Below are 57,671 nucleotides of genomic sequence, written 5' to 3'. Positions count from 1 at the left end.
ATCGTCATCGACGAGGAGTGCCGCACCTCCGACCGGGACGTCTTCGCGATAGGCGAGTGCGCGGTGGCCTCGGACGGCCGGGTCTACGGTCTTGTGGCACCGGGTTACGAGATGGCCCTTGCGGCGGCCGAGGTGATCGCGGGCAACGCGGCCTCCTTCACAGGCGCCGACCTCTCGACGAAGCTGAAGCTGCTCGGTGTGGACGTCGCCTCCTTCGGTGACGCGCACGGCGCGGCCGACGGCTGCCTCGACGTCGTGTACGCGGACTCCCGCTCGGGTGTCTACAAGAAGCTGGTGATCGGCCAGGACGGCACCCTGCTCGGCGGGGTCCTGGTCGGTGACGCCGACCAGTACGGCACGCTGCGGCCGATGACCGGCACGGTGCTCCCCGTCGCCCCCGAGCAGCTGGTGCTGCCGGCCGGCGCGGGCGGCGGCCCGGTCGTCCTCGGCCCGTCCGCGCTGCCCGACGAGGCCGTGATCTGCTCCTGCCACAACGTCACCAAGGGTGCGATCTGCGAGCACACCACGCTGCCCGAGGTGAAGAAGTGCACCAAGGCCGGTACGGGCTGCGGGAGTTGCGTCAAGGTCATCGGACAGCTGCTGCCGCAGCCCGAGGACCAGGGACTGTGCGGCTGCTTCGCGTACACCCGCGGTGAGCTGTACGAGATCGTCCGCACCCTGGGCATCACGACGTACGCCGGACTCCTCGACTCGCACGGCCGCGAGGAGGCGCGTGGCGGCGACGGCTGCGAGATCTGCAAGCCCACGGTCGGCTCGGTCATCGCCTCGCTCGCCCCGACGGTCGGCGCCAGCGGTTACGTCCTGGACGGCGAGCAGGCGGCCCTCCAGGACACCAACGACCACTTCCTGGCCAACCTCCAGCGCAACGGCTCGTACTCCGTCGTGCCGCGCATCCCCGGCGGCGAGATCACCCCGGAGAAGCTGATCGTGATCGGCGAGGTGGCCCGGGACTTCGGTCTCTACACGAAGATCACCGGCGGCCAGCGGATCGACCTCTTCGGCGCCCGCGTCGACCAGCTGCCGCTGATCTGGACGCGTCTGGTGGACGCGGGCTTCGAGTCGGGACACGCGTATGGGAAGTCGTTGCGCACGGTCAAGTCCTGTGTGGGGCAGACCTGGTGCCGCTACGGCGTGCAGGACTCGGTGAGGATGGCCATCGACCTGGAGCTGCGCTACCGGGGTCTGCGCTCCCCGCACAAGCTGAAGTCGGCGGTCTCGGGCTGCGCCAGGGAGTGCGCGGAGGCCCGTGGCAAGGACTTCGGGATCATCGCCACGGCACAGGGCTGGAACCTCTACGTGGGCGGCAACGGCGGCGCCACCCCGCGCCACGCTGACCTGCTCGCCCAGGACCTCTCCGACGCCGAACTGGTCCGTCTCATCGACCGGTTCCTGATGTTCTACATCCGCACGGCGGACCGCCTCGAACGCACCTCGACCTGGCTGGACCGGATCGAGGGCGGCCTGGACCACGTGCGGGACGTCGTCGTCCACGACTCGCTGGGCCTCTGCGACGAACTGGAGCGGCTGATGGCCGACCATGTCACCGGCTACCGCGACGAGTGGGCCGAGACCATCGACGACCCGGAGCGGCTGCGGCGCTTCGTCACCTTCGTCAACGCCCCCGACGCACCCGACCCCTCGGTCAAGTTCGTCCCCGAGCGCGACCAGGTCAAGCCCGACCTGGACATCCTCGCCGGCCCCGTGCTCGCCATCCGTACTCTTGAAGGGACTTCCCGATGACGGTCCAGCCAGTGACGGTCCGGACGGTGGAAACGGCGCAGGACACCCGGACGATCCAGCTTGCCGACGGGGACGCCTGGCTCACGGTCTGCGACCGTGACCTGCTGACCCCGGGACGCGGTGTGGCCGCGCTCCTCCCGGACGGCCGGCAGGTCGCGCTGTTCGTGGACCGGGCGGGCCGGGCGTACGCGATCGACAACCGCGACCCGTTCACCGGTGCGTACGTCCTCTCCCGGGGCCTGGTCGGCTCCGCCGGTGGGCGCCCGTTCGTCGCGTCGCCGCTGCTCAAGCAGCGTTTCGACCTGGCGACGGGCGCCTGCCTGGACGACGACGACGTCTCGGTGCCGGTCTTCCCGGTCCGCGGGGACTAGGTGTATTGCCCCGCAGCGGCCTCACATCCGGACCACGCCGGGTGTCAGGCCTGTCCCTCGACGGCGGCCGGGTCCATCCAGACGACCTCCCAGATGTGGTGGTCGGGGTCCTGGAAGGAACGGCCGTACATGAAGCCCTCGTCCATGGGCTCGTTGGCGAGCGAGCCGCCGTTGGCGAGCGCGGCGTCGGCCAGCTCGTCGACCTTCTCCCGGCTGTCCGCGCTGAGGGCGATGAGGACTTCGGTCGTCCTCGACGCGTCGGCGATCTCCTTCTTGGTGAAGTCCTTGAATCTCGGCTCGCTGATGAGCATGGCGAAGATCGTGTCGCTGATGACCAGACAGGCCGTCGTGTCGTCGCTGAACTGCGGGTTGAAGCCGAAGCCGAGCTTCGCGAAGAAGTTCTTCGTCGTCGCGAGGTCCTTGACCGGCAGGTTCACGAAGATCATCTGAGGCTGGGTCATGATGGTTCCACTCTTCCGTCCGGCACTCTGCGGTGCTCCCACGCGCTCCGTACGAGCGCTCACAAGAGGTAGACCACGGCGAGGCGCGGAACTCATCGCTGACGACCTGGTGCGCGATGGAGAGCGGATCAGCGAGCGGCGTCATGCGGCTTCGAATCCAAGGCGGAGGAGGGAAGCGACGTGGAGCGTCGTTGACCGACGACAACGCCGGAGGCGGAGTCGCAGGGCGTCGGGAGCCCGCTCGCTATCGTGCACCAGGTCGTGAGGGCTGTCCCGTAATCCCTGGCGGGACAGCCCTCAGGGCACGGCGACCGGGGCTCCGCCCCTGAGCAGGGCGGCGCCCAGCGGGGTGAGGGTGTGCAGGACCGAGCTGCCGTGGCGCAGGGTGCGGACCAGGCCGGCCTCGCGCAGCACACTGGCGTGCTGGCTCGCCGACGCCAGTGACACCCCGGTCCTGCGGGCCAGCTCACTCGTCGTGCAGCCGTTGTCTATGGAGTGCAGGACCGTGGAGCGGGTGTGGCCCACGAGCCGGCCGAGCCAGGGACCCGGCTCGGCGACGGCCGGGGCGCCGGGGTGGGTGACCGGGTAGACGAGGACCGGCGGGAGGCCCGGGTCGCGGTAGACGACGGGGGTGCCGCGGCAGAAGAACGACGGCTGCAGGAGCAGGCCGCGCCCGTCGAGCCGCAGCTCCCGGTCCACGGGGTAGTCAGCCTCCAGCACAGGGGACCGCCAGCGGATCATCGGCGGCAGCGTGGCCAGGAGCTCGTCCGCACCGCCGTCCAGCAGGGCGCGCCCCCGGACGGCGCGGTCGGCCTCGACGCTCGCCCTGATGTGCGGCCAGTACGGCTCGACCGCGGCGCGGTGGTAGGCGCGCAGGGTGGTGATGAGGCGCCCCAGCGGCTCCGTACGCCCCTCGGCCAGGGCCTCCGACAGAGCGGCGGCGGCGCCGGACGGCCGTCGCATACGGTCGGCGCCGATCGCCAGCAGCCCGAGTTCCCCACGGATGCGGTCCGCGGGCGTGTCACGCAGCGCCTCCATTCCGGCGTCGAGCCCGAACGGCTCGGCGCCTCCCCCGGAAGGCGTCAGGAAGTCGGGGAAATAGCCGCGGGGCGGAACGACCGCGGACAGCACACGCGCTTCACCATTCAACCGGTTACGGGATTCCTTCCGCCATTTCCCGAACACCGTGGACCCCCGTCTGTCTCTCAGCCGGTGAAAACTGAGGATGGTCTCCCACATCGCGTCCGGCCTCGTGGCCATCCGCACACGCGAAAGGTCCACCCCGGACACATGGATACGCAGCACCGAGCCCCCACCTGTTGCACTCGCAATTTCCCCCGCAGAAGCGTATGCGGGGCGTCACAGGAGGTCACCACGGGGTTTCGGCCACAGTTGAAATGTCTCGCCCGCATCCCCGCCAGCCGAAAAGCTGTACGACGTCGGGTGCGTATCCGGCGTCACCGAAAGAGCGGTTGAGGGCCGTGGGGGGCTTCGCCCGTTCGGCGGCGGTGAACGACGGTGCGGCTCCGCACCCGACGAGGTAAGCGGGTGCGGTCCGGGGGTGGGGATCCCCGGACCGCACCCCACCGATTTGCGGGACGAACGTGAAAAGGAATTGGTTCGCTTTTCAAATGAAGAAGCGGCGACACCCCCGCACAGGGTGCCGCCGCTTCCTGGTAATCCGGCTCCGCCGCGGGAGCGATGAGGGTCTGCGATATCCGGCGGCGGTATCCGGAGTCGTGGCGGGCGCGGTCCGCCGGGTCTCAGCGGCTGTCGCTGCCCCGCGATTCGGCGGCTGCCCGGCCCGCTTCCAGCCGGGCGACCGGAATGCGGAAGGGCGAGCAGGAGACGTAGTCGAGGCCCACCTCGTGGAAGAAGTGCACCGACTCCGGGTCTCCGCCGTGCTCACCGCAGATGCCGAGCTTGAGGTCCGGGCGGGTGGCCCGGCCGGCCTCCACGGCGCTGCGCACGAGGGCGCCGACGCCGTCCTTGTCGATCGTCTCGAACGGCGACACCCCGAAGATGCCCTTCTCCAGGTACGCGGTGAAGAACGAGGCCTCCACGTCGTCGCGGGAGAAGCCCCAGACCGTCTGCGTGAGGTCGTTGGTGCCGAAGGAGAAGAACTGCGCGGCCTCGGCGATCTGACCGGCGGTCAGCGCGGCGCGGGGCAGCTCGATCATCGTGCCGATGCTCAGCTTCAGCCGCGTACCGGTGGCCGCCTCGACATCGGCGATGACGCCGTCGGCCTCATCCCGGACGATCTCCAGCTCCTGGACCGTGCCGACGAGCGGAATCATGATCTCGGCGCGCGGGTCACCCTTGGCGTTCTTGCGCTCCGCCGCCGCCTCCGCGATCGCGCGGACCTGCATCGCGAACAGCCCGGGGATGACCAGGCCGAGACGGACACCGCGCAGACCCAGCATCGGGTTCTGCTCGTGCAGCTTGTGCACGGCCTGCAGGAGGCGCAGGTCGTTCTCGTTGGCGTCCTTGCGGGACTCGGCGAGCGCCACCCGTACGGAGAGCTCCGTGATGTCGGGCAGGAACTCGTGCAGCGGCGGGTCGAGCAGCCGTACGGTCACGGGCAGCCCGTCCATCGACTCGAACAGCTCGATGAAGTCGGCCTTCTGGAGCGGCAGCAGCGCGTCGAGCGCGGCCTCCCGCTCGTCGTCCGTGTCCGCGAGGATCAGCTTCTCCACCATCTCGCGGCGCTCACCGAGGAACATGTGCTCGGTGCGGCACAGGCCGATGCCCTGGGCGCCGAAGCGACGGGCCCGCGAGGCGTCCTCGGCGTTGTCCGCGTTCGCCCGTACCCGCAGCCGGCGTACCCGGTCGGCGTACGCCATGATCCGGTGCACGGCGCCGACCAGCTCGTCGGCGTCATCGGCGCCCGCGTGCATGCGGCCCTCGAAGTACTCCACGACCGGCGACGGCACGACGGGTACCTCGCCGAGGTACACCTTGCCGGTGGAGCCGTCGACGGAGACGAGGTCGCCCTCCTCCACCACGGTGTCGCCGACCGTGAGCCGGCGGCGCTTGGTGTCGACCTCGATCTCCTCGGCGCCGCAGACACAGGTCTTGCCCATGCCGCGCGCCACGACCGCGGCGTGCGAGGTCTTGCCACCGCGCGAGGTCAGGATGCCCTCGGCGGCGATCATGCCGTCGAGGTCGTCGGGGTTGGTCTCCCGGCGGATCAGGATGACCTTCTCGCCGGACCGCGACCACTTGACCGCGGTGTACGAGTCGAAGACCGCCTTGCCGACGGCCGCGCCGGGTGACGCGGCGATCCCGCGTCCCAGCAGGACGGTGGTGGCCGCGTCGTCGAAGCGCGGGAACATCAGCTGCGCGAGCTGGGCGCCGTTGACCCGCTGCAGCGCCTCGGCCTCGTCGATGAGGCCCTGGTCGACGAGCTGGGTGGCGATACGGAAGGCGGCGCCCGCGGTGCGCTTGCCGACCCGGGTCTGGAGCATCCAGAGCTGACCGCGCTCGATGGTGAACTCGATGTCGCAGAGATCCCTGTAGTGGTTCTCCAGCGTCTCCATGATCTTCATCAGCTGGTCGTACGACGCCTTGTCGATCGACTCGAGATCGGCGAGCGCCACCGTGTTGCGGATGCCCGCGACGACGTCCTCGCCCTGCGCGTTCTGGAGGTAGTCGCCGTAGACGCCCTGGTGGCCGCTGGCCGGGTCACGGGTGAACGCGACGCCGGTGCCGGAGTCGGGGCCGAGGTTGCCGAAGACCATCGAACAGACGTTGACGGCCGTGCCGAGGTCGCCGGGGATGCGCTCCTGGCGGCGGTAGAGCTTGGCCCGGTCTGTGTTCCACGAGTCGAAGACCGCCTTTATGGCCAGGTCCATCTGCTCACGCGGGTCCTGCGGGAAGTCGCGCCCCGCGTCCCGCGTGACGATCTTCTTGAACTGCTTGACCAGCTTCTTCAGGTCGGCCGCGTCCAGGTCCACGTCGACGGTGACGCCCTTGGCCTCCTTCGCGGCCTCCAGCGCCTCCTCGAAGAGATCGCCGTCGACCCCGAGCACGGTCTTGCCGAACATCTGGATGAGGCGGCGGTAGGAGTCCCAGGCGAAGCGCTCGTCGCCGGCCTGCGCGGCGAGTCCGACGACCGAGGCGTCGGAGAGGCCGATGTTCAGGACCGTGTCCATCATGCCGGGCATCGAGAACTTGGCGCCGGAACGGACGGAGACCAGCAGCGGGTCGTCGGCCTGACCGAGATCCTTGCCCATCCGCTTCTCGAGCGCCGCCAGGTGCGTACCGACCTCTTCGCGCAGTTCGGCCGGCTCCTCACCGCTGTCGAGGTAGACCTTGCAGGCCTCGGTGGTGATGGTGAAACCCGGAGGGACGGGCAGCCCGAGGTTGGTCATCTCGGCGAGGTTGGCACCCTTGCCGCCCAGAAGATCCTTCAGATCCTTGTTGCCCTCGGTGAAGTCGTAGACGAACTTCTGGGGGTCTTTGTGTTCCGACACGGGTCTCGACTCCTCGAGGACGCGGTGGCTGCCCTGACGGCGAGGAACATACCCAGATCGAAGGCTTCTGGGTACGGCCACTTGCGCGTCGTGAGGGCTCAACCACCCGTCCGCCAGCAGATCGAAAGTCGTGCGCCCACGCGCCATAAGGAAGAAGAACGTTCACCTCTTGAAGTCACCATCACCAACGGTGTGCGGTACGGCACCGAATCCCCACACAGGGTGAGGGATGCTTTGATCGATCAAAGTAAACCCGCCTGGCACCCAGTGCCGCCATTTGAGAAGTACAGCAACCAGAAGAGCGCTCATCTGAGCCAAGCGCACCTCAAGGGTGGCGAGAATCACGCCCCGAGTCGCGCTCAGATGTCACTATCCGGACGCCCGCCCGTCGACATCTGGTCACCATGGAGCTATGCGTACTCGACAGAGCGTGATCAAGACCTCCCGAGAGAGACCGATCACGCGCCTTCGCCGCGAAATCGCGGCGGAACGCACGGCATTCAAGGAGAAAAGCCCGCTCATCTGAGCGGGCCATTCCGTAGGGCACTCGGTGCCCCGGTGCAGGGGTCGGGTCAGCCGCCCGAGGTGTCCAGCTCCGCCTCGGCGCCCACGCCGGCGCAGTCGTACGGGTCCTTGAGCCAGCCGTCCGGCAGCGCCACCCGGTTGTTGCCCGAGGTACGCCCTCGCGGGCCGTCCGCGCCGTCCGGCCAGGGCTGGTCCATGTCGAGCTCCTGGAGCTGCCCGCCCAGCTCCTCCAGGGACGAGGTGACCGCGAGCCTCCTGCGCATGTCCGAACCGACGGCGAAGCCCTTGAGATACCAGGCCACGTGCTTACGGAAGTCGATCACGCCCCGGCTCTCGTCGCCGATCCACTCCCCCAGCAGCGTCGCGTGACGCAGCATGACCTCCGCGACCTGTCGCAGGGCGGGCGCCTGCCTCTCCCCCGTGCCCTCGAAGGCGCCGACCAGGTCGCCGAAGAGCCAGGGGCGCCCCAGGCAGCCACGGCCGACGACGACGCCGTCACAGCCCGTCTCCCGCATCATCCGCAGCGCGTCGTCGGCGCTCCAGATGTCGCCGTTGCCGAGGACCGGGATCTCCGGAACATGCTCCTTGAGACGCGCGATGGCGTCCCAGTCGGCCGTGCCGCCGTAGTGCTGGGCGGTGGTCCTGCCGTGCAGGGCGACGGCCGTGATGCCCTCGTCGACGGCGATGCGGCCCGCGTCGAGGTAGGTGGTGTGGTCGTCGTCGATGCCCTTGCGCATCTTGATGGTGACCGGGAGGTCGCCCGCCTCGGCCACGGCCTCACGGAGGATCGCGCGAAGGAGCGGCCGCTTGTACGGGAGCGCGGAGCCGCCGCCCTTGCGGGTGACCTTGGGGACGGGGCAGCCGAAGTTCAGGTCGATGTGATCGGCGAGGTCCTCGTCGACGATCATCCGGACCGCCTTGCCGACGGTGACAGGGTCCACCCCGTACAGCTGGATGGAGCGCGGGGTCTCGCTCGCGTCGAAGTGGATGAGCTGCATGGTCTTCTCGTTGCGCTCGACCAGCGCCCGTGTGGTGATCATCTCGCTGACGAACAGCCCCTTGCCCCCCGAGAACTCTCGGCACAGGGTGCGGAAGGGTGCGTTGGTGATGCCGGCCATGGGCGCGAGCACCACCGGCGGCTGCACGGTGTGCGGGCCGATCCGGAGCAGCGGGAGGGCGGGGGCGAGCGTGGTCATGGCCCCATTGTCCCGCACGCCCGAAGCGGCGGGGGTGCCGCCCGCTCAGGCCTCCGCGAAGGAGACCGCGCGGGAATCCACGAGGGGCTGACCGGCGGGGATCCGATCGGCGGCCGGTTCGTCGCCGGACTCCGCGAGCACGGTCGCCAGCAGCCGCTCCACCCCCAGCCGTGACTGCTCGTCCGAGGGGACGTACGTCACCATGCGCGGGCCCACCGACGGGCCGAGCCACAGATCCGTGTGGACGAGCCTGAGCAGCCCGACCCGGGCGTTACGGAAGATCTTGGTGCGGTTCGAGGGCCCGACGACCTCGTGCCGGGCCCAGAGCTCGCCGAATTCGGGTGAGGCGGCCTCCAGCCGCGCCAGCAGCGCCTTCCAGGCGGGCTCGGCCAGATGCTCCGCCATCGCGGCGCGGAACTTGGCGGCCATCACCCGGCGCATGCCGGGCAGATCGACGACTGAGGCGCGCCACTGCTCGTTGGTGTAGGCGAGCAGCATGCAGTTGCGGTCCTCGGGGGCGACCTCGTCCAGGTCGCACAGCAGCCGGCCGTAGGTGCGGTTGTAGGCGAGGATGTCGTACCGGCTGTTCTGGATGCAGGCCGGGAAGGGCTCCAGGCGCGTGAGCATCTCCTGGAAGGCCGGGGTGACGCCGGTGCAGTCCGAGCCGGGGGCGGGGTCGACGGCACCGGCGAGTGCGAAGAGGTGGGTGCGCTCGCTGCGGTCCAGCAGCAGGGCGCGGGCCAGGGAGTCGAGTACCTGCGGGGAGACCTGGATGTCGCGCGCCTGCTCCAGCCACGTGTACCAGGTGACGCCGACGGCGGAGAGCTGTGCGACCTCCTCGCGGCGCAGCCCAGGGGTCCGCCTGCGGCGGCCCCGGACCAGGCCGACCTGCTCGGGGGTGATCCGCTCACGACGGCTGCGGAGGAATCCGGCGAGCTCGTGCCGCCGGATCTCGGTCTCGGGTGCTTCGCTCGCCACGGTCGCCATGCTCCCAGCGTGCCGAATGTCCGGGCGTATTGCCAGGTGCTCCGTGTACCAGGATAAAGACACTCTGGTACCAGGCTGAGGACAGGTCCATCGTCGATGCCGTGAGTGAATCCTCTGTACTGACGAACCCATCCGCCACCCGCACCCCGGTGGCACGACACGACCACCGCACGCCGGTGCTCGGCGGGCTCGGGCTGTTCACCGTGCTGCTCGGCGCGGCACTGCCCCTCATCGACTTCTTCATCGTCAACGTCGCCCTGCCCACCATCGACCACGACCTGGCCGCAGGACCCGCGCTCCTGGAGCTGGTCGTCGCGGGCTACGGCCTCTCCTACGCCGTACTGCTCGTCCTGGGCGGGCGCCTCGGCGACATGGCCGGACGGCGCAGGCTCTTCCTCATCGGGATGGCCGCCTTCGGTCTCACCTCTCTCGCCTGTGGTCTGGCCCCGGACGCCTGGACCCTCGTGGGGGCGCGGGTGGCGCAGGGTGCCGCCGCGGCGCTGATGCTGCCGCAGGTGCTCGCCACCATCCAGTCGGCCACGGCAGGGCACCGCAGGGCGCGTGCCATGAGCCTGTACGGGGCGACCGCCGGGCTCTCCATGGTCGCCGGCCAGATCCTCGGCGGCGTCCTGGTCTCCGCCGCCCCGCTGTCCTCGGTGTTCGGCGAGAGCGCGGGCTGGCGGTCGGTGTTCCTGGTGAACGTCCCGGTGGCCGTGGTGGGGCTGATCCTGGCCGTCCGCACGGTACCGGAGACCCGTTCGGACCGGCCCGCCCCCGTCGACGTGCCGGGCACGCTCCTGCTGGCCGCGTCCCTGGTGACGCTGCTGGCGCCGCTGACCGAGGGACGGGCTGCGGGCTGGCCGCTGTGGACCTGGGTGTCCCTGGCCCTGTTCCCGTTCGCCGCGGCGGCCTTCTACCGGGTGGAGCGCCGGGCCGACGCACAGGGCCGGACGCCGCTGGTGCCGCCGAGCCTGCTGCGGCTGGTCTCGCTGCGGCGCGGGCTCGCTCTGGTGGTGCCGTTCTCGATCGGCTTCGGCGGCTTCATGTTCGTGATCGCGGTGGCCCTCCAGCAGGGCCTGGAGATGGGTCCGGCCGCGGCGGGCCTTTCCCTGGCGCCGATGGCCACCGCCTTCTTCGTGGCCTCGCTGGCAGGCCCCCGGCTGGTACGGCGCTTCGGCAGCCGGGTCGTGACGGCCGGCGGGCTGATCCAGGGCGTCGGCGTCGCGGTGCTGGCGCTGACCGTGTGGCGCGGCTGGCCGGACCTCGGGCTGCTGGGCCTGCTGCCCGGCATCGCCGTCGCGGGTCTGGGGCAGGGGCTGCAACTGCCCGTGCTGTTCCGGATCGTGCTGTCCGACGTACCGGCCGAGCGTGCCGGGGTGGGCGGCGGCGTGATGACGACGACCCAGCAGGCCGCCCTGGCGCTGGGGGTCGCCACGCTCGGCACGCTGTTCCTCTCGCTGGCATCGGGCTCGGGGATGCGGGACGCGCTGATCGTGACGCTGCTCGTGCAGCTTGCGGCCGTCGTCCTGACGACCCTGCTGAGCCTGCGGCTGCCCCGCGCCGTGAAGTGAGCGGAACGGGTACGGGCCCGGATCACCGAGGTGATCCGGGCCCGTACCCGTCGTGGCAGGTGGTGCGAGGAGGTCAGCTGTCGGCCGGTGCGTCCTGCGCCGGCGCGGCATCGGCGGCGGCGGCGCGCTCACGCATCTTGCGCACCAGCTCCTGCTTCTTGTCCTCGGCGGCCTTGCGGTCGTCGTTGCGCGCGGGGCCCGCGCCCTGCTGTTCGGCGCGGGACAGCTTCTTGCGCTGTCCGCCCACGCCGAGGAGGTTGTTGCGGCTCTTGGCCACGGTGTTCTCCCATTCGTCATGAGGAAGTGAGGATGACGTGTCGTGTATCGATCCGATGGGCGACGGGCGGTCGGGCCCGTCGCGCGCTCACTCGTAGATCTGGAAGAACGAAGACATGGCGACAAGGTACCCCGGCGGAAGGGGTATCTCATCCGGTTTTTCCGGCCGCGCCCCGGCTCAGGCGGTCGGGTCGACCGTCGCCTGGTGGGCCTCGGTCAGATGCTCCTCGGCCTTGAGCCAGGGCAGGAACTGCGCCCCCTTGCGCCATCCGCAGGTGTCGCAGGTCAACTGCCGCGACATCCCCGACTTCCTTACGTGGACGACGTGTTCACGGCCGTGCTGGTCCCATCTGCTGACCTTGCTCGTGGTCATGGACGGCATCCTGGCCTCCCTGTGGACGAGTGCGCCCAGTCTGCACGAAGCCCCCGGTTCCGTGCGGCGGAACCGGGGGCTTCGTGATGTGGAACGGGTGCGTCAGCAGCCCAGCAGGCGGGAGCCGAGGTAGCTCTGGATCTGGTCCAGGGAGACGCGCTCCTGCTTCATCGTGTCGCGCTCGCGCACGGTCACCGCGTTGTCGTCGAGGGTGTCGAAGTCGACGGTGACGCAGAACGGCGTGCCGATCTCGTCCTGGCGGCGGTAGCGGCGGCCGATGGCGCCCGCGTCGTCGAACTCGATGTTCCAGTTCTGCCGCAGGTCGGCGGCGAGACCCTTGGCCTTCGGCGACAGCTGCGGGTTGCGGGACAGCGGCAGGACGGCGACCTTGACCGGCGCGAGGCGCGGGTCGAGGCGCATCACGGCGCGCTTCTCCATGACGCCCTTGGCGTTGGGAGCCTCGTCCTCGCTGTAGGCGTCGAGGAGGAAGGCCAGCATCGCGCGGCCGACACCGGCCGCGGGCTCGATGACGTACGGCGTGTAGCGCTCGCTCTTCTCCTGGTCGAAGTAGGAGAGGTCCGTGCCGGAGGCCTTGGAGTGCGCCGTGAGGTCGTAGTCGGTGCGGTTGGCGACGCCCTCCAGCTCGCCCCACTCGCCGCCGCCGAAGCGGAAGCGGTACTCGATGTCGGCGGTGCGCTTCGAGTAGTGGGAGAGCTTCTCCTGCGGGTGCTCGAACCAGCGCATGTTCTCCTCGCGCATGCCGAGGCCGGTGTACCAGTTCCAGCGCTGCTGCATCCAGTACTCCTGCCACTCCTCGTCCTCGCCCGGCTTGACGAAGAACTCCATCTCCATCTGCTCGAACTCACGCGTGCGGAAGATGAAGTTGCCCGGAGTGATCTCGTTCCGGAAGGACTTGCCCATCTGCGCGATGCCGAACGGCGGCTTCTTGCGCGAGGTCTGCTGCACCTGGCCGAAGTTGGTGAAGATGCCCTGCGCGGTCTCGGGGCGCAGGTAGGCGACCGAGCCGGAGTCCTGGGTGGGGCCGAGGTGGGTGGAGAGCAGACCCGAGAACTGCTTGGGCTCGGTGAAGGTGCCCTTGTTGCCGCAGTTGGGGCAGTTGAGGTCGGCGAGGCCGTTGACCGGGGGCTTGCCGTGCTTCTCCTCGTACGCCTCCTCCAGGTGGTCGGCGCGGTAGCGCTTGTGACAGGAGGTGCACTCGGTGAGCGGGTCGGAGAACGTGGCGACATGGCCGGAGGCGACCCACACCTCGGGGGCCAGGATGACCGACGAGTCGAGACCGACCACGTCCTCGCGCGAGGTGACCATGTAGCGCCACCACTGGCGCTTGAGGTTCTCCTTCAGCTCGACGCCCAGTGGCCCGTAGTCCCAGGCGGCCTTCTGGCCACCGTAGATCTCACTGCAGGGGTAGACGAAGCCACGGCGCTTGCTCAGGCTGACGATGGTGTCGATCTTGTCGGCGGCCACGGTGCTCTCTTCATTACGACGACGAAATTCGGACAGGGGACGGCGCGGCGAGCGCCTCGGTGGGGGGTGCTCGGATGACGGGCGGGCGAATACCCCAGATTACCGGCGGGCGCACCCCCCATATCAAATCGGTGGGGCGCATCGCGGTCACCCGGTCCTGATCCGGGCATCTCATCAGCCTTGTTGACAATCGTTTCCACTTTTGTTGAAAATGACTGTCATGAACGTACGTCGCCTCATACCCACAGCCGCCGTCGCCGGAGCAGTCGCTCTCGGTCTCACCGCGCTCTCCGCCTGTTCCACCTCCGACGCGGCCGAGGGCGGGAGCGACGGCACACTGGACGTGGTGGCGTCCTTCTACCCGATGCAGTTCCTCGCCGAGGAGATCGGCGGGTCGCACGTCTCCGTCACCAGCCTGACGAAGCCGGGCACCGAGCCGCACGACCTGGAGCTCTCCCCCCGGCAGATCGGCGGACTGAGCGACGCCGACCACATCCTCTTCCTCAAGGGCGTCCAGCCCGCCGTGGACGACGCCGTCGCCCAGGCCGGCGTGGAGAACACCGTGGACGCGGCGAAGCTCACCACGCTGGAGAACCACGGCTCCGAGGTCGACGCCCACGACCACGGCGAGGACGCGGAGCACGAGGGCGAGGAGCACGAGCACGAGCACGAGGAGGCCGGCCTCGACCCGCACATCTGGCTGGACCCGGTGAAGTACGCCGAGGTCGCCAAGGGTGTCGGCAAGTCCCTGGAGAAGGCCGACCCCGACAACGCCGCCGACTACCGCAAGAACACGGACACCCTGGTCTCCGAGCTCGACGAGCTGAACACGGCGTACACGACCGGGCTGAAGGACACCGCGACCAAGACGTTCATCACCACGCACTCCGCCTTCGGATACCTCGCCGAGCGCTACGGCCTCGTCCAGGAGGGCATCGCCGGCCTCGACCCCGAGGCCGAGCCCAGCCCCGCCCGGATCGACGAGATCCACACCGTCGCGGAGAAGAACAACGCCACCACCGTATTCTTCGAGACGCTCGCCAGCGACAAGACCGCGAAGACCCTGGCGAAAGACCTCGGACTGAAGACCGGAGTTCTGGACCCGCTGGAGGGAATCACCGACAAGTCCGCCGGTGCTGACTACATCGAGGTCATGAAGTCCAACCTCGCCGCCCTCCAGAAGGCTCTCGGCGCGAAGTGACCCCCGCGGTACCCGAACCACCCGTAGCAGCACCGGAGGCGATCATGCCCGAGCCCAGTACGCCAGAACCCGTGATCAGCATGCGCGGAGCCACGGCGACGCTCGGCGCGCGCCCGGTGCTGCGCGGTGTCGACCTCACCGTCCACCGGGGCGAGGTCGTGGCGCTGCTCGGCGCCAACGGATCCGGTAAGTCCACCGCCGTACGCTCCGTCATCGGCCAGGTGCCGCTCACCGGCGGCACCGTCGAGCTGTTCGGCACACCGCTGCGCCGCTTCCGCCGGTGGTCCCGCGTCGGATACGTACCGCAGCGCACCACGGCGGCGGGGGGCGTTCCCGCCACGATCCGCGAGGTCGTCGCCTCCGGGCGCCTGTCGCGTACGAAGCTGAGGATCCCCGGCAAGGCCGACCGGGCGGCCGTGGACCGGGCCATCGAGCTCGTCGGCCTCAGCGACCGCGCCAAGGACTCCGTGGACGCCCTCTCCGGCGGCCAGCACCAGCGGGTGCTGATCGCCCGCGCGCTCGCCGCCGAGCCCGAGGTGCTGATCATGGACGAGCCGATGGCGGGCGTCGACCTGGCCAGCCAGGAGATCCTCGCCACGACACTGCGCGAGCAGGTCGCCGGCGGGGCGACGGTGCTCCTCGTCCTGCACGAGCTCGGCGCCCTGGAACCGCTGATCGACCGGGCGATCGTCCTGCGCGACGGCTGCGTCATACACGACGGGCCGCCCCCGGAGGCCGTGGGCCAGCACGCCCTGCCGGGCCACGACCACGTACACCCCCACGCGGCCTCCGAGCCCGTCCGGACGGGACTGCTGACCTGATCATGCTGGAATTCCTCAACCCCCCCTTCATGCAGCGGGCCCTGATCGCGGCCGTCCTGGTCGGGATCACCGCCCCCGCCATCGGTATCTATCTCGTCCAGCGCCGCCAGGCCCTGATGGGCGACGGCATCGGACACGTCGCGATGACCGGCGTCGGTCTCGGCTTCCTGCTCTCCACCAACCCGGTCTGGATGGCGACGCTCGTCGCCGTGGCCGGCTCGGTCGTCATGGAGCTCATCCGCTGGTACGGACGCACCAGGGGCGACATCGCCCTGGCCATGCTCTTCTACGGCGGCATGGCGGGCGGGGTGATGCTGATCAACCTCTCCGACACGGGCTCCAACGCCAACCTCACGTCGTACCTCTTCGGCTCGCTCTCGACGGTCTCCGAGGAGGACGTCACCACCATCACTGTCCTGGCCGCCTTCGTGATCCTCGTCACCGTCGGGCTGCGGCGCCAGCTGTTCGCGGTCAGCCAGGACGAGGAGTTCGCCCGGGTCACCGGGCTGCCGGTGCGCGCTCTCAATCTGCTGGTCGCCGTGACGGCCGCGGTCACCGTCACCGTGGCGATGCGGGTCGTCGGCCTGCTGCTGGTCAGCGCGCTGATGGTGGTGCCCGTCGCCGCCGCCCAGCAGATCTCGAAGTCCTTCAAGGTGACGTTCGTCCTGGCCGTCGTCATCGGCACGGCCGTCACCCTGGCCGGCACCGTGGCCTCGTACTACCAGGACGTGCCGCCCGGCGCGACGATCGTGCTGCTGGCCATCGCCGCGTTCATCGTGCTGACGGCGCTCGCCACGCCGCTGGCCCGCAGACGCGCGCGGCTTCGCGGGAGCGAGGCGGACCGGTGCACCCTTGAGGTACCGGCTGCCCGCCCGGCGCCGGACGACGTTCAGGTGTGACCGTGCCGACGGGGCGGGCTGGCACAATGGCCCGACACACGTACGGGCGACACGAGGAGGCAGCTGTGGCGACGGCGCCGATCAGTGGCACGAACGCGGCTCCGGTACGCGGCCGGTCCACCCGGCAGCGGGCGGCGGTCGCGGCGGCGCTCGACGAGGTCGATGAGTTCCGCAGTGCCCAGGATCTGCACGATGTGCTCAAACACCGGGGTGACTCGGTCGGGCTGACCACGGTCTACCGCACACTCCAGTCCCTGGCCGACGCGGGCGAGGTCGACGTCCTGCGCACGACCGACGGCGAGGCCGTCTACCGACGCTGCTCGACCGGTGACCACCACCACCATCTGGTCTGCCGCGTCTGCGGCAAGGCCGTCGAGGTGGAGGGCCCCGCCGTGGAGCAGTGGGCCGAGACCATCGCCGCCCAGCACGGCTATGTGAACGTGGCGCACACGGTGGAGATCTTCGGGACCTGCGCGGACTGCGCGGGCGCCGAGGGCTGACACCCCCGGGCACATGAGACATCGAGGGGGCCCCGGCACCGGGGCCCCCTCCACGCATCCGTGTGCGACAGGCTCTCAGGCCTTGGTGATCTCCTCGGCGCCGCCGAAGCGCCGGTCACGCCGGGCGAACTCCAGGCAGGCGTTCCACAGGTCGCGGCGGTCGAAGTCCGGCCACAGGACGTCCTGGAAGACCATCTCGGCGTAGGCGCTCTGCCAGATCAGGTAGTTGGACGTGCGCTGCTCCCCGCTGGGGCGCACAAAGAGGTCCACGTCCGGCATGTCCGGGTAGTAGGTGTACTTCGCGAACGTCTTCTCGTTGACCTTCGAGGGGTCGAGCTTCCCCGCCGCGACGTCCTCGGCGATGCGCTGCGCCGCGTCGGCGATCTCGGCCCGGCCGCCGTAGTTGACGCAGAAGTACAGCGTCATCCTGTCGTTGTCCTTGGTCTGCTCCTGGGCGACCTGGAGCTCCTGGACGACGGACTTCCACAGCTTCGGCATGCGGCCGACCCAGCGGATACGGATGCCGAGCTCGTCCATCTCGTCGCGACGGCGCCGGATGACGTCCCGGTTGAAGTTCATGAGGAACTTCACCTCGTCCGGCGAACGCTTCCAGTTCTCCGTGGAGAACGCGTACAGCGAGAGGTTCTTGACGCCCATCTCGATACAGCCCTTGAGAACGTCCATCACGACGCTCTCACCGACCTTGTGGCCCTCGGTGCGCGGAAGACCCCGCTCCTTGGCCCAGCGGCCGTTACCGTCCATCACGACGGCGACGTGCTTGGGTACGATCTCGCCGGGAATCTTCGGCGGGGTCGCGCCGGAGGGGTGCGGCTCGGGCGTCTTGTAATCGGACCGGTTACGACCACCGAGCATCCCGCGTACTGCCATGAGCTTCTCTCGTCTCCCTGTGTCACTTCTCTACGTACCGCAGCGAGCGCAGGCCGCGCTCCAGATGCCAGTGCAGATAGGCGGACACGAGCCCGCTCCCCTCCCTGACATGACGCGCCTCGGACGCGTCCGCCGTCTCCCAGTCGCCGGTGAGCAACGCGCTCAGCAGTTCGACGGCCTCCGCCGAGGGTACGACGCTGCCGGGCACCCGGCAGTCGCCGCATATGACGCCGCCCGCCGCGACGGAGAAGAACCGGTTCGGTCCCGGCATTCCGCACTTGGCGCAGTCGACGAAGCTGGGGGCGTAGCCGTTGACGGCCAGCGAGCGCAGCAGGAACGCGTCCAGGATGAGATTCGGCGCGTGTTCGGCGCGCGCCAGGGTGCGCAGCCCGCCGACGAGCAGCAGGTACTGCTGGACCGCGGGCTCTCCCTCGTGGTCGGTGAACCGCTCGGCGGTCTCCAGCATCGCGGTGCCGGCGGTGTAGCGGGCGTAGTCGGAGACGATGCCGCCGCCGTACGGAGCGATCGTCTCGCTCTGGGTGCACAGCGGAAGGCCGCGTCCGATCAGTTCGCTGCCGCGCGAGAAGAACTGCACGTCCACATGGGAGAAGGGTTCGAGCCGCGCACCGAATTTGGACTTGGTGCGGCGCACCCCGCGCGCGACGGCGCGCACCCGCCCGTGGCCGCGGGTCAGGATCGTGATGATCCGGTCGGCCTCGCCCAGCTTCTGCGTACGCAGCACGACGCCGTCGTCCCGGAACAAGCTCATACGACCATTGTCGCCCACCGGGGCGGGCCGGGCCTACGAGGGCGTACGCGCAGCCTCCAGCAGCTTCGCCGTGTCCGCGGGACAGAGCTGGAGCGCTCCGCCCACCGTGGTCAGCACCTCGCGCTCCGCCTGGCTGTACGGGCCGTCGGCGAGCGCGATCCTGGCGCCGCGCAGCAGGAGCGCCTCGCGGCCGGGCACGGCCAGGTGCGGTGCGAGCGGCTTCAGGACCTCGTGGAGCTCGATGGCGAGGGCGGCGCCGCAGGCATCGGCCGCGGGGTCGGCCCCGTCACCGGCCCCGGTGTCGGCGGCGAGCACCTCGACGATGGTGAAGAGCTGCTCCTGGGAGCAGTCGTCGAGGCCCGCGTCGCGGACGGTGGCCGCGGCGGTCTCCAGGACCGTACGGGAGGTGGTGCCGCCCGCGGCGAGCACGGCGAGCGTGACGGTGTGCACGGCCTCCCGCAGCATCGCCGAGAAACGGGTGGTGGTGGGGCGGTCCAGGGCGTCGGGCGCGCAGCGCGTCCCGCAGGCGGCGCATTCGACGACGGGCCCCGCGCTGCCCCGGGCGAGCAGCGGCAGCCCGAGGACGGTGAGGCGCCGACGTCCCGTGAGGCGACGGTAGTTACGGTCGCCCCCGCAGCACGGGCAGAAGAACTCGCCGTCACCGACGGTGTCCCAGACGGTACGGATGCCGTAGATGCGCAGTCTTAGGGTGTGTTGTTCTTTGGCTGTCCGCACGTCGCACACCTCCGCAACTCCACCGAGGCACCATTGCCACGTTGGACGTGATGTTAGCCACATGCATGATGTCGCGTCAGTATCCTGGACGTCACAAGACCGGGATATGGCCGAACCCCGCCCACCCTCGGCGGGTGAACGGGGTTCTCGGGCCAGGCGGTTCAGCGGCGTATCGGATGTATGTACCGAATGCCGCAGGGTGGTGTCAGCGGGTCGCTCGGTTGACCGCGGAGACGACCGCCTTCAGCGAGGCACGCGTGGTGTTGGCGTCGATGCCGATGCCCCACAGCACCTTGCCGTCGATCGCGCACTCGATGTAGGAGGCCGCCTGCGCGCTCGCGCCCTCGCTCATCGTGTGCTCGGTGTAGTCCAGCAGACGGGCGTCGACCCCGACGGCCTGCAGCGCTTCGAAGAACGCGGAGATCGGGCCGTTGCCCGTGCCGGTCAGCAGCGTGTCCGCGCCGTCGACGGTGGCCTCGACGGTGATGGAGTCCTGGCCGTCGGTGCCGGTGGTGCTCTGGCCGGAGCGGATCTGCACGCGCCCCCAGGCGTTCTCCGGGCTGGGCAGGTACTCGTCCCGGAAGGTCGACCAGATCGCGGCCGGCGTGACCTCGCCGCCGTCGGCATCGGTCTTGGCCTGAATGATCCGGGAGAACTCGATCTGCATGCGGCGCGGCAGGTCCAGCTTGTGGTCGTTCTTCAGGACATAGGCGATTCCGCCCTTGCCGGACTGCGAGTTGACCCGGATGACCGCCTCGTAGGAACGGCCGACGTCCTTCGGGTCGATCGGCAGGTAGGGCACCGCCCACTCGATGTCGTCGACCGTCATGCTCCGGGCGGCCGCGTCGGCCTCCATGGCGTCGAAGCCCTTCTTGATGGCGTCCTGGTGGGAGCCGGAGAAGGCGGTGTAGACCAGGTCGCCCGCGTAGGGGTGGCGCGGGTGGACCTCCATCTGGTTGCAGTACTCGCTGGTGCGCCGGATCTCGTCGATCTGCGAGAAGTCGATCTGCGGGTCGACGCCCTGCGAGAAGAGGTTCATGCCCAGCGTGACCAGGTCGACGTTGCCGGTGCGCTCGCCCTGGCCGAACAGGCAGCCCTCGATGCGGTCGGCACCCGCCATGATCGCCAGCTCGGCGGCTGCGACGGCGGTGCCCCGGTCGTTGTGCGGGTGGACCGACAGGCAGACGTGCTCACGGCGGGTCAGGTTGCGCGACATCCACTCGAAGCGGTCCGCGTGGGTGGACGGCGTCGAGCGCTCCACGGTGGCGGGCAGGTTGAGGATGATCTCGCGGCCCTCCTCGGGCTGCCAGACGTCACAGACCGCCTCGCAGACCTCCAGGGCGAAGTCCAGCTCGGTGTCGGTGAAGATCTCCGGGCTGTACTGGTATCCGAAGATCGTCTCGTCGCCCAGGATCTTGTCCGCGTACTCCATGACCAGCCGGGTGCCGTCCACGGCGATCTGCTTGACCTCTTCCTTCGTGCCGCGGAAGACCACACGGCGGAAGGTGGGTGCGGTGGCGTTGTACAGGTGGACGGTGGCGCGCCGCGCTCCGACCAGTGACTCGACGGTGCGCTCGATCAGCTCCTCGCGGGCCTGCGTCAGGACGGAGATCGTCACGTCCTCGGGGATCGCGCCCTCTTCGATGATGGAGCGTACGAACGCGAAGTCGGTCTCACCGGACGACGGGAAGCCGACCTCGATCTCCTTGTAGCCCATGCGTACGAGCAGGTCGAACATCTCGCGCTTACGGGCCGGCGACATGGGGTCGATCAGGGCCTGGTTGCCGTCGCGCAGATCGGTGGACAGCCAGCGGGGGGCCACGGTGATGCGGTTGTCCGGCCAGGTGCGGTCGGCGATGTCCACGGCCTCGTAGCCGCGGTACTTGTGGACCGGCATTCCGGAAGGCTTCTGCAGCTGACCTGCGTTGGTCACCGGGGTGGGGCCACCGACGGGGGTGGTGGTGACGGCATCGGTGCGCGCGGGGGGATTCACTGCGGTCATGGCGTACGGCTCCTCTGAGGTCCAGCAGGGGCGGCCGACTGTGTCGCTGCAACAGCGAACTCCGCGGGGAGGGAGCCGGCCTACGACTACAGGCCCTCGCCGCGGCAGCTAAGGAGGAGCAGCCCGAAACGCATGATGCGGCAACACTAACCGAGGGGCGTCCGGCCTGTCGGCCCGTATCAGTATGCGGGATCCACCGGTCGTGGAGGCGGAACAGTGATACATCACTCTATTTCGTCAATCGCGATCGCAACCAGTGACAGGACGGTGACGGAGTGCCACAGTCATTTGCATGCAGCTTCGACCGAACAACGGGTTCCAGCCCGTCTTCTGCACCATCGTGCCGCCCCACGTCCTCGACAAGATCTCCCGGTCGGACGACCCACAACTGGCCGATCCCGCACGCCGCACCCTGGAGGCCGACGGAGCCAGGCGCCACCACCGGCGGGTGACCGCGCTAGCCCGGACCGTCCAGGCCGCCCGTACCTCGGCGCCGGTCCCCACCAAGCCGCACCGCACCCTGTACGACTGCCGGCACGGCACCGACCTGCCCGGCGTCAAGGTCCGTGACGAGGGCGACGAGGCGACCCAGGACGCCAGCGTCAACCGCGCGTACGCCGGACTGGGCGCCACCTTCGAGCTGCTCCTCACGGAGTTCGGCCGCAGCTCGATCGACGGCAAGGGCCTCCCGCTCATCGGCTCCGTGCACTACGACGAGAAGTACAACAACGCGTTCTTCGACGGCGAGCAGATGGTCTTCGGGGACGGCGACGGAGAGATCTTCCTGGACTTCACCGTCGCCATCGACGTGATCGCCCACGAGCTGACCCACGGACTCACCCAGTACACGGCCAACCTCGCCTACGAGGGCCAGTCGGGCGCGCTCAACGAGTCCGTGTCCGACGTCTTCGGCTCCCTGGTCAAGCAGCACTCGCTGGGCCAGAGCGCGGACCAGGCCGACTGGCTGATCGGCGCGGGGCTGCTCGCCCCCCGGGTCAGCGGTGTCGCGCTGCGCTCGATGAAGGCTCCGGGCACGGCGTACGACGACGATGTGCTCGGCAAGGACCCGCAGCCCGGGTCGATGGACGACTACGTCGAAACGGACGAGGACAACGGCGGGGTCCACCTCAACTCCGGCATCCCCAACCGCGCCTTCCACCTCCTGGCCACCGCACTCGGCGGTAACTCATGGGAGCGGGCGGGCCGCATCTGGTTCGACGTGCTGACCGGCGGTGAGCTGGCCCAGGACGCTTCCTTCAAGGACTTCGCCAAGCTCACCGTCACGGCGGCGCAGCACAGGTTCGGGGAGGGCGACGAGGCCGAAGCAGTGCTCAAGGCATGGTCGGAGGTGGGCGTGCCGACCCGCTGACCGGGTAGATACACGCGGGGCCAGGGCCTGTCCGGGCCGAGGTCGGTGTCAGGTGTCAGGCAGGAGCCGGTACGCATGCGCATTCAGGTGAGCCGGACCGGTGGGTTCGCCGGCATCGCACGCCACGGTGAGATCGAGACCTCCGGACGGCTCGACGCCGCCGACTGGGAAGCCCTGGCCGAGTCGGCGCTCGCCGACGGCCGGGGCGGCCCGCCCGCCGGAGTGCCGGACGGCTTCCGCTACCGGATCACCGTGGACGGCCGGACGGCGGACTGCGCGGACCCACGGCTGACCGAGGCCCAGCGGACTCTGATCTCCCGGGTCCTCAAGGAAGGCGCATAGGGTCTTCCGTCCGGATCAGGCCCGGGAGACGGGCTCAGAATCCCAGCTCGCGCAGCTGCTTGGGGAGCCACTCTCCACGCCGCACTCGCACCCCTCGGCCCAGGGGCCTCAGCGGCTTCGCACGGCCGCGTCGGCCTCCGGACTCCGGCCCGCCTCAGAATCCCAGCTTGCGCAGCTGCTTGGGGTCGCGCTGCCAGTCCTTGGCGACCTTCACATGCAGGTCCAGGAAGACCGGCGTGCCCAGCAGCGCCTCGATGTGCTTGCGGGACTTGATGCCGACGTCCTTGAGCCGCTTCCCCTTCGGGCCGATGATGATGCCCTTCTGGCTGGGCCGCTCGATGTAGACGTTCGCGTGGATGTCCAGCAGCGGCTTGTCCGCAGGCCGGTCCTCGCGGGGCAGCATCTCCTCGACGACGACGGCGATGGAGTGCGGCAGCTCGTCCCGCACGCCCTCCAGCGCGGCCTCCCTGATGAGCTCGGCGACCATCACCATCTCGGGCTCGTCGGTGAGGTCGCCCTCCGGGTAGAGCGGGGGGCTCTCGGGGAGCAGCGGGGCGATCAGATCGGCGAGCAGGCCCACCTGGCCTGCCCCTCGGCCGCCACCACCCTTGTTCGAGGGACTGCGTCCCCCCTCCTGCTCCTCCTTGACCGCCGAGACCGGGATGATCTCCGCCCACTCGAAGCCGAGCTCGTCGGCCAGCGCGGAGACGGCCAGCAGCTGCTCGGCGAGCACCTTGGACTCGACCAGGTCGGTCTTGGTGATGATCGCGATCTTCGGGGTCTTCTTGATCCCGGCGAGTTCCTTGACGATGAACTTGTCGCCGGGTCCGAGCTTCTGGTCGGCGGGCAGGCAGAAGCCGATGACGTCGACCTCGGCCCAGGTGGTCCGCACGATGTCGTTCAGCCGCTCCCCGAGCAGCGTGCGCGGCTTGTGGAGACCGGGTGTGTCCACCAGGATCAGCTGGGCGTCGTCGCGGTGCACGATGCCCCGCACCGTGTGCCGGGTGGTCTGGGGCCGGTTGGAGGTGATCGCCACCTTGCTCCCGACCAGAGCGTTCGTGAGGGTGGACTTGCCCGCGTTGGGGCGGCCCACGAAGCAGGCGAAGCCGGCCCGGTGGGGGGCGGTGTTCTCAGCCTGCTGCGCAGCAGCTTCGGTGTTCGGTCGAGCGCTCATGGCGCCCATTCTCCCCGATCCGGACGGCCGAGTTGCACAGGAGGGCGCCGCCGCCCCGAATCAGCCCGCGGTCACCGTCGACCTGAGCGTGCCGTCGGGCGCCGCGAGCAGCACGGGAGTGCCGGCCCCGCCCAGGTCACGCACGGCGGCCAGGTCCGCGTCCGAGGCGGTGGCGGACCCGGAAACGACGGCCGCCGCCTCCAGGGAAGTGGCGCCACTGGCCACCGCCATCGCGACGGCGGTCTGGAGTGCGCTGAGCTTCAGCGACTCCAGGGCCACGGTCCCGGCGGCGTACGTACGTCCCGTCTCGTCCCGCACCGCTGCGCCCTCCGGCACTCCGTTGCGGGCGCGGACACTGCGCGCCAGGGTGACGATCTTGCGGTCCTCGGGGCCGAGGTCAGTGCTGTCGGTCATGTGCTGAGCATACGAAGGGGGCGGGCGGACTCCCCGCGACGGGGTCGGTTCACCCCGGGACCGGGTACATCGAGGCGCGCGCCTGCCCGCGGGCGAGCCCAGCCACCGGAGCTCGGCCTCCGTGCCCGTGTCGGGCAGCGGTGTGTGCGGCACGATCACCGGCCGGCCTGCGGCGGACCTGACGCCCTACGGCCGGTCCAGGCGCAGCCGTTCCGCCTTGGGGAGCCCGGCCACCACCAGGTCGTAGCTGTCCTCCACGAGCTCCCGGACCATCCGGCCCGGGAGCTCGGAGACCGTCACGGTGTTCCAGTGCCGCTTGTTCAGGTGCCAGCCGGGGACGATGGCGGGGTGGTCCTTCCGGAGCCGCAGCGCGTCGTCCGGATCACACTTGAGGCTGACCTTGAGTGGCCGGGCGTCGAGCACACTGAGCGCGAACATCTTGCCCAGGACCTTGAAGACCGAGGCTTCGGGCCCGAAGGGAAACTCCTCCACGCCCGCGTTGAACTCCAGGCAGAACGTGCGCAGCTCCTGGGGCGTCATGGCGTCCCTGCCTCCTCCGGTTCCACCAGCACGGTGACGATCTTGTTCCTGCGGCCGGCCGGGGACTCCGCGGTGAGACGGAGCTTGCGGCCGTCGGGGAGGTCGACGACCGATGAGGCTCCGGAGATCGGGACCCGCCCGAGCGCCTTCGCCAGCAGACCGCCGACCGTCTCCACGTCCTCGTCGTCGTAGGCGTCGAGGCCGAACAGCTCCCCGAGGTCGCCGATGTCGAGCCGGGCGGTCACCCGGAAGCAGCCGTTCTCCAGCTCCTGGACCGGCGGGAGTTCGCGGTCGTACTCGTCGGTGATCTCGCCGACGATCTCCTCCAGGATGTCCTCGATGGTGACGATGCCGGCCGTGCCGCCGTACTCGTCGATGACGACGGCGACGTGGCTGCGGTCCTGCTGCATCTCGCGCAGCAGGTCACCGGCGTTCTTCGTGTCGGGGACGAACGCCGCGGGGCGCATCGCCGTGGAGACGAGGTCCGCCTCCGCTTCCCTGTTGATGTGTGTCTTGCGGACCAGGTCCTTGAGATAGACGATCCCGACGATGTCGTCCTCGTTCTCCCCGGTGACCGGGATCCGCGAGAAGCCGGAGCGCAGGGCGAGGGTCAGTGCCTGACGGACCGTCTTGTACCGCTCTATGCAGACCAGGTCGGTGCGGGGCACCATGACCTCGCGCACGAGGGTGTCGCCGAGCTCGAAGACCGAGTGCACCATGCGGCGCTCCTCGTCCTCGATGAGCGACTCCTGCTCGGCGAGGTCGACCATCGCGCGCAGCTCGGCCTCACTGGCGAAGGGGCCCTTACGGAATCCCTTGCCCGGGGTCAGCGCGTTGCCGATGAGGATCAGCAGCTGTGGGATCGGGCCCATGATCCTGGCCAGCGGCAGCAGGACGTACGCGGCGGCCGTGGCCGTGTTCAGCGGGTGCTGGCGGCCGATGGTGCGCGGCGATACCCCGATGGCGACATAGCTGACGAGGACCATCACGCCCATGGCGACCGCCAGCGCCTCCCAGGTCTCGGGGAACGCCTTGAGGCAGGCGTACGTGACGAGCGCGCCCGCCGACATCTCGCAGGCGACCCGCACGAGCAGGGCGACGTTGAGATAGCGGGTGGGGTCGGCCGCGACCTGTTCCAGCTTGGCGCTGCCGCGCCGCCCCGCCCGGACGGCTTCCGCCGCACGGAAGCTGGACATGCGCGCGATGCCGGTCTCGGCGCAGGCGGCGAGCCAGCCGACGACGACCAGCAGGACCGCGCCGAAGACGAGAGGGAGGCTCACGAAACGGTGGGGGCGGGTGAGGGCCCGGTCAGCCCGCGCTCACCGCGCCAGCCGTCGACGATCGCCGCCTGGAGGCCGAACATCTCGGCCTTCTCGTCGGGCTCCTCGTGGTCGTAACCGAGGAGGTGCAGCACGCCGTGGACGGTGAGGAGCTGGAGTTCCTCGTCCATCGAGTGCTGCGTCTCGGCGTCCTCGCCCTGCTTCTTGGCGACCTCGGGGCAGAGCACGATGTCACCGAGGAGCCCCTGCGGGGGCTCCTCGTCGTCCTTGGCCGGGGGACGGAGCTCGTCCATCGGGAAGGACATGACGTCCGTCGGGCCCGGAAGGTCCATCCACTGGATGTGGAGCTGCTCCATGGCGGCGGTGTCCACCACGATCACCGAGAGTTCGGACAGCGGGTGGATCCGCATCCTGGCGAGCGCGTAGCGGGCGATGTCGAGGATCGCCTGCTCGTCGACCTCGGTTCCGGACTCGTTGTTGACGTCGATCGACATGGTGCGCTGCGACTACTTCCCGTTGCGGCCGTCACGGCCCTCTGCGTTGTCGTACTTCTCGTACGCGTCGACGATACGGCCGACGAGCTTGTGCCGGACGACATCCTGGGAGGTGAGCCGGGAGAAGTGCACGTCCTCGACGTCCTCCAGGATGTCCTGGACCTGACGCAGACCGCTCCTGGTGCCGGTCGGCAGGTCCACCTGGGTGACGTCACCGGTGACGACGATCTTCGAGTCGAAGCCGAGCCGGGTGAGGAACATCTTCATCTGCTCGGCGCTGGTGTTCTGCGCCTCGTCCAGGATGATGAAGGCATCATTCAAGGTCCGACCGCGCATGTAGGCGAGCGGTGCGACCTCGATGGTGCCCGCGGCCATCAGCCGGGGGATCGAGTCGGGGTCGAGCATGTCGTGCAGGGCGTCGTAGAGCGGGCGCAGATACGGGTCGATCTTGTCGAAGAGCGTGCCGGGCAGGAAGCCGAGCCGCTCCCCCGCCTCGACGGCGGGCCTGGTCAGGATGATCCGGCTGACCTGCTTGGACTGCAGGGCCTGGACCGCCTTGGCCATGGCGAGATAGGTCTTGCCGGTGCCCGCGGGGCCGATACCGAAGACGATGGTGTGCTTGTCGATCGCGTCGACGTACCGCTTCTGGTTCAGCGTCTTGGGGCGGATGGTGCGGCCACGGCTGGAGAGGATGTTCTGGGTGAGCACCTCCGCGGGTGTCTCCTCCCCGTCCCCGGTGCCGTTCCCGCTCGCCCTGAGCATGGCGATCGAGCGTTCCACAGCGTCCTCCGTCATCGGCTGCCCGGTGCGGAGCACCAGCACCATCTCGTCGAAAAGGCGCTGGATCAGGGCGACGTCCGCCGCGCTGCCAGCCGCGCTTATCTCGTTGCCCCGGACATGGATGTCGACGGCCGGGAACGCCGTTTCGATCACGCGCAGCAGGGAGTCGCCCGACCCCAGGAGCATCACCATGGGGTGAGCGGCCGGGATGTCGATCTTGGCGCGCGCCTGCGGCTGTGTGGGTGACTGAGTCATGGGCCGGCCCTCGGGCCTGCGCATACCTCCCGTTGCAGGGCAGTCGCTGCTCGACCGCCTCTGGAGTACCAGCGTACGACTCCGCACCGACAACACCGAGAGGTTTTACCCGGTGATCATCAGCCCTTCACTGCCGGAAGCCGATGGTCGGGACGGCGCGGCGCAGCGGCCATGCCCTGCTGGTGGCGGGGAGCAGCTCCTCCAGGAAGGCGTAGCGCTCCAGTGCCGCCGGGTCCTGGTCGGCGTAGGTGCGTACCTGTTGCCACCAGGCTGCGATCTCCGCCCATCCGGGTGCGGACAGTGACCCGCCGAATTCCTGCACGGACAGGGCGGCCGTCAGTCCGGCGAAGGCGAGGCGGTCGGCGAGCGGCCAGTCGGCGAGCGTCCCGGTGACGAACCCGGCGACGAAGACGTCGCCGGCCCCCGTGGGGTCGAGCGCCTCCACCGCGATGGCGGGCACTTCCGCGGCCGTCCCGGTCGCCCGGTCCACCGCGTAGGCCCCGTCCGCTCCCAGGGTGACCACGGCGAGGGGGACCCGCTCGGCCAGGGCGTGGGCGGCGGCGCGCGGGCAGTCGGTGCGGGTGTAGCGCATGGCCTCCTCGGCGTTGGGCAGGAAGGCGAGGCAGTGCCCGAGGTCGGGCAGGGCGTCCAGATCCCAGCGGCCGGTCTCGTCCCAGCCGACGTCGGCGAAGATCATCGCGCCGTCCCTGGCGGCCCCCGCGACCCAGGGCTCGCTGCGGCCGGGGGTGAGCGAGGCGACGGCGGCGCGGGCGCGCGGCGGGCACTTCGGGAAGGTGCGGCCGGGCGCCACGGATGCCGCGGGGGCCTCGTGACCGTGCGAGACCATGGTGCGCTCGCCCTCGTACGCCATGGAGACGGTGACGGGCGAGTGCCAGCCGGGGACCGTGCGCGACATGGACAGGTCGATGCCCTCGCCGTGTTCGAGCGCGTCCCAGCAGTACTCGCCGTAGTGGTCGTCGCCGAACGCGGCGGCCAGCGAGGTGTGCAGGCCGAGCCGGGCGAGGGCGGTGGCCATGTTGGCGACGCCGCCGGGGCTGGATCCCATCCCCCGGGCCCAGGACTCCGTCCCCCGGACGGGTGCGCTGTCGAGCCCGGTGAAGACGATGTCGAGAAAGACCGTGCCGGTCAGGAAGACATCGCAGTCCGGGTCCTGCGGGGCGCGCAGCCCGAGCAGCGGGTCGATGCCTGGATCAGCTGTAGTCACCGTGCGTTCCCCCGGCCGAGGCGGATCTTGCGTGTGCGAGTTGAGGCCAAGTGTGCCGGATCCGATGCCTCGTCCGGAGGGTCCGCGCCGCTCGGACGAGCTGACTCCGACCGGCGCTCCCGCCCGTGCCCCCACCCGCGTAAACCGAACTGGCTACCCGCCGGGAACGCCCGCAAAACCGCACTGTGACCCAGATCACAACGAGTCGGATTTCCGTCATCTTGTCCCTCTTGATACAAATTGCCCCGCGAGCACCGTCCAGGACAGGACGAGTGCCACTTCTCCCGCTTTTCTGCGCTTTCCCCCTGCCCTCCCCTGCCTCACTACTGCCTACTCCGGCATGTCCTCAGGAACCCCCATGTCCTCGCGCCCTCGCGCCGCGTGGCCCCTGGTCGCCGTGTTCACCGCCGGCTACCTCGCCGCCTATCTGCTCCCCACCCTCGTCGGCCGCCTCAGCGCCTGCCTGGACCTGACCCCGGCCCAGGCCGGCCTGGTCGGCAGCGCCCTTCTGCTCAGCTCCGCATCGGCCGGCTTCGCGCTGGCGGGACGCGCCGAGAGCTTCGGGGCGCGCGGCCCGGCGCGCGCGGGGCTGCTGCTCGCCGCGCTCGGCTACGGCTGCGCCGCGCTGACCACCTCGATGCCTCTGGTGATCGCGGGGGTGGTGGCCGGAGGCTTCGGCTCCGGTGCCGCCACCGCCGTCGCCGCCGCCGGCATCGCGGCACGGCGCGACCCGCACCGGACCTCGTCGCTGGGGCTGCTCAGCGTCTCGGCGACCGCGGGAGCGCTCTATCTGACGATCCCCCATCTGGGCGGCGGCCACCGGCTGCCGTTCGCCTGCATCGCGGTCGTCGCGCTGCTCGTGTGGCCCGCGACCTCCCGGCTGGGCGGCTCCTCTCCCGCCTGCGGGACCTCTCCGGTGCGGGGGCGGCTGCCGCACCGGCGGTCGGGTCTCGTACTGGCGGGCGGGATGGCCGTCTGGTCCATGGCGCAGAACGCCCTGTGGGGCGTGAGCGGCCGCATCGGGGCCGAGCAGGTGGGCCTCTCCGAGGTGGCCGTCGGCGCGGTGTTCGCCGCCGCTCTGGGAGCGGGGCTCCTCGGGCTGATGGCCGCGGGGTTGCTGGGAGCCAGGCTCGGGCGTGCGCTGCCGATCGCCCTCGGGACGGTGATCATCGCGGGGAGCATCGTGCTCAGCTCGTCCGCCGACGGTCTCAGGTCGTTCGCGGCCGGCGAGATCGCGTGGAACACCTTCTACCCGGTGGTCCTGACGTATCTGATCGGGCTGGCGGCCTCGCTGGACGCACGCGGCCGCTGGGCGGTCCTCGCGGGCTCGGCGGCGTCCGCCGGTACGGCCTGCGGCCCCCTGCTCGGCAGTGTGCTCTCCGAGCAGGCCGGCTACACGGCGATGGGGCTGATCCTGGGGGCCGCCACACTTCTGGTCGCGGTCCCCGTCACCGCGGTCGCCCTGCACACCGGGGGCCGGCCGCTGGTGCCGGGTTCCGTACGGCGCAGGGGCGGGGCCCCGGCCGCGCTGCTCGCCGCCAGGAGCGACGGCCTGTCCGGCGCGGTGCCCGAGCTGGGCGCGCCGGAGCAGGCGGTCGCGGAGATCAGCGTGCCCGCCCCGTGGCGCAGACGGCTGGTGCGCAGCGCGTTCCGTACGACGGGCGGGGGCGGTCAGTCGAACACGTAGGCCTCGACCTCGGCGAGGTAGCGCGCCCTGCGCTCCTCGTCGTGGTCGAGGAAGGCCGCTTCGAAGGAGTTGCGGGCCAGGGTGCGCAGCTGCTCCCGGTCAAGGCCGAGCGCCTCGTGCACGGCCTGGAAGGTGTCCCCCACGTATCCGCCGAAGTAGGCGGGGTCGTCGGAGTTCACCGTGCAGAGCAGACCCGCGTCCATCATGGACCGCAGCGGGTGCTGCTCCAGGACGTCGATGGCCCGCAGCCGCACGTTGGACAGCGGGCAGAGTGTCAGCGGGATCCGCTCGGAGACCAGCCGGTCCACCAGCTCGGAATCCTCCATGCAGCGCAGGCCGTGGTCGATCCGTTCGACACCGAGGACGTCGAGGGCCTCCCGGATGTACTCCGGCGGACCCTCCTCGCCCGCGTGGGCGACCTTGCGCAGGCCGAGCGCCGTGGCCGCGTCGTACACCTCGCGGAACTTCGCCGGCGGGTGTCCGACCTCCGCCGAGTCGAGGCCGACGGCGCTGACGCGGTGCAGATACGGCTTCGCGGCCTCCAGGGTCTCCAGCGCCGATTCGGCGGACTTGTCACGCAGGAAGCACATGATCAGCTGGGTGGAGATGCCGTGCTTCTCCTCGCTGCGGTCCAGCGCCCTGCCGAGCCCCTCGATCACGGTGCCGATCGGGACGCCGCGGTCGGTGTGGGCCTGCGGGTCGAAGAAGATCTCGGCGTGCCGGACGCCCTGGGCGGCGGCGCGGGCGAGGTAGGCGTCGGCCAGTTCGGCGAAGTCGTCCTCGGTGCGCAGGACCGCCATGAGGGCGTAGTAGAGGTGGAGGAAGCTCTGCAGGTCGTCGAAGAGGTAGGCGGTGCGCAGCGCTTCGGTGTCCGCGTGGGGCAGGTCCACGCCGTTGCGTGCGGCGAGCGCGAAGGCCAGCTCGGGTTCGAGCGTCCCTTCGATGTGGAGGTGGAGTTCGGCTTTGGGGAGGTGCACGGAGTTCTCGTTACGTGTGGCGGGTGGGTACCGGGACCCTGATCAGGTCCTGGGCAATGGTCAGTTCACCTTCGAAGCCGGCTGCCCTGGCCTGGTGCTCGAAGACGTCTGAGTCGGTGTAGCGCTGGGAGAAGTGCGTCAGCACGAGGTGCCGTACGCCGGACTCCTTCGCCACCCGTGCCGCCTGGCCGGCCGTGAGGTGGCCGTGGTCGGCGGCGAGCCGGCTGTCCTCGTCGAGGAACGTCGACTCGATGACCAGCATGTCGCATCCGTCGGCGAGCGCGGACACGCCGTCGCAGAGCCGGGTGTCCATGACGAACGCGAAGCGCTGCCCGCGGCGGGTCGTGGACACCTCCTCCAGCGGGACGCCCCGCAGGACGCCGTCCCGCTGGATCCGTCCGACGTCCGGCCCGCCGATGCCGTGCTCGGCGAGCTTCTCGGGCAGCATGCGCAGCCGGTCGGGCTCGGTGAGGCGGTAGCCGTAGGACTCGACCGGGTGAGACAGCCGGTGGCTGTCGATGGTGTACGCGTCGGTGGTGGCGAGTACGCCGTCGGCGGCGACCGGGGCCTCGGTCAGCTCGACGGACTCGCGGTAGGCGGTCGCGTACCGCAGCCGGTCGAAGAAGCGCTGTCCGCTCGCCGGGAAGTGGGCGGTGACGGGGTGCGGGACCTGGTCGAGGTTGATCCGCTGGATCACGCCTGCCAGGCCGAGCGAGTGGTCACCGTGGAAGTGCGTGACGCAGATGCGGTCGATGTCGTGCGCGGCGACGCCCGCGCGCAGCATCTGGCGCTGGGTCCCCTCGCCCGGGTCGAAGAGGATGCCCTCGCCGTCCCAGCGCAGCAGATAGCCGTTGTGGTTGCGGTGCCGGGTCGGCACCTGGCTCGCGGTGCCGAGGATCACCAGTTCCCGTACGGACACGAGCGGCCCTAACCGGGGGGCCACTGCATCCCGCGACCGCCCAGGACGTGGGCGTGCGCGTGGAACACGGTCTGGCCGGCGCCGGCGCCGGTGTTGAGGACGATGCGGTAGCCGCTGTCGGTGATCTTCTCGTCGGCGGCGACAAGACCGGCCTCACGCAGCACGTCAGCCGCGATGTCCGGCTCGGCCGCGGCGAGCGAGGCGGCGTCCGGGTAGTGCGCCTTGGGGATGACCAGGACGTGCGTCGGGGCCTGGGGGTTTATGTCGCGGAAGGCGACGGTCGTCGCGCTCTCGCGGACGATGGTCGCCGGGATGTCACCCGTGACGATCTTGCAGAACAGACAGTCGGCCTGCGGCTCTCCCGCCATGGGGTGCTCCTGGGTCGTGGTGATCGGTCACGGGCAGCCTAGCGGGCGCCGCGCGGCGGAAGACGGCCGACTCGGGGCCCAGGGCGATCAGGGGCGGTGGCGCGGGTCCGCCCCCGCCATCGCCCCCGCCGTGCGCACCAGGTCGTTACTGCGCCCCGTCCGCCGACGGCAGTCGCGGAGCCGTCTTCGCCGGCGTCCGCGTCAGCGACTCCAGCGCGATCCGGATCGCTTCGTCCAGCTGCGGGTCCCGCCCCGCCGCGTGGTCCTGCGGGGCCGTCACGACCTCGACGTCCGGGTCGACGCCGTGGTTCTCGACGCCCCAGCCGTACCCCTCCAGCCAGAAGGCGTACTTCGGCTGGGTGACCAGCGTGCCGTCGACCAGGCGGTAGCGGCTGTCGATGCCCACGACGCCGCCCCAGGTGCGCGTGCCCACCACCGGGCCGATGCCGAGCGCCTTGATGGCCGCGTTCACGATGTCGCCGTCCGAGCCGGAGAACTCGTTCGCCACGGCCACGACCGGTCCGCGCGGCGCGTCACCGGGGTAGCTGGAGGGCCGCATGCCACGCGGCAGGTCCCAGCCGACGATGCGGCGGGCCAGCTTCTCGACGACCAGCTGCGAGGTGTGGCCGCCCCTGTTCTCCCGTACGTCCACCACCAGCCCTTCGCGGGCGACCTCGGTGCGTAGGTCCCGGTGGATCTGCGCCCATCCCGAGCCGACCATGTCGGGGACGTGGAGGTAGCCGAGGCGGCCGGCCGACCGCTCGTGCACGTACGCACGCCGGCCGGCGACCCACGCGTGGTAGCGCAGCGCCTCCTCGTCGGCGACGGGGACGACGACCACATGGCGGGGCTCGCCGCCGTCGACCGGTGAGACGGTCAGCTCGACGGGCTTGCCGGCCGTGCCCGCGAGCAGGGGGGCGGGGCCGGTGAGGGTGTCGACGGGGTGCCCGTCGACCGCCAGGATCACGTCGCCGGCGCGCACCGCGACGCCGGGAGCGGCGAGCGGGGACCAGGCCGCCGGGTCCGAGGTCTCCGAGGGCAGGATCCGGTCGACGCGCCAGCGCCCGTCGTCGGCGCGGGAGAGGTCGGCGCCGAGCAGTCCCTGCCGGGCGGAGTCGTCGCCGTGGCCACCGGACGGCCTCACGTAGGCGTGGGAGGTGCCGAGTTCGCCCTGCACCTCCCAGAGCAGGTCCATCAGGTCGTCGTGGGTGGAGACCCGGTCCAGCAGCGGCCGGTAGCGGTCCAGGACGCCGTCCCAGTCGACGCCGCCCATGTCGGGGCGCCAGAAGTTGTCCCTCATGACGCGGCCGGCCTCGTCGTACATCTGGCGCCATTCGGCGGCCGGGTCGAGGGTGCGGCGGACACGGGAGAGATCGACAGTGACGTGGGTGTCGCCGTCGTCGTCGGACTCCCCTGACACCCGGCTGTCGGAGGGGACGACCCGCAGAGTGCCGTGGCTGTGCAGGACCAGCCGCCTGCCGTCGCCGCTGACCGCGAACCGGCTGATGCCGGAGGCGACTTCCTCGCAGCGCAGTTTCTCCAGGTCGTACCGCTCCAGGGTTGGTTCGGGGCTGCGGGCGCCGGGCGTGGCGGCGCCGGCACCGAGCACTCCCTTCACCGGGTGGCGCAGCCACAGCAGCCCGTCCCTGGCGGCCCGGAGCGAGGAGTAGCCGGCGGCCTCGACGGGGAACGGCACGATCCGGTCGGCGAGACCGTCGAGGTCGACGCGGGTGATGGGGAGCGCTGTGGGGTTGTCCTCGCCGTCACCGCCCTTCTCCTTCTCGGCCGGACGGCCGTGGAGCTGCGGCCCGAACGGGGAGGGCGTGGTGGCGGCGAGTGTCAGCAGGTGCGGCCGGCAGGATCCGCCGAACGCCAGGTCGAAGACGTGCGCGTCGTAGATCGGGTCGAAGACGCGCTCGGAGAGGAAGGCCAGGTGCTTCCCGTCGGTCGTGAAGGCGGGGGCGTAGTCCCGGAACCGCAGCGGGGTGGCCTCGGTGACCGACAGGTCCGCGAGGTGGGCCAGTCTGAGCTGGCTGAGCGGCTCGGGGCCGGGGTGCGACCAGGCGAGCCAGGCGGAGTCGGGCGAGAAGACGAGTCCGGACGCGTCCCCGTCCTCGCTGCGGTCCACCTCGTGCACCTCGCCGCTCTCCCGTTCGACGATCAGGACCCGTCCGTCGTGGGCGGCGACGGCGAAGCGGCTGCCGTCGGGGGCGGGGGCCAGATCCAGGACCCGGCCGATCCGGCCGGCCGCGAGGCGGCGCGGCGCGGTGCCGGGCGCGGTGCCGGTGGCCGGCGCACACTCCAGGGCGTCATCGCCCTCGGCGTCGGTGACCCAGACGACGTGCTGGCCGCCGTCGGCCTGGAAGGTGTGCGGGAGCCTGGCCCGTACCCCGGGTTCGGCGGCAAGGACGCGGGCCGGGCCCTCCCGGTGGGTGACCCAGTGGACGGCGCCGCGGGACCCGACCGCGCTGCCGCGGCCGGTGCGGTCCGGGGACGCGCTGTACGGATGGCTGCCGACGTCCACGGGGTGCGGCTGCAGGTCGGTGCGCTGTCCGCCGAGCCGGATGTCGAGACGGCGGGGGCCGTCGCTCTCCAGACCGTCAAGGAGCCAGAGTTCACCGGCGCCGGCGTAGCTGATCCGGGTGCCGTCGGTGGTGGCGTGCCGGGCGTAGAAGCCGTCGACGCCGCTGTGGCGGCGCAGGTCCGTGCCGTCGGGCAGGGAGGAGTACAGCGCGCCGACGCCCTCGTGGTCGCTGAGGAAGGCGATGCGCTCACCGACCCACATCGGGCATTCGAGGTTGCCGTCGAGGTCCGCATGGACGCGGGTGAACTCCTCGGGGGTGCCGTCCGCGGGCCGGTCGGCCGCGGCGATCCAGAGCTTGCCGGCCGTCCCGCCCCGGTAGCGCTTCCAGGCGGCGGCCTCGCGTCCCATCGTGGCCGAGAGCAGCAGGGGCCGCCCTCCGGGTCCGTACGCGAGCGAGCCGACCGGCCCGTACGGCAGGGTTCGGGCGGGGCCGCCGTCGACGGGGACGGCACGGGCCCAGCTGCGCCGCAGGGAGACCTGGCCCTGGGTGCTGATCGCCAGCACGTCGCCGTCGGGGGTCCAGCCGCGTACGGACGTGCGCGCGTCGCCCCAGTGGGTCAGCCGTCTGGAGGGACCGCCGTCGGCCGGCGCGAGATGCACCTCGGGGGCCCCGTCACGGGTGGACGTCCAGGCGACCAGGGTGCCGTCGGGAGAGATCCGCGGCTGGCTGACAGGGCGGTTGTCGGCGCTCACACGCCAGGCCCGGCCGCCGTCGAGCGGCGCGAGCCAGACGTCGTCCTCGGCCGTGAAGGCGATCAAGTCGCCCTGGACATGGGGATACCGGAGGTAGGAAGGCTGCGTCACACGGATCACCCTAGGCCGCGGCACCGGTCCGGGTACCGGAGTTGGCCGGAGTCAGCCGTAGAGCCGGTGGCCCGCGCACTCTCATTCCGCGGAGGTTCTCGGTGACCCCGGCGGCCACCGCCGCGCGGCGCGGGCGCGTCGGGCCCGCCCGGCGCCCTCGGCTACGACCAGCGCCCGGTGCGTCCCATCAGCAGGGCCGCCGCGGCGGTCCCCGCGGTCGAGGTGCGCAGGACGCTCGGGCCGAGCCGGTAGGCGGGCGCCCCCGCCTCGGTGAAGGCCGCCAGCTCCTGGGGCGCCACCCCGCCCTCCGGGCCCACGACCAGCACGATCGTGCCGCCCGCGGGGAGTTCGGCGGTGGCCAGCGGCTCGCTGCCGCTGTCCCGGTCCTCGTGCAGGACGCCCGCGAAGTCAGCGCCGGCCAGCAGGGCCGCGACCTGCTTGGTCGTCATGGCGTCCGCCACCTCGGGAAAACGCACCCGGCGCGACTGCTTGCCCGCCTCGCGCGCGGTGGCGCGCCACTTGGCGAGGGACTTGAGCCCGCGATCGCCCTTCCACTGGGTGATGCAGCGCGAGGCCTGCCAGGGCACGATCGCGTCGACGCCCGTCTCGGTCATCGTCTCCACGGCGAGCTCGCCGCGGTCGCCCTTGGGCAGCGCCTGGACGACGGTGATGCGGGGCGCGGGCTCGTCCTCCTCGTGGACGCTCGTGAGGCCGGCCACCACGAGCCGGTCCTTGCCCTCGGCCGCCCGTACGACGCCTTCGGCCCAGCGGCCGCGCCCGTCGGTGAGGACGACGTCCTCCCCCGGGTTCAGCCGCTTCACGGACACGGCGTGCCGCCCCTCGGGGCCGTCCAGCACGAACTCCGTTCCGCCGGGCAGCTGTTCGACGACGAACACCGGTGCCGTCACCGGTCACTCCTCACGTTCATGGCCGCACGCGCGGCATCCATCTCTGCGGCGAGCAGGCCCACCAGCTCCCCGGCGGGCAGCTCACGCGCCATCCGGTGGCCCTGGCCCGCCCACAGCGCCATGCCCTGGGCGTCCCCTGCCCTGGCGGCGGCTCTGCGCAGCCCGCTGGTCACCTGGTGCACCTGCGGGTAGGCGGCGGGGGCGTACGCCCCGTGCTCCCGTACGAACCGGTTGACCAGGCTCCGCGCGGGGCGGCCGGAGAAGGCCCGGGTCAGGGCGGTGGTCGTGAACAGCGGGTCGGTCAGGGCCTGCTTGTGCAGCGGGTGCGCCCCCGACTCGGGGCAGGGCAGGAACGCCGTACCGAGCTGGGCGGCGTCGGCCCCGGCCGCGAGGACGGCCGTGATCTGGGAGCCGCGCATCAGGCCGCCGGCCGCGACGACCGGCAGACGCACGGCCTCGCGGACCTCGGCGAGCAGCGCGAGCAGCCCGGTGCCGGTGAGGCCGCCCTCCGGGTCGTCGCGGTGCGTGGACTGATGGCCGCCCGCCTCGGTGCCCTGGACACAGACCGCGCCCGCGCCCGCCCACTCGGCGTCCCGCGCCTCCTGGACCGAGGTGACCGTGACGACGGTGAGCGTGCCGACGGCGGCGAACGCGTCGAGGGTCTCGCGGGTGGGGCAGCCGAAGGTGAAGGAGACCACCGGCACCGGATTCCCCAGCAGGATCGCGACCTTGGCCTCGTAGCCGTCGTCGCCTGCCGCGTCGGGCTCGCCGAGCGGGGTCTCGTACCAGGCGGCCTCACCGGCCAGTTGGTGGCGATATACCTCGACGGCGCCGGTGTCGGCGGCCGGCGGCTGCGGCATGAAGAGGTTGACGCCGAAGGGACCGCTGGTCATCCTCCGGAGCTGCTCGGTCTCTTCGTACATCCCGTCCGCCGTCTTGTATCCGGCGGCGAGGAATCCGATCCCCCCTGCATCGGCGACGGCGGCGGCCAGCTCCGGCCGCGAGGCACCGCCCGCCATCGGGGCCTGCACGATGGGGTAGCGGCAGAGATCCGTGAGCGCCAAGGACATGACGGCATCGTGCCACGTCCCGCGAATCGTGCCGAATCAGCCCTCCGTACCGTGCGGGGCGGTGCCGTACCGGCCCGCACGCACCGCACCGCCCGCCGGTACGGAGACCGGCGGGCGGTGCGGTGACAGGGTTCAGCGGCCGTTGAAGGCGTCCTTCAGACGGGAGAAGAGCCCCTGCTGTCCGGGCTGGAACTGACCCGTGGGCCGCTCCTCGCCGCGCAGCTTGGACAGCTCCCGCAGGAGGCGCTCCTGCTCGGGGTCCATCTTCGTCGGGGTCATGACCTCGACGTGCACGATCAGGTCGCCGCGCCCGCCGCCACGCAGGTGCGTGATGCCGCGCCCGTGCAGCGGGACCGACTGCCCGGACTGGGTGCCCGGCCTGATGTCGATCTCCTCCATCCCGTCGAGCGTCTCCAGCGGCACCTGGGTGCCGAGCGCCGCAGCCGTCATCGGGATGGTCACCGTGCAGTGCAGATCGTCGCCGCGCCGCTGGAACACGGCGTGCGCGACCTCGTGGATCTCGACGTACAGATCCCCCGCGGGGCCGCCGCCGGGGCCGACCTCGCCCTCGCCCGCGAGCTGGATCCGGGTGCCGTTGTCGACACCTGCGGGAATCTTCACGGTGAGGGTGCGCCGCGAGCGGATGCGGCCGTCACCGGCGCACTCGGGGCACGGGGTCGGCACGACCGTGCCGAAGCCCTGGCACTGGGGGCAGGGCCGTGAGGTCATGACCTGACCGAGGAAGGACCTGGTGACCTGGGAGACCTCGCCACGGCCGCGGCACATGTCGCAGGTCTGCGCGGAGGTGCCGGGTGCGGCGCCCTCGCCACTGCAGGTCGTACAGACGACCGCCGTGTCGACCTGGATGTCCTTGGTCGTGCCGAAAGCCGCCTCGTTGAGGTCGATCTCCAGCCGGATCATCGCGTCCTGGCCGCGCCGGGTGCGCGAACGCGGCCCGCGCTGCGCGGCGTTGCCGAAGAACGCGTCCATGATGTCGCTGAAATTGCCGAAGTTGCCGGCTCCGAACCCTCCTGCGCCACCGCCGCCGCCCGAGCCGGACAGCGGGTCACCGCCGAGGTCGTAGACCTGCTTCTTCTGCGGGTCCGACAGCACCTCGTAAGCGGCGTTGATCTCCTTGAACCGCTCCTGGGTCTTCGGATCCGGGTTGACATCCGGGTGGAGCTCGCGGGCGAGCCTACGGAATGCCTTCTTGATCTCGTCCTGAGATGCGTCGCGGCGCACGCCTAGTACGGCGTAGTAGTCCGTGGCCACTTACGAATCCGCCAGGATCTGTCCGACGTAACGTGCCACTGCGCGTACCGCTCCCATCGTTCCGGGGTAGTCCATGCGGGTCGGTCCGACCACGCCGAGTTTGGCGACTGCCTCGTCGCCCGAACCGTAGCCGACCGCGACGACGGACGTGGAGTTGAGCCCCTCGTGGGCGTTCTCGTGCCCGATCCGTACGGTCATGCCTGAATCCGTTGCCTCACCGAGCAGCTTCAGCAGCACGACCTGCTCCTCCAATGCCTCCAGCACCGGCCGGATCATCACAGGGAAGTCATGCCCGAAGCGGGTGAGATTGGAGGTGCCGCCGATGATCAGCCGCTCCTCCGTCTCTTCGACCAGAGTCTCGAGAAGGACGGAGAGCACCGTCGACACGGTCCCCCTGTCCTCGGCCTCGAAGGACTCCGGCAGATCCTGCACCAGCCGTGGGACGTCCGCGAAGCGCCGTCCGACGACCCGGCTGTTGAGCCGGGCCCGCAGATCGGCCAGCGAGGTGTCACCGAACGGTGCAGGGCAGTCGATCATACGCTGTTCGACCCGGCCCGTGTCCGTGATCAGGACGAGCATCAGCCGGGCCGGGGCCAGGAGAAGAAGCTCCACGTGCCGGACCGTCGAGCGGGTCAGCGAGGGGTACTGCACGACGGCGACCTGCCTGGTCAGCTGCGCGAGCAGCCGGACCGTGCGGCCCACGACGTCGTCGAGGTCGACCGCGCCGTCGAGGAAATTCTGAATGGCCCGGCGCTCAGGCGACGAGAGGGGTTTCACACCCGCGAGCCTGTCGACGAAGAGCCGGTAGCCCTTGTCCGTCGGAATACGCCCCGCACTCGTGTGCGGCTGGGCGATGAAGCCCTCGTCCTCCAGCAACGCCATGTCGTTGCGGACAGTCGCCGGGGAGACCCCGAGGCTGTGCCGCTCCGTGAGCGCCTTGGAGCCGACGGGCTCCTCCGTGCCGACATAGTCCTGGACGATGGCGCGCAGCACTTCGAGTCTGCGTTCACTGAGCACCGCGCACACCTCCAGCTGTGGTCCTCCGGCGTCTGCCTGGCACTCTGTGCGTTCGAGTGCCAGCGATCCCCCGGTCAGTGTACGGGGGCGAGGTGGGCCCGGGGCAAGGGCGACCGGCCACGCCCGTCACGGGACCACGCAGGTCGTTGCCGATAGCGTCGCCGTATGGACGCCTCTTGGGAAGAGTTCGGCTGGGAGCGGTTGGGCAACGGTACGGGACGCAGACGCCTCCCCGGCTGGGACGCGACCGCCGCACTGGTCGCGGGGACGGACGGTGTGCTGCTCTACGACACCGGGGCGACGCTCCGGGAGGGAGCCGGACTGCGCACCCAGGCCGAGGCACTGCTGGGCCGCAGGGTGACGCATATCGCACTGAGCCATCCGCACTTCGACCATGTGCTGGGCACCGCCGCCTTCTCCGGGGCGGAGGTCTACGGGGCGGTCGGCACGGCGGAGCTGCTGGGGCGGGGCGCCGAGGAGCTGCGCGCGGACGCCGTACGGCACGGCATGAGCGAGGCGGACGCCACGGCGGCCACGGACGTCCTGGTGGCCCCGAGGCATCAGGTGAGCGGCGAGTGGACACTCGATCTCGGCGGCGGCTTCCAGGTGCTGCTGGCCAATGTGGGGCCGGGCCACAGCGGCCACGACCTGGCGGTCCTGGTGCCGGGCTCCCCCGTCGTGATGCTCTGCGGCGACCTGGTCGAGGAGTCCGGCGAGCCGCAGGCGGGACGCGACGCGGTCCCCTCGCACTGGCCTGCCGCGCTCGACCGGCTGCTGGAGCTGGGCGGCGAGGACGCGGTGTACGTGCCGGGGCACGGGGCGGTGGTGGACGCGGCGTTCGTACGGGCGCAGCGCGATCAGCTGGCGGCCCGCTTCGGCGTGTCGTGAACGGCGTGCCAGGAACGGCGTGTCGTGAACGGGCGTCCGTTTATCGTCGTGCCATGCGCAGCTACCAGCCGGACCTGACTCCGCCGTGGAAGAAGTCCGCTCCCGCCCCCGAGGTCCCCGCCGAGCCCGATCTGGTCGTCGAGGAGGCCGTCAGCGGCTTCTGCGGGGCGGTGATCCGGTGCGAGAAGACGGCCCAGGGGCCGACGGTCACGCTGGAGGACCGCTTCGGCAAGCACCGGGTCTTCCCGATGGAGCCGCGCGGCTTCCTACTGGAGGGCAGGGTCGTCACCCTGGTACGCCCCTCGGCCGGCGGCCCCGCCCGGCCCACGCGCACCGCGTCGGGTTCGGTGGCGGTGCCGGGCGCACGGGCCAGGGTGGCGCGGGCCGGCCGCATCTACGTGGAGGGGCGGCACGACGCCGAGCTCGTCGAGCGCGTCTGGGGCGACGACCTGCGCATCGAGGGCGTGGTGGTGGAGTACCTGGAGGGCGTCGACGACCTCCCGGCGATCGTGCGGGAGTTCGCGCCGGGCCCTGACGCCAGGCTCGGTGTCCTGGTGGACCATCTGGTGCCCGGCTCCAAGGAGTCCCGGATTGCCGCCCAGGTCACCGACGCGCACGTCCTGGTGGTGGGGCATCCGTACATCGACGTCTGGGAGGCCGTGAAGCCCTCGTCCGTGGGCATCCCCGGGTGGCCGGTGGTCCCGCGCGGGCAGGACTGGAAGACGGGCGTGTGCCGTGCGCTGGGCTGGCCGGAGAACACCGGCGCGGCCTGGCAGCACATTCTTTCCAGGGTCGGCTCCTACAAGGATCTGGAGCCGCAGCTGCTGGGCCGGGTCGAGGAGCTGATCGACTTCGTCACCCTGCCCGCCTGAGGCCTCGCGGGTGCGGGGCGGGATGGGGTGGGGCGGGGTGATCAGTCCACCAGGTCCCGCACCACGGCGTCGGCCAGCAGCCGCCCCCGCAGCGTGAGGACCGCGCGGCCCTCGCCGTACGGTCCGGGCTCCAGCAGCCCGTCCGTCACCGCGCGGCCGGCCGCCGCGAGCCCGGCGGGGGCGAGCAGCGACAGCGGGCAGCCGTCGACGAGCCGCAGCTCCAGCAGGATGCGCTCGACCCGGCGGTCCTCGTCGCCGAGCACCTCACGGCCGGCGCCGGGCGAGCGGCCCTCGGCCAGTGCCTGCGCGTAGGCCCCGGGGTGCTTGACGTTCCACCAGCGGACCCCGCCGACGTGGCTGTGGGCTCCCGGTCCCGCGCCCCACCAGTCGGCCCCGCGCCAGTACAGCTCGTTGTGCAGGCAGCGGCCCTCGGGGGTGCGGGACCAGTTCGACACCTCGTACCAGGAGAAGCCCGCCGCGGCCATCGCGTCGTCGGCGATCAGATAACGGTCGGCGTGGACGTCGTCGTCCGTCATCGGGACGTCGCCCCGGCGGATGCGCCGGGCGAGCTGGGTGCCCTCCTCGACGATCAGCGCATACGCCGACACATGGTCGGGGCCCGCTCCGATCGCCGCGTCGAGGGTGGCCCGCCAGTCGTCGTCGGACTCGCCGGGGGTTCCGTAGATCAGGTCGAGGTTGACGTGTTCGAAGCCGGCCGCGCGGGCCTCCGCGACGCAGGCCTCGGGCCTGCCTGGCGTATGGGTGCGGTCCAGGACCTTCAGGACGTGCTGCCGTGCGCTCTGCATGCCGAACGAGACACGGTTGAAGCCGCCTTCCCGCAGCGCCGCGAGATACGCCGGATCGACGGATTCCGGGTTGGCCTCCGTGGTGATCTCGGCGTCATCGGCAAGACCGAACTCCTCACGGATCGCCGCGAGCATCCGGACCAGGTCGGCGGCGGGCAGCAGCGTCGGCGTACCGCCGCCGACGAAGACCGTGCGCACCGGGCGGGGGTCGTCGCCGAGCACCTTGCGGGCCTGGCGGACCTCCTCGGTCAGATGGGCCGCGTAGTTGTCCCTGGACGCCAGGGCGCCGCCGGAGCCGCGCAGCTCGGTCGCGGTGTACGTGTTGAAGTCGCAGTAGCCGCAGCGGGTGGCGCAGTAGGGCACGTGCAGATAGAAGCCGAGCGGCCGTTCGGCGGCGCCTTGCAGGGCATGGCGGGGCAGCGCCCCGTCGTCGGGCATGGGCTCACCATCGGGCAGTACGGAAGGCATACCGTCCATTGTCACTCGGCGGGAGGACTCACCCGTACGGCCGTGTGCCGTTCCTTGTCGATCTGGAGGACGAGCAGGGCCAGGTCGTCGTCGGGCGGGCGCTCGGCGAACGTGTGGACGGCCCGTTTGATCCGGTCGGCTATCCCGGCGGCCGGGAGCCCCGCGCAGCCCGCCAGGACGCGTGCGAGGCCGTCACCGTCGTCGAACATCAGCCGCCCCGAGCGCCGCCCCGTGACCCCGTCGGTGACACAGAGCAGGCTGTCGCCTGGCAGGAGGTCGAAGCACTGGCTCTCGTACGCCACGTCATCGACGATCCCGAGCAGCACCTGAGGCTCGGCGGCCGGGCGTACGGAGCCGTCGGGGCTCAGCAGCAGCGGGAGCGGATGGCCGGCGCTCGCCACGGTGCAGCGCACCCTGCCGTCCGGGAGGGGGACGAGGTCGCCGTACAGCAGGGAGAGGAAGCGGGACCGGGAGCCGTCCTGGATCTCGTGGATCTCCCGGATCTCGTGGCTCTCGTGGATCCGGCCGTCCTGGATCCGGCCGTCCTGGATCCGCCGGCCTTCCTGGGTCCGGCCCTCCTGGATCCGCCCTTCCTCGGTCCGGCCTTCCTCGATCCGCCGCCCGCCCGCCGCCGCGACCATGAGGGCGGCGGCCTCGGCCGCTTCCATCGCGTCGTCCAGGAGGAGCCGGTTGAGCCGGTCGAGCACCTCGCCGACGCGGAACCCCTCCCGGGACAGCAGTCGCAGCCAGGGCCGGGCGAGACCGGTGACGACGGCGGCCTCGGGGCCACTGCCCTGGACGTCCCCGAGCACGAAGCACCAGCGGCCGCCGGGGCACGGGAAGAGGTCGTAGAAGTCGCCGCCGACCACGCCGTCGTCCCCGGGCTCGTACACCAGCGCACTGGTGACTCCGGGGATCTCGGCCACCTTGCTCGGCAGCAGGCCCCGCTGGAGGATGCGGCTGATGGTGGCCTGCCGGGTGTAGGCACGGGCGGCGCCCACGGCGAGGCCGACCCGTCGTACGAAGTCCGCGAGCAGCGCGGCGGCGTCCTCAGGGATCCGGTCGGCCCCCTCGCGGCCCACCAGGACGGCGCCGAGCGTGCGCCCGCCCGAGATGATGCGGTGGGCGAGGGCGGCGCCTGTGCCGTCCTCGGACCCCGCGGTGGCACCCGGCGGCCAGGGCATGGGTACGGGGCCCGTGCCGACGCTCCCGGGCAGCCGGAGCGGCTCCTTCTCCAGTGCGGGGCGCAGCAGCCCGGTCCGGGTCTCGTCCCGGTGCCAGACCCCGGCGAGCCTGGGGGCGGCCCCCGGGCCGCCTCCCTCGCACTCCAGCCATATCGCGCACCAGTCGGCGATCCTGGGCACCAGGAGCCGGCCCGCCGTGGACGCCACCAGGTCCTCGTCGAGCTGGCCCGTGAGGAGGCCGGAGGCCTCGGCGAGGAAGGAGAGCCCTGTGCCGCCGGCCCAGCCCGCGTCGTCGCGGGCGGGGTGCCCGGCCGGGGACGCGAGGACCCCGTCGTCGCGCGCACCGCGCCCAGGGGCGGTGCGGTCGGCCGCCGGGGCGTCCGGGAGTCCGTAGCGGTCGTCGCCGGGGAGGCGGGCCCAGACGGTCTTGAGGCCGGTGCGGTAGGTGATGCCCCAGGATTCGGCGAGGGTCGCGACGAGCTGCAGCCCCCGGCCGTACTCGGCGGGGTCGGGCCGCTCGGCACGCTCGTCGCGCACCGACCTGGCGGGATGGTGATCGGTGATCTCCAGCACCAGCGCGGCGGGTTCGGGACCGGCCGAGTCCTCGAGGCCGATGAGCAGCTCGACCGCCGTACCGGCGTGCACGACCGCGTTGGTGACCAGCTCGCTGGCCACCGTCAGCGCGTCGTCGGTGAGCCGTTCGCCGAACTCTCCCGCTGTGGGCAGGCCGAGCGCGGTCCAGTCGCCGAGCGCCGCCCGGACGAACCGGCGGGCCGCGGCCGAGGCCTGCGGGATGCCCGGCAGGCTGGTGCGCGCGACGCGGCGCGGATCGTCGCCCCGGCCGGCGACGGCGGTGCCGGGACGCTGGACGATGCCCCGTTGCAAGGATATGGGCCCCACGGTGCGGCTCCTGAGGGTCTCGCGAAACACCGCTGACGTATCCCGACAGGGTGACAGACCGGGCGCGCCCATAGACGCCGAGTGACGGAAGTGGCCGGAGCCGCACCAGGAACGGACGGGGCCGGTGGGCGCGCCTGCACCCACCGGCCCCGCTCGCACCGGCCCCGCACCCACCGGCCCCGCTCGCAGCTGCGCCGCGCGATCGGCGCTTGCGCCTCGCGACCGGCGCCTACGCCTCGTGATCCGTGCCTACGCCTCGCGGGAGCCCGCGTACATGTCGTCGATGAGGTCCTTGTACTCGCGCTCGACGACCGGCCTCTTCAGCTTGAGGCTGGGCGTCAGCTCACCGTGCTCGATGTCGAGGTCGCGCGGCAGGAGCCGGAACTTCTTGATGGTCTGCCAGCGCTGCAGGCCCTCGTTGAGGCGCCGCACATAGCCCTCGATCAGCTCCACGGTCTGCGGTGACGCCACCACGTCGGCGTACGACCTGTCGCCGAGCCCGTTCTCCTTGGCCCAGCCGACGAGTGTCGGCTCGTCGAGCGCGATGAGGGCGGTGCAGAAGTTACGGTCCGCGCCGTGCACCAGGATGTTGGAGACGAACGGGCACACCGCCTTGAACTGTCCCTCGACCTCCGCCGGGGCGATGTACTTGCCGCCGGACGTCTTGATCAGGTCCTTCTTGCGGTCGGTGATCCGCAGATAGCCGTCCTGGGAGAGTTCGCCGATGTCGCCGGTGTGGAACCAGCCGTCGGACTCCAGCACCTCCGTGGTCTTCTCGGGCAGCCGGTGGTAGCCCTCCATCAGGCCGGGGCCGCGCAGCAGGATCTCGCCGTCGTCCGCGATCCGGACCTCGGTGCCGGGGAGCGGCTTGCCGACGGTCCCGGTGCGGTAGGCCTCGCCGGGGTTGACGAAGGAGGCGGCGCTGGACTCGGTGAGTCCGTAGCCCTCCAGGATGTGGATGCCCGCCCCGGAGAAGAAGAGGCCGATGTCGGGCGCCAGGGCGGCCGAGCCGGAGACACAGGCGCGGAGCTGCCCGCCGAACGCCTCACGGATCTTGGCGAAGACGAGGGTGTCGGCGACCTTGTGCCTGGCGCCGAGCGCGAACGGCACGGAGGCCCTGCCGGTGCGCCGGAAGTTGTCCTGCGACACCGTGGCGTACTCGCGGGCGACCCCGGCCGCCCACTGGAAGATCTTGTACTTGGCGCCGCCACCGGCCCGGGCCTTGGCCGCGACCCCGTTGTAGACCTTCTCGAAGATGCGGGGTACGGCCGCCATATAGGTCGGCCGGACCACCGGGAGGTTCTCGATGATCTTGTCGACGCGCCCGTCGACGGCCGTGACGTGACCGACCTCGATCTGGCCGGACGTGAGCACCTTGCCGAAGACGTGCGCGAGCGGCAGCCAGAGGTACTGGACGTCGTCCGCGGTGATCAGGCCGGTCGCCACGGTCGCCTTGGCCATGTACGACCAGTTGTCGTGCGGCAGGCGTACGCCCTTGGGGCGGCCTGTGGTGCCCGAGGTGTAGATCAGTGTCGCCAGCTGGTCGGGGGTGATCGCCGCGACCCGGTCGGTGATCGCGTCCGGGTTCTTCGCCAGGTGTTCGGCGCCCCTGGCCTCCAGCTCGGCCAGGGTGAGCACCCAGCCCTCGGGGTCGCCCTCCACGGACTCGGCCCCGGCCGGGTCGATGACGACGACATGCGCCAGCTCGGGCAGCCCGGCCCTGTTCTCCCGGGCCTTCGCCAGCTGGGCGGCGTCCTCGGCGATCAGGACGCGACTGTCGGAGTCGGCCAGGATGAAGGCGGACTCCTCGGTGTTCGTCGAGGGGTAGATCGTCGTGGTCGCCGCGCCCGCGCACATCACACCGAGGTCGGCGAGGATCCACTCGACGCGGGTCGACGAGGCGAGCGCGACCCGCTCCTCCGGCTGGACACCCAGGGCGATCAGACCGGCCGCGATAGCGTGGACACGCTCGGCGGCCTGCGCCCAGGTGAGCGACTTCCAGTCGTCCGGGCCCTGGCCCGAGGCGGCCGGCACCGGATAGCGGTACGCCTCCCCGTCCGGGGTTGCCGCCACGCGTTCGATGAAGAGATTCGCCACGGAGGGCGGTCGGCTATCGATCAAGGTCTGTGTGTCGCTCACGACGTCCTCCGGGCCTGCGGCATTGCTACGACCGGCTCATGGGTGCTGCTGCTTGTAAGTCCTGCTTCTCGTTCCCGCTCTGCCTGCTTGGTGAACCAGCCAGTAACTAACTGGCGAGTAACTAACGGGTGGTGATCAGACTAGAGCGAGCGGGACCGTCACGTAAGAGGCAACGGGCCGCCGCTTGATAACGAACCGGGCCCCTGTGCCGCGGACGTCCGCGGCACAGGGGCCCAACAGGCTACTCACGGGTACGAACCGGGATCGACCCTACTTCTTGCCCTTGCCCTCGCCGGCCGACTCGTCGGTCGACAGGACGGAGATGAACGCGTCCTGCGGCACCTCCACGTTGCCGACCATCTTCATCCGCTTCTTGCCTTCCTTCTGCTTCTCCAGCAGCTTCCGCTTACGGGAGATGTCACCGCCGTAGCACTTGGCGAGGACGTCCTTGCGGATGGCGCGGACGGTCTCACGGGCGATGACCCGGGAGCCGATGGCCGCCTGGATCGGCACCTCGAAGTTCTGCCGGGGAATGAGCTTCTGCAGCTTGGCGACGAGCCGGACGCCGTACGCGTACGCCTTGTCCTTGTGCGTGACCGCCGAGAAGGCGTCGACCTTGTCGCCGTGCAGCAGGATGTCGACCTTGACGAGCTGGGCGGACTGCTCGCCGGTGGGCTCGTAGTCGAGCGAGGCGTAACCGCGGGTCTTGGACTTCAGCTGGTCGAAGAAGTCGAAGACGATCTCGGCGAGCGGCAGGGTGTAGCGGATCTCCACCCGGTCCTCGGAGAGGTAGTCCATGCCGAGCAGGGTGCCGCGCCGGTTCTGGCAGAGCTCCATGATCGCGCCGATGAACTCGCTGGGCGCCAGGACCGTGGCCCTGACGACCGGCTCGTGCACCTTGTCGATCTTGCCCTCGGGGAACTCGCTCGGGTTGGTGACGGTGTGCTCGGTGCCGTCCTCCATGTCGACGCGGTAGACCACGTTGGGAGCGGTGGCGATGAGTTCGAGACCGAACTCGCGCTCCAGGCGCTCGCGGATCACGTCGAGGTGCAGCAGGCCGAGGAAGCCGACGCGGAAGCCGAAGCCGAGCGCGGCCGAGGTCTCCGGCTCGTACACCAGGGCGGCGTCGTTGAGCTGGAGCTTGTCCAGGGCCTCACGCAGGTCCGGGTAATCGGAGCCGTCCAGCGGGTAGAGCCCCGAGAACACCATCGGCTTCGGGTCCTTGTAGCCGCCGAGCGCCTCGGTCGCCCCCTTGTTCAGGGAGGTGATGGTGTCACCGACCTTGGACTGCCGGACGTCCTTCACACCGGTGATGATGTAGCCGACCTCGCCCACCCCGATGCCGTCGGCCGGGGTCATCTCCGGAGCGGAGACACCGATCTCCAGCAGCTCGTGGGTGGCGCCCGTCGACATCATCCTGATGCGCTCGCGCTTGTTGAGCTGGCCGTCGACGACCCTCACGTAGGTGACGACACCGCGGTAGGCGTCGTAGACCGAGTCGAAGATCATCGCGCGGGCGGGGGCGTCCGCCTGGCCGACCGGGGGCGGGACGTCCCTGACGACCCGGTCGAGCAGCGCGTCCACGCCGACGCCGGTCTTCGCGGAGACCTTGAGCACGTCCTCGGGCTGGCAGCCGATGAGGTTGGCCAGCTCCTCGGAGAACTTCTCGGGCTGCGCGGCGGGCAGGTCGATCTTGTTGAGCACCGGGACGATGGTGAGGTCGTTCTCCATCGCCAGGTACAGGTTGGCCAGCGTCTGGGCCTCGATGCCCTGAGCCGCGTCGACCAGCAGGATGGTGCCCTCGCACGCGGCCAGCGAACGGGAGACCTCGTAGGTGAAGTCCACGTGGCCCGGGGTGTCGATCATGTTGAGGATGTGGGTCGAGCCCTTGTCCTCGGTGGGCGCCCACGGCAGACGTACCGCCTGGGACTTGATGGTGATGCCGCGCTCGCGCTCGATGTCCATCCGGTCGAGATACTGAGCGCGCATCTGCCGCTGGTCGACCACTCCCGTCAGCTGGAGCATCCGGTCGGCAAGCGTCGACTTGCCGTGGTCGATGTGCGCGATGATGCAGAAGTTGCGGATCAGCGCCGGGTCGGTACGGCTCGGCTCGGGCACGTTGGTAGGAGTCGCGGGCACGCAGGGTCCTGATTCTTGAGACGTCGGACGCCGTGTCTCGGGTCGATGTCGGGTCGGACGGATCGATACGTAGCCTCCATGCTCCCACGCCTGCGGGGCCGGGACCGGTTTGGGCCGGTCCGAGGGTGACTGCTACCGTGGGCAGCTGTGCCTCGTGGCCCTCAGAAGCGGCGTGGCGCACATAGAAGATCCAACGAACCTGAAAAGGCTCTTTCGTGGCGAACATCAAGTCCCAGATCAAGCGGAACAAGACGAACGAGAAGGCGCGCCTGCGCAACAAGGCCGTCAAGTCCTCGCTCAAGACCTCGATCCGCAAGGCCCGTGAGGCAGCCGCTGCCGGTGACGTCGAGAAGGCCACTCTGGCCGTCCGCGACGCCTCCCGTCAGCTCGACAAGGCTGTCTCGAAGGGTGTCATCCACAAGAACGCAGCCGCCAACAAGAAGTCGGCGCTGTCGCTCAAGGTTGCCGCCCTCCAGGGCTGAGCTACTGATGTGATCGCCGGAACGGACTCAGCGGGCCCTCTCTCCCGCTCCTGACCGGCACCCGTGCCGCACACCGAACCTGCGTTCGCCACGCGGGTGCGGCACACCAAGCGTGAACCGAAGGCCCCGGCCACGTCCTCCCCAGGACGACGGCCGGGGCTTTCGCATGTGTGGGCGGGCGTGCCGCCCTGCGAGGCGTACGCGTGCTCTGCGAGCGCGTGCGCACGGTGGGAGCGTTCGCCCGGCGAGGGCTTGTTGCCCTGTGCGGTCAGGTCAGGTCTGGTCTGGTCTGGTCAGCGGCCGCCGGAGCGTGCCGCGCGGGCGACGGCGACCACGGCCTTCTCCAGGGCGTACTCCGGGTCGTCCCCGCCGCCCTTCACCCCGGCATCGGCCGCCGCGACCGCGACCAGGGCCGCCGCCACTCCGTCGGGTGTCCATCCGCGCATCTGCTGGCGGACCCGGTCGATCTTCCAGGGCGGCATACCGAGCTCGCGGGCCAGGTCGGCAGGCCGGCCGCCCCGGGCCGAGGAGAGCTTGCCGATCGCCCGGACGCCCTGCGCGAGTGCGCTGGTGATCAGGACGGGGGCGACTCCGGTGGACAGCGACCACCGCAGCGCCTCCAGCGCGTCCGCCGCCCGCCCCTCGACCGCACGGTCGGCGACCGTGAATGAGGATGCCTCCGCCCGGCCCGTGTAGTAACGACCCACGACGGCCTCGTCGATCGTGCCTTCGACGTCCGATACCAGCTGTGAGACGGCGCTCGCCAGCTCCCGCAGGTCGCTCCCGATGGAGTCCACCAGCGCCTGGCACGCCTCGGGGGACGCCGAGCGTCCGAGCGCCCGGAACTCCGACCGTACGAAGGACAGCCGCTCGGCCGGCTTGGTGGTCTTGGGGCACGCCACCTCGCGCGCCCCCGCCTTCCGCACCGCGTCCAGCAGGCCCTTGCCCTTGGCGCCGCCGGCGTGCAGGAGCACGAGGGTGATCTCCTCGGCGGGGGCGCCCAGGTACGCCTTGACGTCCTTGACGGTGTCTGCGGAGAGGTCATGCGCGTTGCGCACGATCACCACCTTGCGCTCGGCGAAGAGCGAAGGGCTGGTGAGCTCAGCGAGCGTGCCGGGCTGCAGCTGGTCCGATGTGAGGTCGCGGACGTCCGTGTCGGCGTCGGAAGCGCGGGCCGCGGCCACCACATGCTGCACGGCACGGTCCAGGAGCAGGTCTTCCTGGCCCACGGCGAGCGTGACGGGGGCGAGCGGGTCGTCGGTGGAACTACGTCTGGTGGCCATCGCGGTCCAGCATCCCACGCCCCTGTGACAGGGCCGCAGGACAGCCTCCCCGGGCGCACGGAACCGGGGAGGCCTCCCTGGCGCACCGCCCGGACCGGCGTACCGGAGAATGTCCGGGTGAGCGATGTGAGACATGTGCTGGTACTGCCCGACCGCGACGCGGCCGAGGAGGTCGCCGGGGAGCTGTCCGACCGGTTCGGCGTCACTGAGGAGCCACAGCTCGTGCGGGACGCACTGGCCGGCGAGGACGACGCCGAGGACGCCCAGTGGCTGGTGGTGGTGGAGGACCCGGCCGCCCGGCTGGACTCCGCAGCGCTCGACGCGTTCGCCGCGGAGTACGAAGGCTGGCTGGAGGCGCCGTAGAGGCCCGGCCGGACGCCGGTGCGGTGCTGGTGCGGCGGTGCGGTGGTGCGGTGGGCCCCGGTGCGGGGGTGCCGGATACGGCGGGCCGGTGAGGTGCCGGTGCGGGGGTACCGGATACGGCGGGCCGGTGAGGTGCCGGTGCTGCGGGCCCGGTCCGGTGCTGGTGCGGCGGGCCGGTGTCAGCCCTTGGGGACGATCTGGATGTCCATCTCGATCGTGATGCTCGGGCCGACCACGGCGATGCCGCGCGCCAGCATCGTCTGCCATGTGAGCGTGAAGTCCTCGCGGTGCAGCTCGGTGGTCGCCCGGCAGGCGGCGCGGGTCTCGCCCTCCAGGCCGTTGCCCACACCGAGGTACTGGGTGTCCAGCGTGACGGTGCGGCTCACGCCGTGCAGGGTGAGCGCCCCGGTGACGCCCCAGCGGGTGCCGCCCCGGTGGACGAAGCGATCGCTGTAGAACTCGAGGGTCGGGTAGCGCGCGACGTCGAGGAAGTCAGCGGACCGCAGGTGGTCGTCGCGCATCTGGACGTTCGTGTCGATCGACGAGGCGTCGATGATGACGTGCATGGCGGAGTCCTCCATGCGGTCGGCGATCCGCACGGCACCGGCGAAGGTGTTGAACCTGCCGTGGATGCGGGCCATGCCGATGTGCCGTGCCGTGAAGGCGATCTGGGTGTGCGAGGGCTCGATCTCCCACTCACCCGGGTCGGGCAGCTGCGGGGGCTGGGCGACCTGCAGGGTGACGTCGCCGAGGCTCGCGTGACCGGACTCGGCCACGGCGGCCGAGCCGTGGAAGGGCGTGAAGCCCTCGGCCGTGACGCCCAGACGGTAGTCGCCAGAAGGGACGGTGGCGACGACGTTCCCGAAGGGGTCCGTCTCTCCGCCGACGACCTTGCGGCCCGCGCTGTCGGTGACGACGAATTCGGCCTGTCGCACGGGCTCGGACACGGGGTCCAGCACCCGGCAGCTCAGCACTCCGGCGTTCTGCGGCACCTGGAGTCCGGCGAGGCCGTTGCTCTGTGCGGTGCCGGACTTCGCTCTGCTGCCTAGCCAACGACCGAACATGCGCACGTACTCCCAGGGGCGGTTATCAACTCGGACCCATGACAGCCGGACGTCGTTGTCGGAGCAGCGGCCCGCCGACGAATACGCATTCGACCACTGTTGCGACGTTCGAGGCAAACGCTGCAGCTCAGAGTGGGTTGTGGGCTGCTGTGCGTCACTGTCCGCAGGTACTACCGAAGATCCGTATTGACCGATATCCGGAATCGGCTATCCGAATTCGGCTATCCGGACTCAACAACCGGTGTCCGCTCACCCACACTGCCGCCTCACCGCGGGCGGGTGGGCGAGCGTCAGACCGAAGTGGTCGCGATAGGCGGCCAGCACCTCGGCGTCGTCGTTCAGCTCCGTCTCCTGCCGCTCGCCCCGCGCGGTGGTGATCAGGGTGCGTCCCCGAAGCGTCACCCGGCCGTCCTCGGTGCGCCGGGAGCAGATGAGGGACCGGGTGAAGCGGGACTCCGGCGAGGTGCGGTGGTACCAGGAACCCGCCCGGAAGTCGGCGAGCACCCGCGGCCGTGGATCCAGCCGGAACTCCCGCGAGCCGTCGCACAGCAGATCGAGGTCTCCCCCGGGCGCCTCCCGGAAGCGGAACCTGCCGCACGGATCGTCCTGTTCGGTGCGCACCTCCAGATCCAGCGGGTGCAGGGCGTGGTCGCCGAACCCGACGTCGGCCAGCCAAGGCCCCGTACCGTCGTCGGTCTCCACGCGCAGTGCCATGTGGTCGTACGGGATGCCGAGGCGTCCACCGTCGCCGAACACCCGCGCCTGGAGCAGGGTGACGCGGAAGCCCAGCTCGCGCAGCAGTGCGGCGAAGGCGCCGTTGAGCTCGTAGCAGAAGCCGCCCCGGCGGTCCTCGACGACCTTGGCGACGAGCCTCTCCGTCTCCAGGACGATGTCCTGGCCGAGGTGGATCGAGAGGTTCTCGAACGGCACGGTCATCAGGTGGCGGAGCTGTAGCTCGCGCAGCGCCCCGGTATCGGCGCGGGAGGGCCGTACCGCACCGACGCGTTCCAGATAGGCGTCCACCCAGGCGGCTCCGGAGCCGGGGGCAGTGACGGGGGCAGAGGCAGTGGCGGGGCCAGTGACGGGGGCAGTGGCGAGGGCAGTGGCGGGGGCAGGCGCCTGCTGCCGTGGTTCCTCGTTCGTACGGGCCATACGGGAAGTCTGTCGCGCCGCGTCGGGCGGCGCCATGAGTCCACCGACCTAGGACCGCGGGCCGATGTGGCGGGGGATGCCCGTGGCTAGCGTGTCGGCCATGACGGAGCGAGAAGCGGCACGCGGCCCGGAAGAGCGCAAGCAGGACACACTCGATCGCCTGGAGAAGGACGAAGACGTATGGGTGGCGACGTCCTCCGCCGACGGTGTGCCGTGTCTGGTGCCGCTGTCGTTCGTGTGGGACCGGGGCACGCTGCTGATGGCCACACGGCGCACCAATCCGACGGCGGTGAACCTGACTCCGTCCGGGCAGGCCAGGGTCACACTCGGGCACACCCGCGATGTGGTGCTGATCGAGGGGACGGCGGAGGTCGTGGAAGGGGCGGACCTGCCCGCCGGGTCGGGGGGCGCCTTCGCCGAAAAGCTGCACTGGGACCTGCGCGGACGCCCCGCCTGGGTGTATCTGCGCCTCACTCCGCACGCCGTCAAGGCGTGGCGCGAGGTGAACGAACTGGCCGGACGCGAGCTGATGCGCGACGGCACCTGGCTGGTCTGACAGCGGCTGCCGGACGCCGCTCCGGTCGTACCCGAGGTTCATGTCCTGCTCGCACCCGGGGTTCATGACCTGCCTGCCGCACGCAGCTCCGCGCCCGAACCCGTCACCGCGATCGCACCGTGGACGTCGGTGCGCAGCACCTTCGCCCCCGCCGCTTCGAGCGCTTCGAGCGTACGGGCAGCCGGGTGACCGTACGGATTGTCCGCGCCGCAGCTGATCAGCGCGATTCTCGGGTGTGCGCTACGCAGGAGCGCGGGGTCCTGGTGGGCGGAGCCATGGTGCGCGACCTTCAGCACGTCCACCCGGGGCAGTGCCGGGTGGCCGCGCAACACCCCCTGCTGCGCCGGAGGTTCGAGATCGCCGAGGAGCAACAGGCTCAGGCCGCCCGAGCGGACGAGGAGGGTGACGCTGGAATCGTTGGGCTCCTCGGTCGGATAGGACGGCCCCGTGCCCGGTGCCCCGGCCTCGGGCCAGAGCACCTGCCAGTCGAGAGGTCCCGTCCGACGCCGCTCCCCCGGTACGGCCCTGACCACCGGGACGTGCGCCGCCGCTGCCGTCCTCTTGACGAAGGCCGCCTGCTCCTTCGGTTCATCGAGGCTCGTCGTCTGGATCATGCCGACCTCCCGGCCGCCCAACGCACCGGGCAGGCCGCGCACATGGTCGGCATGGAAGTGGGTCAACAGCAGCAGAGGCACACGGGTGATACCCAGGTCGCGCAGGCACCCGTCCACGAGGCGGGGCTCAGGGCCGGTGTCCACGACCACTCCCGCGCCGTCCCCGGCGGCGAGCACCATGGCGTCCCCCTGCCCCACGTCACAGAGCGCGAAGGACCAGCCCGGTGGCGGCCATCCCGTCATGAACCGGGTGAGCGGCACCGGTCTCAGCACCGCGAGCACCAGCAGGAGCGCAGCCGCGGAGCAGACCCAGGGGTGGCGGGCCAGGCGGCGGGCCGACAGCACCAACAGGGCCGTGAGGAACGCCAGGAGGGCCGCACCGCGCCAGCCGCCCGGCCAGTCGGCCTCCGCCCCAGGAAGCGCGGCCCCGGTGCGGGCCACGGACGCGATCCACCCGACCGGCCATCCGGCGATCCTGGCCAGCACTTCGGCCGCCGGCATCGCCACGGGAGCCACGGCGAGCGCGGCGAAACCCAGGACCGTCGCCGGTGCCACCGCGAACTCGGCCAGCAGATTGCACGGAATCGCCACCAGGCTGACCCGCGACGCGAGGACCACCACCACGGGCCCGCAGACCGCCTGGGCGGCGCCCGCTGCGGCCAGCACCTCGGCAAGCCGCGTGGGAACCCCGTGCCGCTGAAGGGCGTCGCTCCACCTCGGCGCAAGGGTGAGGAGTGCACCGGTGGCGAGGACGGACAACAGGAAGCCGTAACTCCGGGCCAGCCACGGGTCGTACAGCACCAGCAGCAGAACGGCCGTGGCCAGTGCGGGAATCAGCGATCTGCGCCTACCCGTCCCGATGGCGAGCAGGGTGATCAGGCCGCAGGCGGCCGCGCGCAGGACGCTCGGCTCCGGGCGGCACACGAGCACGAAGGCGAGCGCGATGCCGCCACCGGTCAAGGCGGTCATGCGCAGGGAGATGCCCAGCCGGGGTGCCAGGCCGCGGCGCTCACTGCGCGATGCGCTTCCCGGCGGGCCGATGAGCAGGAAGAGCAGAATTGACAGGTTGGAACCCGACACGGCGAGCAGGTGGGTGAGGTCGGTGGCCTTGAAGGCATCGTGCATGTCGGGCGGAACCCGCGAGATGTCGCCGACGACCAACCCCGGCAGGAGGGCCCGCGCATCGGCGTCCAGCCCCTCGCTGGCCTCCCGCAGCCCTGCCCGCAGCCGCCCCGCCACGCGTTGCAGAAGGCCGGGCTCCGTGATGACCGCCGGTGGGCCGTCCGCGTCGATGGCGAGCACGGCTGCGATCCGCTCCCCCTCGTGACGCGGTGGAGCGAGCCGCCCGCTGATGCGGAGCCCCGTCGAGGGCAGCAGCCGCTGCCACCGCTCCGCCGTGCCACCCGGGGAGACCATGAGCAGCACCGGGGTGCGGAGCTTGGTGACCGTGCCGTCGGGGGCGGTCAGCCGGTCGATCTCGGCGTCCAGGAGCAGGGATTCGGGCGTGCTGTGGTCGCCCAGCACCCGCGGCCGGGTACGCCGGGGATCGGAGGTGACGGTGACCTCCGCCACGACCCGCGCATACGACTGCGCCAGCGCGGGGACGGGACCGCTGCGGGAATCCGCGCCGTGGAGTCCGGCCGCCGCAGCACCGGCCGCCGCGCAGAGCAGCACCCCGGCCACAGCCGTGGGGCGCGTCCCCGCACGCGGGAGCGGCGCAGCCGGCCCGGTGGATCCGAGCGCCGGGCCGACCCGCACGGCCCGGGCCACCCGCCCCGGGGGACCCACCCCGCCTCGGGACCCGGCTCGCGCCACGATCCGGGGTACGGCGACGAGGCCCAGCCCCACGCACCCGAGGAGAATCGCACCGGCCGCCACCCACCGGCCCGGCGCCCCCAGGGCCAGCACGGACGCCGCCCAGGCCGCCAGCGCGGGAGGGACCAGCCGCAGATCGGCGGGAGCCTCCTGGCGCGGGTCCGCAGCGCC

Annotated in this window: 50 protein-coding genes (2 of these 50 cut by a window edge); 15 read left to right on the top strand and 35 right to left on the bottom strand. The window is 70.9% G+C overall.

The window, feature by feature from the left end; genetic code table 11:
• Positions 1–1,761 carry the 3' portion of a nitrite reductase large subunit NirB gene (nirB, locus tag AB0C75_RS06740; protein ID WP_362887789.1) on the top strand. Its footprint begins 828 nt before the window's first position, so only the last 1,761 of its 2,589 coding nucleotides appear in the window; its start codon lies off the left edge, out of view; its stop codon occupies positions 1,759–1,761.
• An 11-nt stretch (positions 1,762–1,772) separates the two neighbouring features.
• Positions 1,773–2,132, top strand: coding sequence for a nitrite reductase small subunit NirD (nirD, locus tag AB0C75_RS06735; protein ID WP_362888102.1), 360 nt, complete (start codon positions 1,773–1,775; stop codon positions 2,130–2,132).
• A gap of 44 nt (positions 2,133–2,176) precedes the next feature.
• On the opposite strand, the gene AB0C75_RS06730 is transcribed toward nirD, so the two are convergent.
• From AB0C75_RS06730 to AB0C75_RS06710, 5 genes are all read right to left on the bottom strand, one after another.
• A complete protein-coding gene (locus AB0C75_RS06730) occupies positions 2,177–2,593 on the bottom strand; it encodes a VOC family protein (RefSeq protein ID WP_362887787.1) in 417 nt (138 codons plus the stop codon).
• A gap of 297 nt (positions 2,594–2,890) precedes the next feature.
• A complete protein-coding gene (locus AB0C75_RS06725; RefSeq protein ID WP_362887785.1) occupies positions 2,891–3,898 on the bottom strand; it encodes a helix-turn-helix domain-containing protein in 1,008 nt (335 codons plus the stop codon).
• A 458-nt stretch (positions 3,899–4,356) separates the two neighbouring features.
• On the bottom strand, positions 4,357–7,068 hold the full coding sequence (ppdK, locus tag AB0C75_RS06720) for a pyruvate, phosphate dikinase (RefSeq protein WP_362887783.1): 2,712 nt from the start codon (positions 7,066–7,068) through the stop codon (positions 4,357–4,359).
• A 572-nt stretch (positions 7,069–7,640) separates the two neighbouring features.
• Complete coding sequence (gene dusB / locus AB0C75_RS06715; RefSeq protein WP_362887781.1) at positions 7,641–8,789, bottom strand: tRNA dihydrouridine synthase DusB; 1,149 nt, start codon at positions 8,787–8,789, stop codon at positions 7,641–7,643.
• Positions 8,790–8,834: 45 nt separating this feature from the next.
• Positions 8,835–9,776 carry a helix-turn-helix transcriptional regulator gene (locus AB0C75_RS06710; protein ID WP_362887779.1) on the bottom strand — a complete coding sequence of 314 codons (942 nt, stop codon included), beginning with the start codon at positions 9,774–9,776 and terminating at the stop codon, positions 8,835–8,837.
• 149 nt (positions 9,777–9,925) lie between these two features.
• Between AB0C75_RS06710 and AB0C75_RS06705 the strand changes: the two genes are divergently transcribed.
• A complete protein-coding gene (locus AB0C75_RS06705; protein WP_362888100.1) occupies positions 9,926–11,347 on the top strand; it encodes an MFS transporter in 1,422 nt (473 codons plus the stop codon).
• 73 nt (positions 11,348–11,420) lie between these two features.
• On the opposite strand, the gene AB0C75_RS06700 is transcribed toward AB0C75_RS06705, so the two are convergent.
• From AB0C75_RS06700 to AB0C75_RS06690, 3 genes are all read right to left on the bottom strand, one after another.
• A complete protein-coding gene (locus AB0C75_RS06700; RefSeq protein ID WP_362887777.1) occupies positions 11,421–11,624 on the bottom strand; it encodes a DUF6243 family protein in 204 nt (67 codons plus the stop codon).
• A 177-nt stretch (positions 11,625–11,801) separates the two neighbouring features.
• Positions 11,802–12,005 carry a hypothetical protein gene (locus AB0C75_RS06695; protein WP_362887775.1) on the bottom strand — a complete coding sequence of 68 codons (204 nt, stop codon included), beginning with the start codon at positions 12,003–12,005 and terminating at the stop codon, positions 11,802–11,804.
• A gap of 93 nt (positions 12,006–12,098) precedes the next feature.
• Complete coding sequence (locus tag AB0C75_RS06690; protein ID WP_362887773.1) at positions 12,099–13,481, bottom strand: glycine--tRNA ligase; 1,383 nt, start codon at positions 13,479–13,481, stop codon at positions 12,099–12,101.
• A gap of 220 nt (positions 13,482–13,701) precedes the next feature.
• Here AB0C75_RS06690 and AB0C75_RS06685 point away from each other — a divergent pair, with 220 nt between their 5' ends.
• From AB0C75_RS06685 to AB0C75_RS06670, 4 genes are all read left to right on the top strand, one after another.
• The gene (locus AB0C75_RS06685; RefSeq protein WP_362887771.1) at positions 13,702–14,682 is read left to right on the top strand and encodes a metal ABC transporter substrate-binding protein; all 981 of its coding nucleotides are present in this window, start codon (positions 13,702–13,704) and stop codon (positions 14,680–14,682) included.
• Positions 14,683–14,726: 44 nt separating this feature from the next.
• Positions 14,727–15,503 carry a metal ABC transporter ATP-binding protein gene (locus AB0C75_RS06680; protein WP_362887769.1) on the top strand — a complete coding sequence of 259 codons (777 nt, stop codon included), beginning with the start codon at positions 14,727–14,729 and terminating at the stop codon, positions 15,501–15,503.
• Positions 15,503–16,402: a metal ABC transporter permease gene (locus AB0C75_RS06675; protein ID WP_362888098.1), complete on the top strand. Its 900-nt coding sequence runs from the start codon at positions 15,503–15,505 to the stop codon at positions 16,400–16,402. The genes AB0C75_RS06680 and AB0C75_RS06675 overlap by 1 nt, the downstream gene beginning before the upstream one ends.
• Before the next feature lie 65 nt (positions 16,403–16,467).
• Positions 16,468–16,902, top strand: coding sequence for a transcriptional repressor (locus tag AB0C75_RS06670; protein WP_362887767.1), 435 nt, complete (start codon positions 16,468–16,470; stop codon positions 16,900–16,902).
• A gap of 75 nt (positions 16,903–16,977) precedes the next feature.
• Here AB0C75_RS06670 and AB0C75_RS06665 read toward each other — a convergent pair whose 3' ends face one another.
• The 4 genes from AB0C75_RS06665 to leuA all read right to left on the bottom strand — a co-directional run bounded on the left by AB0C75_RS06665 (position 16,978) and on the right by leuA (position 21,296).
• Positions 16,978–17,790 carry an isoprenyl transferase gene (locus AB0C75_RS06665; RefSeq protein ID WP_362887765.1) on the bottom strand — a complete coding sequence of 271 codons (813 nt, stop codon included), beginning with the start codon at positions 17,788–17,790 and terminating at the stop codon, positions 16,978–16,980.
• Positions 17,791–17,812: 22 nt separating this feature from the next.
• Positions 17,813–18,559 carry a DNA repair protein RecO gene (recO, locus tag AB0C75_RS06660; protein WP_362887763.1) on the bottom strand — a complete coding sequence of 249 codons (747 nt, stop codon included), beginning with the start codon at positions 18,557–18,559 and terminating at the stop codon, positions 17,813–17,815.
• A 33-nt stretch (positions 18,560–18,592) separates the two neighbouring features.
• Complete coding sequence (locus AB0C75_RS06655; protein ID WP_362887761.1) at positions 18,593–19,294, bottom strand: TerB family tellurite resistance protein; 702 nt, start codon at positions 19,292–19,294, stop codon at positions 18,593–18,595.
• Between the two features lie 205 nt (positions 19,295–19,499).
• The gene (gene leuA / locus AB0C75_RS06650) at positions 19,500–21,296 is read right to left on the bottom strand and encodes a 2-isopropylmalate synthase (RefSeq protein WP_362887759.1); all 1,797 of its coding nucleotides are present in this window, start codon (positions 21,294–21,296) and stop codon (positions 19,500–19,502) included.
• Between the two features lie 292 nt (positions 21,297–21,588).
• Between leuA and AB0C75_RS06645 the strand changes: the two genes are divergently transcribed.
• Complete coding sequence (locus AB0C75_RS06645) at positions 21,589–22,665, top strand: M4 family metallopeptidase (protein ID WP_362887757.1); 1,077 nt, start codon at positions 21,589–21,591, stop codon at positions 22,663–22,665.
• Positions 22,666–22,740: 75 nt separating this feature from the next.
• Complete coding sequence (locus AB0C75_RS06640; protein ID WP_362887755.1) at positions 22,741–23,007, top strand: protealysin inhibitor emfourin; 267 nt, start codon at positions 22,741–22,743, stop codon at positions 23,005–23,007.
• A 154-nt stretch (positions 23,008–23,161) separates the two neighbouring features.
• On the opposite strand, the gene AB0C75_RS06635 is transcribed toward AB0C75_RS06640, so the two are convergent.
• The 7 genes from AB0C75_RS06635 to AB0C75_RS06605 form a co-directional block, all read right to left on the bottom strand.
• Positions 23,162–24,190 (bottom strand): GTPase Era, encoded by a 1,029-nt coding sequence (locus AB0C75_RS06635; RefSeq protein ID WP_362887753.1) that lies wholly within the window; start codon positions 24,188–24,190, stop codon positions 23,162–23,164.
• A 51-nt stretch (positions 24,191–24,241) separates the two neighbouring features.
• The gene (locus AB0C75_RS06630) at positions 24,242–24,595 is read right to left on the bottom strand and encodes a cytidine deaminase (protein WP_362887751.1); all 354 of its coding nucleotides are present in this window, start codon (positions 24,593–24,595) and stop codon (positions 24,242–24,244) included.
• Between the two features lie 186 nt (positions 24,596–24,781).
• Positions 24,782–25,135, bottom strand: coding sequence for an MmcQ/YjbR family DNA-binding protein (locus AB0C75_RS06625; RefSeq protein WP_362887749.1), 354 nt, complete (start codon positions 25,133–25,135; stop codon positions 24,782–24,784).
• Positions 25,132–26,415 (bottom strand): hemolysin family protein, encoded by a 1,284-nt coding sequence (locus AB0C75_RS06620; protein ID WP_362887747.1) that lies wholly within the window; start codon positions 26,413–26,415, stop codon positions 25,132–25,134. Before AB0C75_RS06620 ends, AB0C75_RS06625 begins: the two co-directional genes overlap by 4 nt.
• On the bottom strand, positions 26,412–26,909 hold the full coding sequence (gene ybeY, locus AB0C75_RS06615) for an rRNA maturation RNase YbeY (RefSeq protein ID WP_277334053.1): 498 nt from the start codon (positions 26,907–26,909) through the stop codon (positions 26,412–26,414). Before ybeY ends, AB0C75_RS06620 begins: the two co-directional genes overlap by 4 nt.
• A 12-nt stretch (positions 26,910–26,921) precedes the next feature.
• The gene (locus AB0C75_RS06610) at positions 26,922–27,944 is read right to left on the bottom strand and encodes a PhoH family protein (RefSeq protein ID WP_362887745.1); all 1,023 of its coding nucleotides are present in this window, start codon (positions 27,942–27,944) and stop codon (positions 26,922–26,924) included.
• Between the two features lie 127 nt (positions 27,945–28,071).
• On the bottom strand, positions 28,072–29,169 hold the full coding sequence (locus tag AB0C75_RS06605; protein ID WP_362887743.1) for a PfkB family carbohydrate kinase: 1,098 nt from the start codon (positions 29,167–29,169) through the stop codon (positions 28,072–28,074).
• A 358-nt stretch (positions 29,170–29,527) separates the two neighbouring features.
• Between AB0C75_RS06605 and AB0C75_RS06600 the strand changes: the two genes are divergently transcribed.
• A complete protein-coding gene (locus AB0C75_RS06600) occupies positions 29,528–30,856 on the top strand; it encodes an MFS transporter (protein ID WP_362887741.1) in 1,329 nt (442 codons plus the stop codon).
• On the opposite strand, the gene AB0C75_RS06595 is transcribed toward AB0C75_RS06600, so the two are convergent.
• The 8 genes from AB0C75_RS06595 to hrcA all read right to left on the bottom strand — a co-directional run bounded on the left by AB0C75_RS06595 (position 30,841) and on the right by hrcA (position 40,775).
• Positions 30,841–31,833: an adenosine deaminase gene (locus tag AB0C75_RS06595; RefSeq protein WP_362887739.1), complete on the bottom strand. Its 993-nt coding sequence runs from the start codon at positions 31,831–31,833 to the stop codon at positions 30,841–30,843. The two genes, AB0C75_RS06600 and AB0C75_RS06595, sit on opposite strands and share 16 nt — an antisense overlap.
• A gap of 10 nt (positions 31,834–31,843) precedes the next feature.
• A complete protein-coding gene (locus AB0C75_RS06590) occupies positions 31,844–32,752 on the bottom strand; it encodes a ribonuclease Z (RefSeq protein ID WP_362887737.1) in 909 nt (302 codons plus the stop codon).
• Positions 32,753–32,760: 8 nt separating this feature from the next.
• Positions 32,761–33,120 (bottom strand): histidine triad nucleotide-binding protein, encoded by a 360-nt coding sequence (locus AB0C75_RS06585; RefSeq protein ID WP_362887735.1) that lies wholly within the window; start codon positions 33,118–33,120, stop codon positions 32,761–32,763.
• Between the two features lie 145 nt (positions 33,121–33,265).
• Positions 33,266–36,508 carry a S41 family peptidase gene (locus tag AB0C75_RS06580; RefSeq protein ID WP_362887733.1) on the bottom strand — a complete coding sequence of 1,081 codons (3,243 nt, stop codon included), beginning with the start codon at positions 36,506–36,508 and terminating at the stop codon, positions 33,266–33,268.
• A gap of 161 nt (positions 36,509–36,669) precedes the next feature.
• A complete protein-coding gene (locus AB0C75_RS06575) occupies positions 36,670–37,416 on the bottom strand; it encodes a 16S rRNA (uracil(1498)-N(3))-methyltransferase (RefSeq protein WP_362887731.1) in 747 nt (248 codons plus the stop codon).
• Positions 37,413–38,486 carry a nitronate monooxygenase gene (locus AB0C75_RS06570; RefSeq protein ID WP_362887729.1) on the bottom strand — a complete coding sequence of 358 codons (1,074 nt, stop codon included), beginning with the start codon at positions 38,484–38,486 and terminating at the stop codon, positions 37,413–37,415. The genes AB0C75_RS06575 and AB0C75_RS06570 overlap by 4 nt, the downstream gene beginning before the upstream one ends.
• Positions 38,487–38,618: 132 nt before the next feature.
• Positions 38,619–39,758, bottom strand: a complete 1,140-nt coding sequence (gene dnaJ, locus AB0C75_RS06565; protein ID WP_362887727.1) for a molecular chaperone DnaJ — start codon at positions 39,756–39,758, stop codon at positions 38,619–38,621.
• Positions 39,759–40,775: a heat-inducible transcriptional repressor HrcA gene (gene hrcA / locus AB0C75_RS06560; RefSeq protein ID WP_362887725.1), complete on the bottom strand. Its 1,017-nt coding sequence runs from the start codon at positions 40,773–40,775 to the stop codon at positions 39,759–39,761.
• Between the two features lie 165 nt (positions 40,776–40,940).
• Here hrcA and AB0C75_RS06555 point away from each other — a divergent pair, with 165 nt between their 5' ends.
• Positions 40,941–41,663 (top strand): MBL fold metallo-hydrolase, encoded by a 723-nt coding sequence (locus tag AB0C75_RS06555; RefSeq protein ID WP_362887723.1) that lies wholly within the window; start codon positions 40,941–40,943, stop codon positions 41,661–41,663.
• A gap of 53 nt (positions 41,664–41,716) precedes the next feature.
• Positions 41,717–42,535: a DUF3097 domain-containing protein gene (locus tag AB0C75_RS06550; protein ID WP_362887721.1), complete on the top strand. Its 819-nt coding sequence runs from the start codon at positions 41,717–41,719 to the stop codon at positions 42,533–42,535.
• 41 nt (positions 42,536–42,576) lie between these two features.
• On the opposite strand, the gene hemW is transcribed toward AB0C75_RS06550, so the two are convergent.
• From hemW to lepA, 4 genes are all read right to left on the bottom strand, one after another.
• Positions 42,577–43,809, bottom strand: a complete 1,233-nt coding sequence (gene hemW / locus AB0C75_RS06545) for a radical SAM family heme chaperone HemW (RefSeq protein WP_362887719.1) — start codon at positions 43,807–43,809, stop codon at positions 42,577–42,579.
• 11 nt (positions 43,810–43,820) lie between these two features.
• The gene (locus tag AB0C75_RS06540; protein WP_362887717.1) at positions 43,821–45,893 is read right to left on the bottom strand and encodes an ATP-binding SpoIIE family protein phosphatase; all 2,073 of its coding nucleotides are present in this window, start codon (positions 45,891–45,893) and stop codon (positions 43,821–43,823) included.
• Between the two features lie 249 nt (positions 45,894–46,142).
• Positions 46,143–48,032 (bottom strand): long-chain fatty acid--CoA ligase, encoded by a 1,890-nt coding sequence (locus AB0C75_RS06535; protein WP_362887715.1) that lies wholly within the window; start codon positions 48,030–48,032, stop codon positions 46,143–46,145.
• Positions 48,033–48,302: 270 nt separating this feature from the next.
• A complete protein-coding gene (gene lepA / locus AB0C75_RS06530; protein ID WP_362887713.1) occupies positions 48,303–50,171 on the bottom strand; it encodes a translation elongation factor 4 in 1,869 nt (622 codons plus the stop codon).
• 215 nt (positions 50,172–50,386) lie between these two features.
• Between lepA and rpsT the strand changes: the two genes are divergently transcribed.
• Positions 50,387–50,653 (top strand): 30S ribosomal protein S20, encoded by a 267-nt coding sequence (gene rpsT / locus AB0C75_RS06525; RefSeq protein ID WP_362887711.1) that lies wholly within the window; start codon positions 50,387–50,389, stop codon positions 50,651–50,653.
• Between the two features lie 293 nt (positions 50,654–50,946).
• Here rpsT and holA read toward each other — a convergent pair whose 3' ends face one another.
• Positions 50,947–51,936: a DNA polymerase III subunit delta gene (gene holA, locus AB0C75_RS06520; protein WP_362887709.1), complete on the bottom strand. Its 990-nt coding sequence runs from the start codon at positions 51,934–51,936 to the stop codon at positions 50,947–50,949.
• Positions 51,937–52,053: 117 nt separating this feature from the next.
• Between holA and AB0C75_RS06515 the strand changes: the two genes are divergently transcribed.
• The gene (locus AB0C75_RS06515; protein ID WP_362887707.1) at positions 52,054–52,299 is read left to right on the top strand and encodes a hypothetical protein; all 246 of its coding nucleotides are present in this window, start codon (positions 52,054–52,056) and stop codon (positions 52,297–52,299) included.
• Between the two features lie 179 nt (positions 52,300–52,478).
• Here the strand turns inward: AB0C75_RS06515 and AB0C75_RS06510 are convergent, their stop codons facing one another.
• Both AB0C75_RS06510 and AB0C75_RS06505 read right to left on the bottom strand, forming a co-directional pair.
• Entirely contained in the window at positions 52,479–53,363 is an 885-nt protein-coding gene (locus AB0C75_RS06510; RefSeq protein ID WP_362887705.1) for a YceI family protein, read from the bottom strand.
• Between the two features lie 249 nt (positions 53,364–53,612).
• Complete coding sequence (locus tag AB0C75_RS06505) at positions 53,613–54,515, bottom strand: arylamine N-acetyltransferase (RefSeq protein WP_362887703.1); 903 nt, start codon at positions 54,513–54,515, stop codon at positions 53,613–53,615.
• Positions 54,516–54,615: 100 nt separating this feature from the next.
• On the opposite strand from AB0C75_RS06505, the gene AB0C75_RS06500 reads away from it, so the two are divergent.
• Entirely contained in the window at positions 54,616–55,071 is a 456-nt protein-coding gene (locus AB0C75_RS06500) for a pyridoxamine 5'-phosphate oxidase family protein (protein WP_362887701.1), read from the top strand.
• A 62-nt stretch (positions 55,072–55,133) separates the two neighbouring features.
• Here AB0C75_RS06500 and AB0C75_RS06495 read toward each other — a convergent pair whose 3' ends face one another.
• Positions 55,134–57,671, bottom strand: partial view of a ComEC/Rec2 family competence protein gene (locus AB0C75_RS06495; RefSeq protein ID WP_362887699.1) — the 3' portion only. 42 nt of this gene lie beyond the right edge of the window; 2,538 of the gene's 2,580 nt are visible here — the last part of the coding sequence; its start codon lies off the right edge, out of view; the stop codon is at positions 55,134–55,136.

Source organism: Streptomyces sp. NPDC048565 (assembly GCF_040650935.1).
GTDB lineage: Bacteria > Actinomycetota > Actinomycetes > Streptomycetales > Streptomycetaceae > Streptomyces.
Note: the sequence above shows the minus strand (reverse complement) of the source record. Positions and strands in the feature narration are given on the sequence as shown.

Excerpts from the sequence above, each read along its gene's own strand:
- AB0C75_RS06730 (WP_362887787.1), bottom strand. The coding sequence starts at position 2,593 with ATGACCCAGCCTCAGATGATCTTCGTGAACCTGCCGGTCAAGGACCTC.
- dusB (WP_362887781.1), bottom strand. The coding sequence starts at position 8,789 with ATGACCACGCTCGCCCCCGCCCTCCCGCTGCTCCGGATCGGCCCGCAC.
- AB0C75_RS06710 (WP_362887779.1), bottom strand. The coding sequence starts at position 9,776 with ATGGCGACCGTGGCGAGCGAAGCACCCGAGACCGAGATCCGGCGGCAC.
- AB0C75_RS06695 (WP_362887775.1), bottom strand. The coding sequence starts at position 12,005 with ATGCCGTCCATGACCACGAGCAAGGTCAGCAGATGGGACCAGCACGGC.
- AB0C75_RS06685 (WP_362887771.1), top strand. The coding sequence starts at position 13,702 with ATGAACGTACGTCGCCTCATACCCACAGCCGCCGTCGCCGGAGCAGTC.
- AB0C75_RS06680 (WP_362887769.1), top strand. The coding sequence starts at position 14,727 with ATGCCCGAGCCCAGTACGCCAGAACCCGTGATCAGCATGCGCGGAGCC.
- AB0C75_RS06665 (WP_362887765.1), bottom strand. The coding sequence starts at position 17,790 with ATGGCAGTACGCGGGATGCTCGGTGGTCGTAACCGGTCCGATTACAAG.
- recO (WP_362887763.1), bottom strand. The coding sequence starts at position 18,559 with ATGAGCTTGTTCCGGGACGACGGCGTCGTGCTGCGTACGCAGAAGCTG.
- leuA (WP_362887759.1), bottom strand. The coding sequence starts at position 21,296 with ATGACCGCAGTGAATCCCCCCGCGCGCACCGATGCCGTCACCACCACC.
- AB0C75_RS06645 (WP_362887757.1), top strand. The coding sequence starts at position 21,589 with ATGCAGCTTCGACCGAACAACGGGTTCCAGCCCGTCTTCTGCACCATC.
- AB0C75_RS06640 (WP_362887755.1), top strand. The coding sequence starts at position 22,741 with ATGCGCATTCAGGTGAGCCGGACCGGTGGGTTCGCCGGCATCGCACGC.
- AB0C75_RS06635 (WP_362887753.1), bottom strand. The coding sequence starts at position 24,190 with ATGGGCGCCATGAGCGCTCGACCGAACACCGAAGCTGCTGCGCAGCAG.
- AB0C75_RS06630 (WP_362887751.1), bottom strand. The coding sequence starts at position 24,595 with ATGACCGACAGCACTGACCTCGGCCCCGAGGACCGCAAGATCGTCACC.
- AB0C75_RS06625 (WP_362887749.1), bottom strand. The coding sequence starts at position 25,135 with ATGACGCCCCAGGAGCTGCGCACGTTCTGCCTGGAGTTCAACGCGGGC.
- ybeY (WP_277334053.1), bottom strand. The coding sequence starts at position 26,909 with ATGTCGATCGACGTCAACAACGAGTCCGGAACCGAGGTCGACGAGCAG.
- AB0C75_RS06610 (WP_362887745.1), bottom strand. The coding sequence starts at position 27,944 with ATGACTCAGTCACCCACACAGCCGCAGGCGCGCGCCAAGATCGACATC.
- AB0C75_RS06600 (WP_362887741.1), top strand. The coding sequence starts at position 29,528 with ATGTCCTCGCGCCCTCGCGCCGCGTGGCCCCTGGTCGCCGTGTTCACC.
- AB0C75_RS06585 (WP_362887735.1), bottom strand. The coding sequence starts at position 33,120 with ATGGCGGGAGAGCCGCAGGCCGACTGTCTGTTCTGCAAGATCGTCACG.
- AB0C75_RS06570 (WP_362887729.1), bottom strand. The coding sequence starts at position 38,486 with ATGTCCTTGGCGCTCACGGATCTCTGCCGCTACCCCATCGTGCAGGCC.
- AB0C75_RS06555 (WP_362887723.1), top strand. The coding sequence starts at position 40,941 with ATGGACGCCTCTTGGGAAGAGTTCGGCTGGGAGCGGTTGGGCAACGGT.
- AB0C75_RS06550 (WP_362887721.1), top strand. The coding sequence starts at position 41,717 with ATGCGCAGCTACCAGCCGGACCTGACTCCGCCGTGGAAGAAGTCCGCT.
- hemW (WP_362887719.1), bottom strand. The coding sequence starts at position 43,809 with ATGCCTTCCGTACTGCCCGATGGTGAGCCCATGCCCGACGACGGGGCG.
- holA (WP_362887709.1), bottom strand. The coding sequence starts at position 51,936 with ATGGCCACCAGACGTAGTTCCACCGACGACCCGCTCGCCCCCGTCACG.
- AB0C75_RS06510 (WP_362887705.1), bottom strand. The coding sequence starts at position 53,363 with ATGTTCGGTCGTTGGCTAGGCAGCAGAGCGAAGTCCGGCACCGCACAG.
- AB0C75_RS06505 (WP_362887703.1), bottom strand. The coding sequence starts at position 54,515 with ATGGCCCGTACGAACGAGGAACCACGGCAGCAGGCGCCTGCCCCCGCC.
- AB0C75_RS06500 (WP_362887701.1), top strand. The coding sequence starts at position 54,616 with ATGACGGAGCGAGAAGCGGCACGCGGCCCGGAAGAGCGCAAGCAGGAC.